The sequence below is a fragment of the Streptomyces sp. NPDC005706 genome (assembly GCF_040631045.1).
Taxonomy (GTDB): Bacteria; Actinomycetota; Actinomycetes; order Streptomycetales; family Streptomycetaceae; genus Streptomyces.
In genome coordinates this window covers 24,241-78,741 of sequence record NZ_JBEXYS010000029.1, presented here as the reverse complement: position 1 = coordinate 78,741, position 54,501 = coordinate 24,241, and the positions used below count along the sequence as shown (strand labels likewise).

Here is a 54,501-nt window from a genome sequence, read left to right as displayed (position 1 = left end):
ATGGTGAACACGCTGCCGTCCGGGCGGCACAGGGAACGCTCGGTGACGGCCGCCGAGGCGAGGACGCAGCCGCCGTCGAAGGCGAGGTCCCGCTCCGGGATCGGCGGCGCCTCCTCCCCCATGTGGAGGGCGCCGCCCGCGTAACAGCAGTCCACGACGACGACCTTGTGCCGGGCCCGGGACCCGGCCACGAATTCGCGGACGCGCGCGTAGGAGACGAAGGTGTGGGGCCGGTCGAGGCCCGCCCTCTTCGCGGCCAGCAGCAGCCCCTCGTCGTCGTGGTGGCCGTGTCCGGCGTAGTAGACGAGCAGGAGGTCGTCCGCCTCGTCGGCCGCGTCGGCGACGGCGTCGAGGACGTCGTCCGCCCGGCTGTCCGCGGGCAGGACCCGGCAGTCGCCCTCGGCCAGGCCGCCCACGTCGGGGGCGGTCAGCAGGGTGAGCAGTGCGGGGATGTTCCGCTCGACGCCCCCGAGCGCCGGGAAGCCGTCGAATTCGTGGGCTCCGAAGAGCACCGCACGGGAGCCGCCCGGCCGCGGTGCGGTCATGATCCGTGCGTGCCGGCGTCCGTGTTCTCCAGGCGGCGCAGCAGGTCCGCGAGTTCCTCGGGGTTCAGGTGACCGATGTCGACGGTCGTGCCGCCGTGGGTCAGAGTACGTCCGCCCGTGCTGCGGCCCGGGGCCTTGGCGAGCCGCCAGCTCGCGTACGCCACGGCGAAGTTGGCGATGTCCGTCACGTTGCCGAGGACGATGTCGAGGGCGTCGAGCACCGACATCGTCGGACCCGGGACGCTGACGGGGGTGACCGGGAGCCCGCCGGTCCCGGGATCACCGGCGAGCCACTTCCGCAGGTCCGTCAGGGCCTTCTCGTCGCCGTTCCCTTGAACGCGGATCCGCATACGTCGCCTCCCCCGGTGCGTGTGCCGCAAGCAAAGCCGATGGTAACGGAAATCAACGCTCCGGGAAGCGGCGATCGCACGTGGCCGGAAACCGCCCGTGCACCGGCCGGCCCCCGGCCGCGGCAGGCTGCTGCCGGGACGGGGGCCGGGTGGAACTTCCCCTGGGCGTACGGCGGTCCGGAACGGGTCAGGACACGAAGTACGTCGGGTTGGGCAGCTTGTAGGTGCGGTCGGCGTGGCCGCCGTCCAGGTCCGAGTACTGGTCGCCGAAGTTGGCGATGATCTCGTACCCGAGGTCGTCCTCGATGTGCTCGCGGGTACCGGCCTTGTACTGCACGGTCGTGCAGTTCCAGGTGCCCGGGGTGGCGCAGTCGCTCAGGTAGGCCGGGGGGTTGGCCTTGTCCTTGAGGAACATGTGGCCGGCGTCGAGGTTGACGTCGGCGCCGACCTTCTTCAGGTTCTCCACGGCGCCGGCGCGCTGCGCCTCGCTGAGACCGGAGTTGTAGAAGACCTCGACGCCCTTGGACTCGGCGTAGCGCACCAGCTCGGGGCTGCCGAAGACGGCCGGGCGGTCGGCGCGGTTCACGTAGTCGTTCCACGTGGTGGAGTTGTACGTGTAGTTGTAGCGCTTCTCGTAGTCGAGGCTGAGCAGCAGGGTGTCGTCGATGTCGAAGACGACGGCCGGCTTCTCGCCGTGGTGGTGGGCCTTGCGGGCCGCCTTGTCGATGTAGCTCCTGGCGTCGGCGTCGATCCGCGCCAGGTCCTTGGCGTACGGGCCGGCCGGGGACGCCTGGTAGACGCCGTTGCTGTCGGCGGTGGTGCCGTAGTAGGTGTCGATGTCCTTCACCAGGAGCCCGATGTTGTAGGGCTCGTGGGTGGAGTTCGCCGTCGACTGACCGGCGGTGGCCGCACCGGCGCCGTACAGGGCGCCGCCGGCGAGGGCACAGGCGGCGGTGGCCGCCGCGATCCGCTGTGATTTACGCATGACAGGTTTTCTACGCGCGTCACCAGGGGTAGCGCGAGGACCTTTGCCCGATCGATATCAAGCCATCGGGCGAAAAGGTCTTCGCGTCCCCGGCCGGTCCGGCCGGACGTGCCGTCAGCTCTCCTGCCAGGGTGCCCAGTCCCCGAGATGGGCCTCCCGGGTCGCCGACGCCGCCTGCTCGGCGGTCAGTTGCGGCCGGTTCTCCGGGACGGTGACGACGGCGCCGGGACCGGTGTCGCGGTACTCGGCGAACCGCTGGGCCTGCCAGGGGTAGGAGGCCGACATGTTCGCGTAGGGGGCGGCCGCGTCGATGCCGGGGCCGAGCCAGGTGTCGCGGACGGTCAGCATCGGGCGGGCGGTGGTGTCGGAGCTGGGCACCCAGGGGCGGGCCAGCTTGTAGTACGCGTCCGGGGCCTCGCCGCTGACGCGGCCGCGGAGCACCAGGTAGCCGTGCGGGTTGGCGGCGGCCGTGGAGGGCGCGAAGACGAAGCCGTAGGGGGCGGCGGCCAGGTCCGTCCGGTTCAGGGTGCGGAAGTGGCAGTGCTCCCAGACGGCGGTGGCCCGCCCGAAGACGAAGTCGACGTCGCCCTCGGCGTAGCAGTGCGCGTAGTACTGGCGGGCGAAGGTGCCGAGGGCCATGGTGTCGGCGTACAGGGTGTCCTGGTGGCCGAGGAAGCGGCAGTGCAGGAAGGCGCCGCGGTCGCCCTGCGCCTTGAGGGCGACGGCCTGGGTGCCGGTGATGTCCGGGTGGTCGGCGCGCAGCCAGTCGTTGGCGAAGGTGATCCAGCGGGCGGTGAACCCGTCCGCCTGCACGGTGGTGGTGGCCGAGCCGGTGGTGCCGTGGGTGCCGCCGCCGGGCTTGGGGGTGCCGGCCGCGTTGTCGTACACGATCACGACGTCACGGGGGTCCTCGGAGGCGCCGATCCAGGTCATGCCCGTACGGGAGGCGTCGACGAGGACCGTCTCCCGGTAGGTGCCCGGGGCGATGACCAGGGTGCGGCCGGTGCCGGTGGCCGCGGTCACGGCGGTCTGGACGGAGGTGAAGTCGCCCCGGCCGTGGGGGTCGACGTACAGGGTCCCCGGGGTGCGGCGGCGGACCGGCGATCCGTGCCGGCCGAACGGGCCGGGCCGGCCGGCGGCCCGTGCGGGCGCGGCGGCGAGACCGAGCGCGGCGGCCGTGGCGCCCGCGACGAGGAGCCTCCGTCGGGAAAGGGGTGGTCGGGGCGAGGGCATGGGCGTGCTCCTTCGCGGTGCGGCGGGTGTGGGAGGTCGCGGTGCGGCGGGTGTGGGGGTCCGTGGTGCCGGCCCGGCTCGCGGGAGTTCCGGTGCGGGGCCGGCGGGAGGAGGGGGCCGGGGCCGGGGGACCCGGCCCCGGACGGGTCAGCCGATGCGGCCGGCGCCCGCGCGGTGGCCGACGAGGCCCGGCACGGCCCTGGCCGGGTCGACCCTGGTGCGCAGGTCCGGGGTCCAGCCGGCCCCGGACCGCAGGGTCTCGCCGGGGATCTCGGCGTTGTGGACGGCGATCAGGTCGGTGAGCCGGCCGTTGACGTAGTTGTCGGCGGCGGTGACCGGCGCGTCCTTCCACTTCTTCAGGATCGGACCGGCCGTCGCCCCGGCGGGCAGGGTGAACGCGTTGTGCTCGGCGACGAGCTGGGACTCCATGCCGATGCCGTAGCTGTAGGAGTAGCCGTCGCCCGCGACGAAGTGGTTGTTGTACGAGTCGACCTGGCCGAAGCGGACCCGCGGCGCGCGTTCCACCAGGTTCCGGAACAGGTTGTGGTGGAAGGTGACGTTGAGGTGGCCGCGGTCGACGGCGGCCGTGGCGGCGCTGTCGCTGTTGCCGACGAGGATCGTCTTGTCGTGGTCCTCGAAGACGTTCCAGGAGGCGGTGACGTAGTCGGCGCCCTTGACGATGTCCAGCTCGCCGTCGTGCTGTTCGTAGATCCGGCCGAAGTAGTGCGGCAGGGTGCTGTCCGGGTGGCCGCCGTCGGTGAAGGTGTCGTGGTCCATCCAGACGTGGGTGGAGCCGTAGACCACCGCGCTGTCGTACTCGGAGTTCCAGTTGCCGTCGGCGGTGTCGGTCGGGTCCCACTGCGGGAAGCAGTCGAGGGGGCTCTCGAAGCGCAGGTTGCGGACGATGACGTTGTCGACGCCCTTGATCTGGAGGCTGGCGCCGTTGAAGCCGGCGTTCTTCCCGACGCCGATGATGGTGGTGTTGGCCGGCACGTCCGCCTTGATGTAGGCGTCCTGGGCGGCGGCCGAGGCGCGGCGCAGGCCCTCGGGGCTGTCGGCGGGCTCGCCGTCCAGGGTGGTGGTGCGACCCCAGCTGTCCGGGGCGTACTTGGCCAGATAGGCGCCGAAGTCGTAGCCGGGCACGGCGAACGAGTCGCAGCTCGGCCCGTCGGCGTCGATGGCGCCCCTCACTCTGATGATCTTCGGGGCGCCGCCGCCGTCGGCGAGGGCGGCCTTGAACCGCTCCCAGGTGGTGACCGTGTACACGTGCGCCCGGTCGGCGGCGGCACCGCCGGTCGTCCCGGTGCCGTACGCGGCCCAGCCGTCCCCGGCGGGCAGCACCTGCCAGTCGGTACCGGCCCGGTGCGCGGCCTGCGCGGACGTGGTCCCGGTGACGGCGAGCACGAGCGCCGTGCAGCCCACCAGAGTTGTTATGACACGTCCATGACATTTCTGTGTACGCACTGTGCGGCTCTCCTCTTTTACGTAGCTGTCGATGACGTCGCGGGCGGCCAGGTGATCCAGGACGTGGGGACGTCCTCGCCCAGCCGGACCACGTCGGGCCGGGCCAGGACGCGGGTGCGCAGCAGCTCCCGCGCCACGAGCCGGGCCACGGCGATGGCGCCCGGCGGGTTGAAGTGCGTGTTGTCCTGCTCGGTGGCGGTCCAGTTGAAGTAGCTCTTCGTCTCCTCCACCCCGAGCCGCTGCCACAGCGCGAGCGACAGCGCCTCGATGTCGAGGAGCGGGACCCGCTCGGCCCCGGCGAGCGCGCGCATGGCGGCCGGATAGTCGCCGTGCGTCGGCACGGCGTTCCCGTCGGCGTCGAACCTGCGGCGCTCCACGGGGGTGGCGAGGACGGGGCGGGCCCCGCGGCCGCGCGCCCCGTCGACGTAGCGCCGCAGGCAGTCCTGGTACGTGGTCCAGGGCTCGGTGCAGCGGTCGGGGTCGGTGGCCTTCTCGTCGTTGTGCGCGAACTGCACGATCAGGACGTCCCCGGGCCGGATCGCCCGGAGCACGGCGTCGAGCCGGCCCTCGTCCAGGAAACTCTTCGAACTCCGGCCGTTCACGGCATGGTTCGCGACCGCGAGATCCTTCCGGAGGAAGAAGGGCAGGGCCATTCCCCACCCGGTCTCGGGCGCCGCGTCGGCGTACTTCTGGGCGGCGGTGGAGTCACCGGCGATGTAGAGGGTCCGGTGCCGCTCCGGGGAACGCCCGGTCAACGGAACGGCCGCGATGGCGGCGGAGGTCACCTGTCTGCGCGTAAGGGACACGATGGTGCGCCTTTCAAACAGGGGTCGGGGAAATCACAGGGATCGGGGAAACAAGGGGATCCTGGGGCGCATCGGTGTGCGGCTCCGCCGCGTGGGCGCGGCCCGCCCTGCCGGACCTGGGCGCGCCCACGCGAAGCGGCCGCGGACTCAGTGGTTCTTCTTCCAGTCCGCCTGCGCCGCGTTGAGCTGCTCGGCCAGCGTGTCCAGGAACTCCTTCGCGCTCATCTTCCCGAGCAGCAGCTTCTGGAAGTTCGGCTCGTTGTCCGCCTTGGAGATGGTGTTCCAGTCGGGCAGGTAGTACGGCAACTGGACGATCTTCGTGTCGGCCCCGTTCAGCGCCTCGGCCGCCAGCTTCGTCGGCTCGGCCCGCTGGATCCACGCGTCCTTGGCCGCGTCGGTGTTGGCCGGCACCTGTCCCGCCGACTCGTTGAACTTGGAGTTCTCGGCGGCGGAGAGGGCGAACTCGATGAACTTCCAGGCGGCCGCCTTGTTCTTGCTCGACTTGAACAGGCTCAGCCCGTCCACCGGGTTGGACACCTGCACCCGGGTGCCGTCGGCCAGCGTGGGGTTGGGGATGCCCCGGAACTTGTCCTTGCCCAGCGCCTTCAGATGGTCCTGGTAGGAGCCCAGGTTGTGGCTCAGCATGCCGATGGTGCCGCTGTCCCACTGGGCGACCATCTTGGTGAAGTCGTTGTTGACGTCGGCGGACGGGGTGTCCTTCTTGTAGAGCGCGATGTACTTCTCGAGCGCGGCCACGTTCTTCGGGTCGTTGACGGTGGTCTTGTCGCCGTTCCAGAACGAGGTGATGCCGGTCTGGCCGTAGACCGCGTCGAGGGCCGGGGCGATGGCGCCCTCGCCGCCGCGGATGGTGAAGCCGAACGCGTTGTGGCCCTTGTCCGTGAGCGTGCCGGCCGCCTCGTAGAACTTCGCCCAGGTGGCCGGTGCGTCCAGGCCGGCCTTCTTGAACAGGTCCGTCCGGTACCACAGGGTGCCGTTGTTGGCGGAGGTCGGCACCTGGTACAGCGCGTCCCCGCCGCCGGCCGACTTGCTGACGTCGAGCAGGTTCCGGCTCAGCCTGTCGTTCAGCGGGCTCTTCTCCAGCCGGCCGTCCAGCGGCTCCAGGGCGCCCTGCACGGCGATCTCGGCGAGCATGGCGGTGCCCACGCCGCCCACGTCGGGCAGCCCGCCGCCCTGGATGGCCGTGTCGTACTTGGACTGAGCGCTCGCGGCCGGGATGCCGACGTACTCGACCTTGATGCCGGGGTACTTCTTCTCGAAGTCGGCGATGATCTGCTTCCAGATGTCGGTACGGACACCGCCGTTGTTGTCCCAGAAGGTGATCGTTCCCTTGCCGGAACCCTCGCCCCCCTTGTCCCCCGCGCCGCCGCTGCCGTCGTCGCCGCAGGCGGTGGCGGTCAGCGCGAGGACGGAGCCCAGGGCGACCGCCGTGGCGGCGCGCGTGCTTCTGCGGATGCTGCTCTTCATCGGTCGGCTCTCTTCTGCTGGATCCAGTGGTGGGGTGGAGTTGTGGGGTCAGTGACCGGTCCGGGCGCGCGGACCGGCGGGTGTGATCCGGAACCGGGTGAACGTCGCCGTCCCGATGGGCCCCGGTCCCCCGGGGGCGACGGCGAACAGGCCGAGCAGGGCGCCCACCCAGCGCCAGGGGGTGGCCGCGAACACCGGTCCGCAGGAGCGCGGGCCGTCCCCGACGTCGTAGTGGAACCGGCAGCGCGCCCCGGATCCGATCTCGACGCGCAGCCGGACCCGTCCGCCGGGCGCGGGGCACGGCACCCCGGCGTCCCGCTCCGCATCGGCCACGGCCTCGGCGAACCGGTGCACGAGCCGGACCGTCCCGTCGGACCCCCGCTCGAGCCCGATCCAGCCGAAGGCGTCGCCGAGCACCGCGAGTCCCGCCCGCGCCCCCGGCTCACCGCCGTCGAGGCGCAGGTCGGCCTCGACCGCGCAGGGGAAACCGGGCAGCCGCTGGGTGAGCACGTTCGGCAGCCGGCGCGGGTCGTGGGCGTCGGCCGAGCGGACACAGGTCAGCCGCAGCCCGTCCGCGGAGTGCTGGGTGGCCCAGCCGTCGCCCGGGTTGGCGGTCCACTGCCACTGACGGCCGTACCGCCCACCGGGGAAGTCGTCGTCGGTGGCGGGCGCGGCCGGCCGCTGCGGCGGGAGGTCCGGCCGGCGGTGCACGGTCACGGGCGCGCCGTCGTCGCCCAGCACCGGCCAGCCGTCGGTACCCCAGCGCATCGGCTGGAGGTGGACGACCCGGCCATAGGCCCCGCGCTGCTGGAAGTGCAGGAACCAGTCCTCGCCGGCCGCCGTGCGCACCCAGCCGCCCTGGTGCGGCCCGTTCACCTCGGTGTCCTTCTGCTCCAGGACGATCCGTTCCTCGTACGGCCCGAAGAAGCCGCGCGAGCGGAAGGCGCCCTGCCAGCCGGTCTCGACGCCGCCCGCGGGGGCGAGGATCCAGAACCAGCCGTCGTGCCGGTAGAGCTTCGGCCCCTCCAGGGTGAACCAGCCGGGTATGCGGTCCCCGTCGACGATCACCTCGCCCTCGTCCAGCAGCGAGGTGCCGTCGGGGTGCATACGGTGGCCGGTGAGCCGGTTCTTGACGCCGGAGCGGGACCTGGCCCAGGCGTGCACCAGATAGGCCTCTCCGGTCTCCTCGTCCCACAGCGGGCACGGGTCGATCAGGCCGCGGCCCGCCTTGAGCAGGTGCGGGCGGGTCCAGGGCCCGCGGATCTCCGGGGCGTTGACCTGGAAGACGCCCTGGTCGGGGTCGCCCCAGAAGATCCAGAAGCGGTCGTCGTGGTGGCGGATCGAGGGCGCCCAGACCCCGCGGTCGTGCCGGGGCACGGCGAACTCCTCCTCCGGCTCCAGGTGTTGGAGGGCGTGGCCGACCAGGGTCCAGTGGACCAGGTCGCGCGAGTGCAGCAGCGGCAGGCCGGGGACGCGGCCGAAGCTGGAGGCGGTGAGGTAGAAGTCGTCGCCGACGCGGACCACGTCCGGATCGGACCAGTCGGCGTTCAGCACCGGGTTCTCGTACGTGCCGGCGGTCACCGGCTCACCGCCCCGCGGACCAGCGCGGCCGCCTCGGCCCGGTCGAGCCGTCCGTCGGCGACCACGGTGACGACGCGGCGTACGACGGTCTCGCCGGGCGGCACCGGCAGCCGTTCGGTGGCGGCCAGCGAAGAGCCCACCCCGGGGTACTCGGCGGCCCGCACGAACCACGGGTCCCGCCGGGTCTCCTCGGTGGCCCCGGCGAAGACCAGCGTCCAGCCGGCGGATGCCAGCGCGACCCAGTCGGCACGCCCGCCGTGCACTTCGGCCTCGCCCTCGCGGTCGGCGGTGAAGACCTCCGGTGCCCGCGGCTCCTTGCGGGCCCGCCAGAAGAAGCCCCCGTAGGCCGCGCCGGGCCGCCCGTTGGTGGCGGGGCTGCCGAGGGACAGCAGCCCCTCGGTGACGTTGGTCAGGGAGAAGGTGAGGTCCAGCGCCCAGGCCCGGTGGTCGAGCCCGGTGGCGGCGACGGTGCGGCGCTCGCGCAGCAGCTCCCTCCCGGCGGCGACCCAGCGCAGCTCCTCCACGAACCCGTCGGGGTCCGGGAGCTGGAAGGCGGTGTGCCGCTGGGCGCCGTGGTTGTCCAGCTCGGTCGGGCCCCGGTCGCGGACGAAGGTGCGCCCGCCCCAGAAGTTGTGCCCCTCGACGTCGGGAACGGCGACACCGACGCCGAGGTGGTGTGCGTGGTCGGCGGGTCCGAGTTCGGTGACCACCGTGCCGGCCAGGGTGGTGACGGGGTGCAGACAGGGGCGGGGGGCGAGGCGGGCCGGCAGCTCGGGCCGGGTGACGTAGCGGCCGACCGGCCGGCCCGCGACCCGCAGAACCGGTGTGTCGTGGGACATCAGGTGCTCACCTCTTTCGACAGGGCCCAGGAGGCGCCCAGCTCGGAGTAGAGGGCGAGGGTGTCGGCCGAGGCCGCGACCAGGCCGTCGACGCCGGTCACGACCCGGCGGTCCGCGCCGGGCAGCGGGCGCCAGGCGCTCCGGGGCAGCGGGAGCGGGTCGGGGGCGGTGCGGACGGCCTCGACGACTCTCATGAAGGCGCCGGTCTCCGCCGGGGCGACCAGCAGCCCGGTGCCGTCGGTGAGGTGATCGACCAGGTTCTCCAGCAGGTCGTCACGGCCGTACGAGGTCTCCCGCGGGCCGTGTCCGGACCGCTGGAGCAGCACCCGGTCCTGCTTGTACCAGAAGGTGATCCGGCCCCTGGTGCCGTGGACCAGGACGTACGGCTCCCCCGGCTCCTCGGCGCACAGGGTCGCGGCGACCGTGACCGGGCCGCGCGTGGTGCGCACCCGGACGCAGGAGGTGTCGTCGGACTCGATGTCGTTGGCGCGCAGCAGCTCGGTCTCGATGCCGGTGACGTCCTCGGCCCGGGTGGCGCCGAGCAGGGCGAGGGAGGTGGCGACCGCGTGCGCCAGCGGGTTGGTGAGCACCCCGTCGACCACGTCGGCGCCGTTCAGCCGCCGCCGGCCGGCCCAGGGCGCCCGCCGGAAGTAGGCCTCGTCCCGGGCCCAGGCCCCCGCGCCGCCGACCCCGGTGACCTCTCCGATCGCGCCCTCGGCGAGCAGCCGCCGGATCGCGGGCACGGCGTGCGAGCCGAGCGACTGGAAGCCGATCTGGCACGCGACCCCGGCCGCGGCGATCCCGTCGGCCATCCGCCGGTACTCGGCGAAGGACGGCGCCGGCGGCTTCTCCAGCAGCAGGTGCACGCCCCGCCCGGCGGCCGTCAGCGCCAGAGCGGTGTGGGTGGGGATCGGTGTGCAGACGACGGCGGCCCTGGCTCCGGTGGCGTCGAGGAGCGCCCCGAAGTCGGCGGACTGCTCGGGCGTGCCGAGGCCGTCCGGGATCTCGTCCGGGCCCAGTGGGGTCAGTTCGCAGATGCCCGCCAGCCGGACGGCGCCCTTCGCCTGGAGCCGGCGGATGTTGTCCAGGTGCCAGCGGCCGTGACCGCGCGCGCCCGCCAGCACGATGGGGACGGTCATCCCTTCACCGCCCCCGCGCTGAAGCCGGTGATCAGCCACTTCTGGATGAAGGCGAACACGACGACCACCGGTACGGCCGCGATGATGCCGCCCGCGGCCAGCGCGCCGAGGTCGACGCTGTCGGCGCTCATCAGGGTGTTGAGGCCCACCGGGATGGTCTGCTTGCCCTGGTCGGAGAGGAACATCAGGGCGAACAGGAAGTGGTTCCAGGCGTGCACGAAGGCGAACGAGCCGACGGCGATCAGTCCGGGCCGCAGCAGCGGCAGGACGACGATCCGGAAGGCGGTGAGCCGGTTGCAGCCGTCCACCCAGGCGGCCTCCTCCAGGGAGTACGGCACGTTCCGGATGAACCCGCTGATGAGGATCATCGACAGCGGAAGCTGGAAGACGGTCTCGGCGATGACGACGCTGCCCAGTGAGTTGATCATCGACAGCTTGGCGAAGATCTGGAAGAGCGGCACCAGCAGCAGCGCGCCCGGCACGAACTGCGAGCAGAGCAGGGCCAGCATGAAGCCGCGCTTGACGCGGAAGTCGAAGCGGGCGAGGGCGTAGCCGCCGGCCAGGGCGACCACCGTGGTCAGGACGAGGGTGGCGAGGCCGACGTAGACGCTGTTGACGAAGTAGGTGCCGAAGCCGCGGTCGGTCCACACCTTGCCGAAGTGCTCGAACGTCACCGGCCAGGGGACCAGGGAGGTGGAGCCGGCCGGGCGGAGGGCGAAGAGGAGGATCCAGTAGAAGGGGACCAGGGTGAACAGCAGGTAGACCGACAGCGGCAGGTAGATCTGCCAGCGGGGCGCCTCGTCCCAGGCGCGGCGCCTGCCGCGCGGGCGGGCGGACTCGGACACGACCCGCTCGGGCGCGGGAGCGATCTCGGTGATCACTTGGTCTCACCTCCGAACTTGCTCAGCCGCAGATAGACCATCGAGCAGAAGAGCAGGATCACGAACGCCACCGTCGTCAGGGCGGAGGCGTAGCCGAAGTTGTGGGCGTCGACGCTGGTGTTGGCGATGTAGAGGGGCAGCGTGGTGGTCTCGCCGGCCGGACCGCCGCCGGTCAGGGTGTAGAGCAGGTCGACGTTGTTGAACTCCCACACCGCGCGCAGCAGCGTGGACAGGACGATGGCGTCCTTCAGGTGGGGCAGGGTGATGTGCCAGAACTGCTTCAGGCGGCTCGCCCCGTCGACCTCGGCGGCCTCGTACAGGTCCCGGGAGACGGACTGCAGGTCGGCGAGGATGAGGATGGCGAAGAAGGGGACGCCCCGCCAGAGGTCGGCGACCACCGCCGCCGGGAAGACCGTCGAGGTGTCCGAGAGCCAGCTCGTGCCGTAGGAGCCCAGCCCGGCGTCGGCCAGGTAACGGGTGACGCCGGTCTGGGAGTTGTAGAGCAGGACCCAGATCACCGAGGTCAGCACGCCGGAGACGGCCCAGGGGGAGAAGACCAGGGCGCGGCCCAGCGACCGGCCCACGAACGTCTGGTTGACGATGAGCGCCAGGGCCAGGCCGAACAGGAGCTGCAGTCCGACCTCGACGACGACCCATTGGGCGCTGAAGGTCAGCGTGTCCCAGAACTGCGGGTCGTGGCCGAAGGCCTGGGTGAAGTTGTCCAGGCCCGCGAAGCCGTTCCGCCAGGGCTTGGTGGGGTTGTAGTTCTGCAGGCTGTAGTAGAAGACGCTGAGCACCGGGTAGGCGATGAAGCCCAGCATCAGCAGGGCGGCCGGCGCGATCAGCAGGTACGGCAGCCTGCGCGGCGTCGCGGAGGCACGGCGCCGCCGGGGTGGCGCGGGCGGTTCCGCCACGGCTGCGGCTTGGGCCATGACTGTTCTCCGTTCGCAGTGGGGCAGTTCAGCGGGTGCAGGAAGCGCTTGCTACGTACACATGGGTGAAGCACTTCCGTGGTGGGGCGGGGTCAGCCGGCGTAAGGGTCCGGCACGGTGCCCTGGCGGGCCAGGAACTCGAAGTCGCAGCCGGTGTCGGCCTGGGTGATCTGCTCGTTGTAGAGGGCGCCGTAGCCGCGCTCGAACCGTGCGGGCGGCGGCGTCCACGCGGCCCGCCTGCGCTCCAGTTCCGTGTCGTCGACGTGGAGCCTCAGGGCGCGCCCCTCGACGTCCAGGGTGATGAGGTCACCGGTGCGCACCAGCGCCAGCGGTCCGCCGATGTACGACTCCGGCGCCACGTGCAGCACGCAGGCGCCGTAACTGGTGCCGCTCATCCGGGCGTCGGAGATCCGCACCATGTCCCGCACGCCCTGCTTCAGCAGGTGGTCCGGGATGGGGAGCATGCCGTACTCGGGCATGCCCGGGCCGCCCTTGGGACCGGCGTTGCGCAGCACCAGCACGCTGTCCGCGGTGATCCCCAGGGACGGGTCGTTGATGGTGCGCTGCATCGTCCGGTAGTCGTCGAAGACGACCGCGGGGCCGGTGTGCCGGAGCAGGTGGGGCTCGGCGGCGATGTGCTTGATGACGGCGCCGTCGGGGCAGAGGTTGCCGCGCAGCACCGCGACCCCGCCCTCACTCGCGACCGGGTTGTCCCGGGGCCGGATCACGTCGTCGTCGTGCACCTGGGCTCCGGCGAGCTGCTCGCGCAGGGTGTCGTGCGACACCGTCGGCCGGTCCAGGTGGAGCAGGTCGGGGATCCGGGAGAGGAAACCGGGCAGGCCGCCCGCGAAGTGGAAGTCCTCCATGAGGTACCGCTGTCCGCCGGGGCGGACATTGGCGAGGACCGGCACCGTGCGGGCGATACGGTCGAAGTCGTCCAGGGTGAGCCGCACCCCGGCCCGCCCGGCCATGGCGATCAGGTGGATCACGGCGTTGGTGGAGCCGCCGAGGCCGAGGACGGTCGTCACCGCGTCCTCGAAGGCCTCGCGGGTGAGGATCCGGCTCAGCCTGCGGTCCCGGTGGACCAGTTCGACGGCGGTCATGCCCGCCCTGGCCGCCATCCGGTCGTGCCCGGAGTCCACCGCCGGGACGCTGGACGCGCCCGGCACGGTCACCCCGAGCGCCTCGGCGGCGGCGGTCAGCGTGGACGCCGTGCCCATGGTCATGCAGTGGCCGGGCGAACGGGCCAGGCCGCTCTCCAGCTCGGTCATCTCGCAGTCGCCGATGAGGCCGGCCCGCTTGTCGTCCCAGTACTTCCACATGTCGGTGCCGGAGCCGAGGACCTCGCCGCGCCAGTGGCCGGGGAGCATGGGCCCGGCCGGGACGAAGACGGCCGGCAGGTCCACCGAGGCCGCGCCCATGAGCAGGGCGGGCGTGGACTTGTCGCAGCCGCCCATCAGCACCGCGCCGTCGACGGGGTAGGAGCGCAGCAGCTCCTCCGTCTCCATCGCGAGCATGTTGCGGTAGAGCATCGGGGTCGGCTTCTGGAAGGTCTCGCTGAGGGTGGAGACCGGGAACTCCAGCGGGAAGCCGCCCGCCTGCCACACCCCGCGCTTGACGGCCTGGGCGCGGTCGCGCAGGTGGACGTGGCAGGGGTTGATGTCGGACCAGGTGTTGAGGATCGCGACGACCGGCTTGCCGAGGTGCTCCTCGGGGAGGTACCCGAGCTGGCGGGTACGGGCGCGGTGGCTGAAGGAGCGCAGGCCGTCGGTGCCGTACCACTGGTGGCTGCGGAGCTCCTCGGGATCTCTGCGGGGCGCGTTCATATCGGCCATCCGGCGGCGATGGCGGCGACCTCGGCGCGCTCGTCCGCGGGCAGCGGCTTGCTCGGCGGGCGGACGTCCCGGCGGCACAGGCCGAGCGCGGCGAGTGCCTCCTTGACGACGGTGACGTTGTTGGCGTTGCCGTGGGCGGCGCGCAGGTCCTCGAAGCGGCGGATCTGCTCCCAGACCTTCATGGCGGCCGGGAAGTCTCCGGACCGGAGCGCCTCGATCATGTTGCGGGATACGGCGGGGGCGACGTTCACCAGTCCCGAGGTGAAGCCGGTGGCGCCGGCCGAGAAGTAGGAGGGGGCGTAGGGCTCGGCGAGGCCGGCGACCCACACGAAGCGGTCGAGCCCCGCGTCCCGGGCGAAGCCGGCGAAGCGCGCGGCGTCCGGGACGGCGTACTTGACGCCCACCACGTTCGGGCACTGGTCGGCGAGTTCGGCGAGGCGGGCGCCGGCCAGCCGCTCGTCGCGGATGTACGGCACCACGCCCAGCTCGGGCACGGACTCGGCGATCGCGCGGTGGTAGTCGACCCAGCCGGCGGCCGAGACGTACGGGTGCACGGGCTGGTGGACCATCACCATCGCGGCGCCGGTGTCGCGGGCGTGCCGGGCGGAGTCGATGGCGGTGGGCAGGTCGTGGCCGACGCCGACCAGGACCACGGCGCGGTCGCCGGCCTCCTTCGCGGTCAGCTCGGTGACGAGGCGGCGCTCCTCGGGGGTGAGGGCGTAGAACTCGCCGGTGTTCCCGTTGGAGGTGATGGTGGTGATCCCGCCGTCGAGCAGCCGGCGCAGCAGGGCCCGGTGGGTGTCCCGCTCGACGGAGCCGTCCTCGGCGAACGGGGTCACCGGGATGGCCACCACGTCGGCCAGGGCCGCCCGCTGGGTCTCGAACGTCACGCTGCTCATTCCTGGCCTTCCTCGGGGTGGGGCTCGGAGATCGCCCGCCGTACGAACGACGCGATGTGGGCGTGCAGGGCGCTCGCCGCGCCGTCCGCGTCGCCCTCGAGCGCGAGCCGCAGGATGTCCCGGTGCTCGGCGGCCTCCCGCTCCCACGAGGGGTCGGCCGCCCAGGCCACGGCCGCGACGAGGGCGGCCTGGTCGCGGACCTCGTCGAGCATCCGGCCCAGCAGCGGGTTGCCGCACGGCAGGTACAGCGCGCGGTGGAACTGGCGGTTGGCCAGGGAGCGTTCGGCGGTGTCGCCGGCGGAGTCGGCGCGGGCCAGCGCCTCGCGGGCGGCGTCGAGGGACGCCCCGCGCCGCACGGCCCGGCGCAGGGCCTCGGGTTCCAGCAGCAGCCGGACGTCGTAGACCTCGCGCGCCATGTCCGCGTCCACCATGCGCACCGTGACGCCCTTGTACTGGCTCATCACGACGAGCCCGGTCCCGGCGAGGGTCTTCAGGGCCTCGCGCACCGGGGTCTTGGACACCCCGAACTGTGCGGCGAGTTCCGTCTCGACCAGGGCCTGACCGGGCGTCAGCTGCCCGGTGAGGATGCGGTGTTTGATCGCGTCCAGCACGTACTGCGTGCGGGACGGGATCGGCGTGGGCACAGAGGTCATACGGCCCTCTCGGATCTCGCGTATCGCGTCTCATATATGACGTACGAAGTACGACGCGTTGAAGGTAGGAGGGGGCCCGTGTTTCGTCAATGCTTCTGACAAAGGAAGTTCGGGTTGCCGCGAGGCGCCTCAGAGGCTGTGGCTGTCGCCCTCAAGGGCGGCGCGGGCGGGCCGGCCGAAGGCCTCGGCGGCGCGGGCGGTGGCCGCCGCCCGGGTGAGGGTGGGTCCGACGTGGGTGACGAGCAGCTCGCGCACCCGTGCCTCCCGGGCGACACGGCCGGCGTCCTCGGGGGTGAGGTGGACCTGCGGGAAGTGTTCGCCACCGCGATGCTCGTCGATGTCCGCCTCGCACAGGAACAGGTCGGCGCGGGCGGCGAGTTCGGTGAGCGCGGCGCAGGGGCCGCTGTCCCCCGAGTAGGCCAGCACGCTCCCCTGGCATTCGGCGCGCAGCCCGTACGCCTCGGTGTCGTGGGCGACGGCGCGGGCGGTGAGCCGGAGGTTCCAGTGCCGGACGTCGTGGCCGTCGTACAGGGCCCGGAAGTCGAAGACGCCCTTCAGGAACTCGGTGTCCGGGCGCCCGAAGAAGCCCGCCAGCCGGCGTGCGCAGTCCTGCGGCGCGTACACCGGCACGGGCGCGGCCGGGGTCATCCCGCCGAACGCGAAGGCGTAGGCGGCGGCGAGCAGATCGGCGCTGTGGTCGGCGTGCAGATGCGAGATCCAGATCGCGGTGAGCCGGGCGGGATCCGTGTGCCGCTGCAACGCAGCGAAGGTACCGGGCCCGGCGTCCACCCACACCTCGGCGCCCCCGCCGGCCAGCAGATACCCGGAGCACGGCCGGTCGGGACCGGGGTGCGGGGAGGCGGCGCCGAGAACGGTGAGGGTGAGCGGCATAGCACGGAGAGTACGGGGTGCGACGCCGGGCTCCGGCCGGTTCGGTCAAGGACGCGCCCCGCGCCGCAGGGGCCCGCGACGCGGGGCGCTCCGGCACCGCAAGCGGCACCGCAGGCGGTCCTGACCGGCGGCGTGCCGCGCGGCATGCCGCCGGTCAGGACCGCCTGCGAAGGGGGCGGCCGGGCGTCACGGGCGCCACCCCGGATCCCGGCCGCTGAGTCCCACCGCCCGGTCCAGCAGAGGCGCGCCCTCCGGTACCGGTACGACCGGGCCGAAGATGCCGTCGCCGCGGCCGGCGTCCTCGGCGGCGGCGAGGAGGAAGCGGTGTGCCGTGTCGAGGGCGTCGGGGTCGGGCGCGTAGGGCTGCCCCGTCGCGCGGGCCAGGTCCCAGCCGTGGATCACCAGTTCGTCGACGGCGACGGCGCCCGCGACCTCGCCGGGCAGGTCGATGCCGCCGGCCCGGGTGAAGCCGGTCCAGGCGGCCGGGTCGCGCCAGGCGTCGGCCAGTTCGTCCAGCGCCTTGGGCAGTTCCTCGCGCCAGCCGGGGCCGAGGTCCGGGACGGCGGCGTCCGGGCTGGTGTCGGTCGTCGCGCCGAGGTCCTTGCGGGCGGCGTCACGGAAGGCGACCGACAGGTGCAGGACGTGGCCGAGCAGGTTGCGCACCGCCAGGTCCGGGCACGGCGTGGCGGCCGTGAGCCGCTCGTCGGCGACGGCCTCGGCGAGCCGTGCCACGATCCGGGTCTGCGGGCCGAGATCCACCATGGTCATGGTCACTCCTCTTGAGGTCGCACTGTCCGTACGAAGCGTTGACCGTCCCGCTCCCCGGAACTCATCGGTCGCCGCCGAGCCACTCCCACGGCGGACGGCCGCCGCCGCCCCGCGTCCGGGAATAGGGCACTCTGCCGATGCCGGGCCCCCGCCTCAGGCCCACGATGGGCGGGTATGACGACTTCCTGGTCCCTGGTCCGCGTCCTGCGGGACCGCGACGCGGTGCTGTACCTCGCCGGCGTGGTGGTGTCCGCCTTCGGCACCTCCTCGCTGTGGCTGGCGTCGGGGGTGTGGGTGAAGGACCTCACGGGGTCCGACGGCCTGGCCGCCCTGAGCGTGCTCGCCCTGTGGGCGCCCACGCCGGCGGGTCCGGCGCTCGGCGCGCCGGCGGACCGGACGCGGCGCAAGCCCCTGCTGGTCGTGGCGAACCTGGGCCTGGCCGGGCTGCTCCTCACCCTGTTCGCCGCCGACTCCGCCGGCCACCTGTGGCTGCTCTTCGCCGTGCTGTTCCTGTACGGCGCCGTCGGTGTCGTCCACGACGCCGCCGAGTCGGCTCTGGTCGCCGCCGTCGTCGCTCCGGAGCTTCTCGGCGACTTCAACGGGCTGCGGACGGCCCTCACGGAGGGCATGAAACTCGTCGCCCCGCTGACGGGAGCGGGTCTCTACGCGCTCTACGGCGGACCGGCCGTGGCCTGCCTGGACGCCGTCACCTTCGTCCTCGCCGCCGGTGTGTGCGCCCTGCTGCGGGTGCGCGAGGAGCGGCCCGCACGGGCCGGTGCCGGATGGCGGCGACAGACCGCGCAGGGCGTCGGGCACCTGTGGGGGCACCCCGTGCTGCGCCCGCTGGTCGTGGCGGGCGGTACGACCATGCTGCTGGCCGGGCTCGCCGGCGCCACGGTGTACGCCGTCGTCGACCGCCTCGGCCACTCCCCCGCCTACGCGGGCGTCCTGTACGCCTTCCAGGGCGCCGGTTCGGTGGCGGCCGGGCTGCTCTCGGGGCCGGCGCTGCGCCGGCTGGGCGCGCGCCGGTTCGCGGCGGCGGGTATCGCGCTGACCGGGATCGCCGCGGCCACGCGGGCCGTACCGTCGGACCCGGTGGCCCTGGTGGGCTGCGTGGCGGGCGGGCTGGGCCTGCCCTGCGCGCTGATCGCCGCGTTCACCGCCGTACAGCGCGAGACCCCCGGGCCGCTGCTGGGCCGCGCGACGGCGACCGCCAACACGCTGCTCCTCACCCCGAACGTGCTCGGACTGGCCCTCGGTGCCGGCCTGGTCGAACTGGCGGGCCCTGGACTGCTGCTGCCGCTGTACGGCGCCGCGTTCGTCGCCGCGGCGGCCGCCCTTGCTCACCGCGCCGACAGCGCCTCGCGCACCGCGGACAGGTCGTCGTCCGACGCCAGCCCGGCGTGATACAACCGCAGTTCCGTCGCGCCCTCGGCACGCGCGCGTGCCGCGTCCCGCGCGAGGGTGCCGGGGCTGCCGCCCATCCCGGTAACCACCGTGAAGTTGGCCGCCAGGACCTTCCGTCCGTCCGCCCGTCCGGCGAAGGGCGCCAGCAGTCCGGTACCGCCCGTGCACGGCACCACCACACCGTCCGCGACACCGAGGACGTGGGCGGGGTCGACGCCGGCGTTGGCGCCGCAGTGGTACGGCACGGGGTCGGAGTGCAGCAGCACCTGGAAGCCCTCGGGCGCCGCGGCCCGTACGGCGGCGACGGCCTCCTCCTGGAGGGTGCGGGCGACGGTGTCGCGCCACGCGCGCGTGGCGGCCGCCGTGTCCTCCCCGAGGAGTTTCTCGACCGACGGCCAGCCCCCGTCGTCCGCCGCGCCCCGCCACAGCGGCTCCAGCGCGGCGCGCACCCCGGCCGCCAGCCGGCCGGGGTCCAGCCCCTGTTCGCCGTAGCCGGCGCCGCAGGACGGGCAGAAGCACAGGGACATCAGATACTGCCCGGCGTCCCCGAGACCGACCCCGGAGGTCTTGTCGTGCGCGTGCAGGTGCTGCAGGCCGTACCAGCCGAGGGACTCCAGCTCGGTGCCGTGCGCGCCCGGGCGCACGGCGGCCTCGGCGGCCAGGTCGACCAGGTACGCGCGCGTGGCGGGCTGCGCGACGCACGGCGCCCACGGGTAGCGGTCGCCGTAGGCGTTGACTACCGAGGTGTCCGGATGTTCGGCGCCCATGCGGGAGTTGTGGGCGAGGACGACCCAGGTGTGCACCTCCAGCCCGGCCGCCGCGAGCGCCCCGGCGGCCTCGCCGTAGGCGTCGCCGGGGGCCCAGCGTCCGGCGGGGTACGGGCGCAGTGCGCGGCCCGCCCAGCGGTCGCCCGGCGGGTAGAGGACGGCCGCGTGCTCCGCCGTCACGATGCGGTGGCGGGGGTGGCGGGGGGTCAGGGCGCGGGTGGAGTGGTAGGCGGAGGCGAGGGTGACCTGCCCGCCCCCGAGCGAGGCGACCCGCTCGGGGGCGCGCGGGTCCCCGGCCACGTCCCAGGGGTAGAGGAACGCCGACGTCTTCACGCCTCCCCCTCCAGCAGCGCGTGTCCGCGCTCGATGAGCCGGGCGAGCCGCTTGACGTGGTCCTCGCCCGGCTCGTGCAGCGGCGGGCGGACCTCGCCCACGTCCAGGCCGCGCAGCCGTACGCCCGCCTTGACGAGCGAGACGGCGTAGCCGCGGCCCTGGGCGCGCAGTTCCACGAACGGGCCGTAGAAGCCGTCCAGGAGTCGCCGCACGGTGGCCTCGTCACCCGAGCGAAGCGCCCGGTGGAAGGCGAGGGCGATCTCCGGGGCGAAGCAGAAGACGGCCGAGGAGTACAGGGTGACGCCGAGGGCGCGGTAGGCGAGCTGGGTCTGCTCGGCGGTCGGCATGCCGTTGAAGTAGAGGAAGTCGCCGGGGGCCGCGGTGCGCACGGCGCTGACGACGCGCTGCATCAGGTCCAGGTCGCCGAGCCCGTCCTTGAGGCCGATGACGCCCTCGGTGCGGGCCAGTTCCACGACGGTCGGCGGGGTGAAGACCGCGTTGTCGCGCTGGTAGACGATGACCGGCAGGGCGGTGGCGGCGGCGATCTCCCGGTAGTGCCGCAGCAGTCCCTCCTGGCCCGCGAGGACGAGGTACGGCGGCATCGCCAGCAGTCCGTCGGCGCCCGCCTCCTCGGCGGTGCGGGCGTAGCGGACGGCGAGCGCGGTGCCGTAGCCGGTACCGGCGACGACGGGCACCCGCCCTTCGGCCGCCTCGACGGCCGCCCGGACGCAGGCCTCGAACTCCTCGGGCAGCAGCGCGTGGAACTCGCCGGTGCCGCAGCAGGCGAAGACGGCGGCGGCACCGGCCGCGACGCCCTCGCGCACATGGGCGCGGTAGACGTCGAGGTCGACGGAGCCGTCGGGGCCGTAGGCCGTGACGGGGAAGAACAGCGGTCCGCTCGGATCGCGGAGCCGGGCGGCGAGAGGGGCTGGCGTCACGAGCGCTCCCTGTCGGTGCATACTTCTGATCGGCGTCCATATTTCTGAACAACTGCACGCTACGGGCCTCTTTCGGCCCGGGTCAAGCGTGCAAACCCGCGACATGGCACCGGATTTCCCCACTCCACGGCACACTTGACGGGATCCGTCACCGCTTTCTAGCGTGTCCACGCATGTGAATGATGTCCATGTGAATGATGCTCGCGCGCATGGCCGTTCAGCATTCGTCAGAGGCGACCAAGGAGACCGAGGATGCCCGCTCCCCGCACCGTTCTGCTCACCGGCGCCGCCGGCGGACTCGGCACCCTGATGCGGTCCCTGCTGCCGGCGCACGGCTACACACTGCGCCTGTTCGACGTGCGGCCCGTCGACGGCGAGCCGGACGCCGTCACCGCGGACCTCACCGACACGGACGCGCTGCGCGAGGCGGTGCGGGGCGTCGACGCGGTCATCCACCTCGCGGGCATCTCCCTGGAAGCGCCGTTCGAGAAGATCCTGAAGTCGAACATCGAGGGCACCTACAACCTGTACGAGGCCGCCCGCCTCGAAGGCGTGCCCCGGATCGTCTTCGCCTCCTCCAACCACGCCGTCGGCTTCACCCCGGCCCCGGGCCCGGGCGAACCGCTGATCCCCATCGGCACCCCGCGCCGCCCGGACACCTTCTACGGCCTGTCCAAGTCCTTCGGCGAGGACCTCGCCCAGCTCTACTGGGACAAGCACGGCCTGGAGACCGTCTCCGTGCGCATCGGCTCCTGCTTCCCGGAGCCGACCAGCGTGCGCATGCTCTCGGTGTGGATGAGCCCGGACGACGGCGCCCGCCTCTTCCACGCGGCCCTGACCGCCGAGGGGGTCGGCCACACCGTGGTCCACGGCTCCTCGGCCAACACCCGCCTGTGGTGGGACCTCACCAGCGCGCGGGCGCTCGGTTACGACCCCCAGGACGACTCCGAGCCGTACGCGGAGAAGCTCATCGCCGAGCAGGGCGAACTCGACCCGGCGAACCCCGCGCACAGCCACCTCGGCGGCCACTTCGTGAACGACCCGCCCATCTGGCCGTACTGACGCGGCCGGCCCGGAGGCCGGAAACGGCCGCTCACGGCGGCGGGCGGGCACCGAACGGGCCCGCCCGCCGCCGTTTCGGGCATCCGGGCCGCCCGATCCCACCCCGCCCCGCACGGTCCCGCAGGTCCGCGACGGGCACCGCACACCCCGAACGGGCACAACCGGGCAGGATCGAGCCCGTAACAGACCTGGTCAGCGCCGCACACCCGCTGTAGAACTTCTCCCGTGGGCCCGAACGGGCAGCTCGGCGGGAAAGCGGGTGAGGAAATGGGCACGAGGACGGCGGAGGAACGCCAGCGCGAGATCGTGCGGGCCGCGCGCACCACCGGCTCGGTCGACGTCACCGCGCTCGCCGCCGAACTGGGCGTGGCCAAGGAGACCGTCCGGCGTGATCTGCGCGCCCTGGAGGACCACGGCCTGGTCCGCAGGACGCACGGCGGCGCCTATCCGGTCGAGAGCGCCGGTTTCGAGACGACGCTCGCCTTCCGCGCCACCAGCCACGTCCCCGAGAAGCGCCGGATCGCCGCCGCCGCGGCCGAACTGCTCGGCGACGCGGAGACGGTCTTCGTGGACGAGGGCTTCACCCCGCAGCTCATCGCCGAGTCCCTGCCGGCCGGCCGGCCGCTGACCGTGGTCACCGCGTCCCTGCCGGTCGCCGGCGCCCTGGCCGAGGCCGAGGACGTGTCGGTCCTGCTCCTCGGCGGGCGGGTCCGGGCCGGCACGCTGGCCACCGTCGACCACTGGGCCACCCGGATGCTGTCCGGCTTCGTGATCGACCTCGCCTACATCGGGGCCAACGGCATCTCCCGCGACCACGGGCTCACCACCCCCGATCCCGCGGTCAGCGAGGTGAAGACCCAGGCCGTCCGCGCCGCACGGCGCACGATCTTCGCGGGTGTGCACACCAAGTTCGGAGCGGTCAGCTTCTGCCGGTTCGCCGAGATCGGCGCGCTGGAGGCGATCGTGACGAGCACCCTGCTGCCGGCCACCGAGGCCCACCGCTACTCCCTGCTGGGCCCGCAGGTCATCAGGGTCTGAACGGCCGGGCCCGGGGATCCGGGTCCGCGACTCCGCATCACCTCCCCACGGGCACTCACGCACCCCGAACGCCCCTTATCTCCCTATACATCCAGGAGCGATCCATGCGCATCCCGAGCCGACGGAGGCCGCGAGCCACGCTCGCCACGGCCGCCGCGGGGACGCTGCTCGCCCCGCTGCTCGCCGGCTGCTGGGCCGGTGCGGGCGGGACCGGTTCCGGCGGCGACTCCATCAACGTGCTGATGGTCAACAACCCCCAGATGACCGAGCTGCAGAAGCTGACCGCCGCCCACTTCACCAAGGAGACCGGCATCAAGGTCAACTTCACGGTCCTGCCCGAGAACGACGTCCGCGACAAGATCAGCCAGGACTTCGCCAACCAGGCCGGCCAGTACGACGTGGCCACCCTGTCCAACTACGAGATACCGATCTACGCCCGCAACGGCTGGCTGCACGACATGGACGGCTACGTCGCGAAGGATCCCGCCTACGACGAGCAGGACGTGCTGAAGCCGATGCGCCAGTCCCTGACGGCGCAGGACGGCAAGCTCTACGGACAGCCCTTCTACGGCGAGTCGTCCTTCCTGATGTACCGCAAGGACGTCTTCGCGGCGAAGGGCCTCACGATGCCCGCCCGCCCCACCTGGCGGCAGGTGGCCGACCTCGCCGCGAAGGCGGACGGCGCCCGGCCCGGCATGAAGGGCATCTGCCTGCGCGGGCTGCCCGGCTGGGGCGAGCTGATGGCGCCGCTCACCACCGTGGTGAACACCTTCGGCGGCACCTGGTTCGACAAGGGCTGGAAGGCGCGGCTGGACTCCCCGGAGTTCGAGAAGGCGACAAAGTTCTATGTCGATCTGGTGCGCGAGCACGGCGAGTCCGGCGCCGCCCAGTCCGGTTTCGCCGAGTGCCTGAACGGCATGACCCAGGGCAAGGTCGCCATGTGGTACGACGCCACGAGCGCCGCCGGCCTGCTGGAGGCGGCCAAGTCCCCGGTCAGGGGCAAGCTCGGCTACGCCCCCGCCCCCGTCGAGCGGACCGGCTCCTCCGGCTGGCTCTACACCTGGGCCTGGGGCATCCAGAAGGCCTCCCGCAACCCCGACAAGGCCTGGAAGTTCGTGTCCTGGGCCTCCGGCAAGGGCTACGAGCGGCTGGTCGGCGAGACCAGCGGCTGGCCGAACGTCCCGGCGGGCAAGCGGGCGTCGACCTACCAGAACGCCGACTACCGCGAGTCGGCCGCCGCGTTCCAGGAGATGACCCGGAAGGCCATCGAGGGCGCCCGCCCGAACGATCCCGGCGTACAGCCGCGGCCCGCGCCCGGCATCCAGTTCGTCGGCATCCCCGAGTTCACCGACCTCGGCACCAAGGTCTCCCAGGAGATCAGCGCGGCCATCGCCGGACGCCAGTCCGTCGACTCGGCCCTGAGGAAGTCACAGGCGCTCGCCGAGAAGATCTCCGAGGAGTACGAGGGACGATGACAGCGACGACCACGGCACCGATCGCGACCACACCCGCACGGGCGGCGCGCCGCCCCCCGGCCCGGCTGCGCGCCTGGGCCACCCGGGCCCCGCTGCTGCCGGCCCTCGTCTTCATGATCGTCGTGACCCAGCTGCCGTTCGTGGCCACGCTGGTGATCTCCTTCTTCGACTGGAACGCCCTCTATCCGAAGGCCCGCCGCTTCACCGGTTTCGACAACTACCGGCAGGTGCTGACCGACGCGGACCTGCGCCACTCGGTGTGGACGACGTTGCTGCTCACGGTGGCGGTGGTGCTGGCCAGCCTGGTCCTCGGCCTGGTCCTGGCCCTGCTGCTGGACCGGCGGTTCCGGGGCCGGGGCGTCGTGCGCACCCTGCTCATCGCGCCCTTCCTGGTGGTGCCGGTGGCGGCGGCCCTGCTCTGGAAGCATGTGCTCTACAACCCTGAATACGGGCTGCTCAATGGGCTGTTGCACTATGTGGGCGGCCCACAGCCGGACTGGATCTCGAACACCCCGCTGCTCGCCGTCGAGGCCTCCCTGGTGTGGCAGTGGACGCCGTTCATGATGCTGATCCTGCTGGCCGGACTGCAGAGCCGGGACCAGCAGCAGATCGAGGCCGCGCGGGTCGACGGCGCGAGCGACTGGCAGATCTTCCGCCATCTGACGCTGCCCCACCTGCGCCGCTATCTGGAACTCGGCGCCCTGCTCGGGTCGATCTACATCGTCCAGAACTTCGACGCGGTGTTCACGATCACCTCCGGCGGCCTCGGCTCCGCGAACCTGCCCTACACCGTCTACCAGAGCTTCTACCAGGCCCACGAGAACGGCCTCGCCTCGGCCGCCGGCGTCCTGGTGGTCATCGGCTCCATCGTCATCGCGACCTTCGCCCTGCGCGTGGTGTCGTCCCTGTTCCGCGAGGAGGTGTCCCGCGCATGAGCGCCACCGTCGTCAAGCGCAGGGTGCGCACGGGAACCGGCCTGGGTCTGGTGGCCTGGCTGGCCGGCATCGTGTTCTTCCTGCCCATCGCCTGGATGGCCCTGACGTCCTTCCACTCCGAGGCGGACGCGGCGACCAACCCGCCCTCCTTCGCCGCCTCCCTCACCCTGGACGGCTACCGCGAGTTCTTCGGCACCGGCGGCGGGGCGAGTCCCTGGCCGGCGCTGATCAACTCCACGGTGGCCTCGGTCGTCTCGACCCTCTGCGTGCTGCTGCTCGCCCTGCCGGCGGCGTACGCGCTGTCGGTCAGGCCGGTGCGCAAGTGGACGGACGTACTGTTCTTCTTCCTGTCCACGAAGATGCTGCCGGCCGTCGCGGGCCTGCTCCCGGTCTACCTGTTCGCGAAGAACGCCGGGATGCTCGACAACATCTGGCTGCTGGTCGTCCTCTACACCTCCATGAACCTGCCGATCGCAGTGTGGATGATGCAGTCCTTCCTCGCCGAGGTGCCGGTCGCGGTGATCGAGGCGGCCCGCGTGGACGGGGCCCGGCTGCCGACCGTCCTCACGCGCGTGGTGGCCCCGATCGCGCTGCCCGGCATCGCGGCGACCGCCCTGATCTGCTTCATCTTCAGCTGGAACGAACTGCTCTTCGCCCGGGTCCTGACGGGCGTGGCCGCCGAGACCGCCCCCGTCTTCCTGACCGGCTTCATCACCAGCCAGGGCCTGTTCCTGGCCAAGGTGTGCGCCGCGTCGCTCGTCATCTCCCTGCCGGTGCTCGCCGCGGGGTTCGCCGCCCAGGACAAGCTGGTCCAGGGCCTGTCGTTGGGAGCCGTGAAATGAAGGCCGCCGTCATCGAGTCCGTGGGCCGCGCCGTCGTCACCGAGGTGCCCGACCCCACGCCGGGACCCCGCGAGGTCGTCGTGGAGGTGGCCGCGTGCGGCCTGTGCGGCACCGATCTGCACATCCTTCAGGGCGAGTTCGCGCCCAAGCTGCCCATCGTCCCCGGGCACGAGTTCGCGGGCGAGGTGGTCGGCGTCGGCACCCAGGTCACGGAGGTCGCGGTCGGCGACCGGGTGGCCGTGGACCCGTCCCTGTACTGCTACGAGTGCCGCCACTGCCGCACCGGCCACAACAACCTGTGCGAGCGGTGGGCCGCGATCGGCGTCACCACGGCCGGCGGCGCGGCGCGGTACGCGGTGGCCCCGGTGGCGAACTGCGTCAAGCTGCCCGAGCACGTGCGCACCGAGGACGCCGCCCTGGTGGAGCCGCTGTCCTGCGCGGTGCGCGGCTACGACGTGCTCAACTCGCGCCTCGGCGCCCATGTGCTGATCTACGGCTCCGGGACGATGGGCCTGATGATGCTGGAGCTGGCCAAGCGCACCGGCGCGGCGAGCGTGGACGTCGTCGACGTGAACCCGGCCCGGCTGGAGACGGCGCGGAGCCTCGGCGTCTCGGCGTCGGCCGCGAACGCCGACGAGCTGGACCGGCCGCGGGGCTGGGACGTGGTGGTCGACGCGACCGGCAACGCGGCGGCCATCCAGGACGGTCTGGACCGGGTGGCGAAGGCCGGCACGTTCCTGCAGTTCGGGGTGGCCGACTACGCGACCCGGGTGACCATCGACCCGTACCGGATCTACAACCAGGAGATCACCATCACCGGTTCCATGGCGGTGCTGCACAGCTTCGAGCGGGCGGCGGAGCTGTTCGCGAACGGCGTGCTGGACCCGGAGGTGTTCATCAGCGACCGGATCCCGCTGGAGCGCTACCCCGAGGCGCTGGAGCAGTTCGCGGCGGGTGTCGGCCGGAAGATCGTCGTGGTGCCCTGAGCCGAACGGGGGTCGCGCCGTCGGTAAGGGAACGGTAAAGCGGTGCCGTTCGTTCACCCGGCATGACAGCTATGACCCCCGGCTCGAACATCCCCCTGTCCGCCGCCCGCGTGACGGTGGACGTCGCCGCCCCGGTGCGGCTCGACGTATCGGGCCTGCTGCTCACCGCCGACGGCAAGGTGCGCTCCGACGACGACTTCATCTTCTACAACCAGCCCGGCGGCCCCGGTGTGACGTACCGGTCCGGTGGCGGTGCCGCGCCCGACGCGATCGAGGTCGACACCGCCGCCGTACCGCCGGAGATCGAGAAGATCGTGGTCACCGCCAGCCCGGACGCGGCGGGCCAGACCTTCCAGGGCATCGAGCCGACGGCCACCGTCCGGGACGCCGCGGGCGGCTCGGTCCTGGCGACCTTCACGCCCCCGCGGCTCGGCTCGGAGACGGCGCTGGTGGTCATGGAGATCTACCGCCGCAACGGCCAGTGGAAGGCCCGCGCCGTCGGCCAGGGGTACGCCGACGGGCTGGCCGGCATCGCCACGGACTTCGGCGTGACGGTGGAGGAGCCCGCCGCCGCGCCCGCCGCGCCGCCGGTCACGGCACCGGTGGCCCCGCCGCGGCCCGCCGCCCCGCCCGCCCCCGCCGCGCAGGCACCGGCCACCGAGCCGCCCGCGCCCGCCGCGCCCGCGGCTCCGGCGCCCGGCACCGGGAAGGTCAACCTGGACAAGGGCCGGGTCAGCCTCCAGAAGAACCAGACCGTGTCCCTGGTCAAGGGCGGCCGCCCGCTGCTCTCGCTGGTCCAGATGGGCCTCGGCTGGGAGCCCGCGTACCGCGGCAAGGACATCGACCTGGACGCCTCGGTCATCGCCTACGGCCCGCAGCGCAACCCGGTCGACAGCTGCTACTTCGGCAAGCTGTCGATCCTGAACGGCGCGGTCAAGCACTCCGGTGACAACCTCACCGGTGAGGGCGGCGGCGACGACGAGGTGATCGTGGTCGACCTCGGCAGGATCCCGCAGGAGGTCACCGGCCTGGTCTTCACGGTCAACTCCTTCTCCGGCCAGAAGTTCACCGAGGTCGCCAAGGCCTACTGCCGCCTGGTCGACGCGGCCTCGGGCGAGGAACTGGTCCGCTTCGACCTGACCAGCGCCGAACCGCAGACCGGCGTGATGATGGCCAAGCTCATCCGGCAGTACTCCGGCGAGTGGGAGATGACGGCGATGGGCGACTTCGTGAAGGCGCGCACCGTGCGGAACATGGTCGACCCGGGAGCCAGGGCGCTGTAGGCGCCGCCCGTCACGGCGGTCGGAGGCGCCCCCGCGCGGGGCGCCCGCCGGCCGGTCGGCCCATCTGCCCGTGCAGTCCTTCCATCAGCAGGGTCAGATACCGCCGGATCTGCCCGCCCCGGCCGTCCGCGAACTCCGAGGCCGTCGCCACGCCGTGGGCCAGCCGCAGCAGTTCGACCGGCTCGACGTCGGCTCGCAGGGTGCCCTCGGCCCGGGCCGCCGCCACCAGCCGGGCCGCCGCGTCCCGGACCGGGGCACAGCAGACCGGGACCGGCGCCGCCCCGCCGTCCATGACGGCCGAACCCAGCAGCGCCTTCAGTCCGCGCACCCGGATCGTCCCGGCGCACAGCTCGTTCAGCCACTCCACCAGCGCCGCGCCCGGCGGCAGACCCCGCGCCAGCTCGTCGGCCCGGGCGGCGAGCGCCGCCATCCGGTCGGCGTAGGCGGCCTCCAGCAGCGCCCGGCGGTTCGGGAAGTGCCGGTACAGCGTGCCGGAACCGACTCCGGCACGCTTTGCGATGTCGTCGAGCGAGGCGTTCTCCCCGTGCTCGGCGAAGACCTCCGCCGCCACCCTCAGCAGCCGCTCGTAGTTGCGCCGGGCGTCCGCGCGCATGGGTCTGGCCTGCGTCATCCAGGAACTCCTCGCGAACCGTGGGCCGATCCCGAACAGTACCGGGGGTGCTTCCCCGCCGGGCGGTCAGCAGTGGTCCGGCGGCTCGTACCCGGCGCCGGCCGGGTCCGCTCCGGTCCGGCGGCGGATCGCGCCGGTGCCCAGGGCGATCGTGGCGCGGACGCGCATGGGACCGTCACCGCGGCGGGACAGCACACAGATCCCGGCCACGCGCGCGTGCAGCACACCGAGCCGGGCGGCGCACTCGGCCGCCAGCTCACGCGGGGCACGGGTGCGGCCGAGCGAGAGATGCGGGGTGAAGCACGGGAAGCGGTCCACGCAGTACGGGAACGGCTCCGCCAGCGCTTCCCGCAGCCGCGTCCAGGGCGCGAGGCCGGCCGCCGCGGGGTCGAGCCACACGGTGGCGAAGGCGCGATGGCGGAAGAAGCGGACCCCGTCGAGCCGGATACCGAAGGGCTCGCGGTCCGCGGCCGCGGCGGCCAGCAGCGGGAGCGCCGCCGGGAAGTCCTCCTCCGGTACGAAGCCGAAGAGCAGGTTCACGTGGGGCGGCCACCGGCGGATCTGCGGGTCGTGCTCGGCCCGGATCCGCTGGACGGCCGGCCACAGCGGGCCCGGGGGCAGCCAGGCGACGGCGGTCCGGGGCGTGGGCGCCGACGCGAGACGCCCGGGGGCGGCGGCCGGACCGGGCCGCCAGGCGGGACCGGGCGTCTCGGGGCGGGGCACGCCTTCATCATGGCCCCGCCCGCCGCCGTCCGCCGCCCCTCAGGGCACCGCCCGGCCGGAGGAGGTGACGCGGTTCAGCGCTGCTGCCGCTTCCACGGGCCCGTGATGGCGAGCATGATGCCGGGCGTCTGGATGTTGGCGTACAGGGTCCTGCCGTCGGGCGAGAAGGTGACGCCGGTGAACTCGCTGTACTCGGGCTCCTCGGCGGTGCCCTGGTTCAGCTCGTTGCGGGCGATGGGGTAGGTGCGGCCGCTCTCCGTCGCGCCGAACAGGTGCTGCACGCCCTCGCCGTCCTCGGCGATGACCAGGCCGCCGTACGGGGAGACGGTGATGTTGTCCGGGCCGTCGAAGGCGCCGTCGACGGACGGGTCAGGGTTGACGCCGATGAGGACCTTCAGCGTCAGGGTGCGGCGCTTGGGGTCGTAGAACCAGACCTGGCCGTCGTGCTGGACGGGGCTCTCCGCACGGGCGTAGGAGGAGACGATGTAGGCGCCGCCGTCGCCCCACCACATGCCCTCGAGCTTGCGGGCGCGGGTGATCTGGCCCTCGCCGAACTGCTTGCGGGTGGAGACCTGCTTGGCGTCGCGGTCCGGGACGGTGACCCAGTCGACGCCGTAGACCGTGCCGGTCTTCGTGGCGCGGGAGAGGTCGTCCACGAACTTGCCGCCGGAGTCGAAGCACTTGAAGGCCTGCAGGACGCCGGCGTCGTCGGCGAGGGTGCGCAGCTTGCCGCGGCCGTGGCGGAAGCCCTCCGGCGGGGTCCAGCGGTAGAGCAGGCCGTTGGGGCCGGAGGCGTCCTCGGTGAGGAACGCGTGCCCGCTCTGGGGGTCGATGACGACCGCCTCGTGGGCGTAGCGGCCAAAGGCCTTGACCGGCTTGGGGTCGCGGTTGGCCCGGCGGTCCTCGGGGTCGACCTCGAAGACGTAGCCGTGGTCCTTGGTGAAGCCGTTCTTGCCGGCCTTGTCCTCGGTCTCCTCGCAGGTGAGCCAGGTGCCCCACGGGGTGCTGCCGCCCGCGCAGTTGGTGGCGGTGCCGGCGATGCCCACCCATTCGGCGACCTCGCCGCCGCGCCGGACCTCGACGACGGTGCAGCCGCCGGCCGCGGCCGGGTCGTAGACGAGGCCCTCGGTGAGCGGCACCGGGTGCGGCCACTGGGCGCGGGCCCCGGCGAGTTCGTGGTTGTTGACGAGGAGCGTGGTGCCGCGCGGGCCGTCGAAGGTGGCGGTGCCGTCGTGGTTGGACGGGGTGAACTCGCCCGACTCCAGCTTGGTCTTCCCGCTGTAGGTGATGACCCGGTACTTGAACCCGGCGGGCAGCGCGAGGATGCCGTCGGGGTCGGGGAGCAGGGGGCCGTAGCCGACGCCGTGGTGCCCGTGGCCCCGCGCCGGCTCGCCGTCCGCGCCGCCGGTGTCCGTGGCGGCGAGGGCGCCCGGGGCGGTGGCGAGGGCGCCGACGCTGCCCGCGAGCGCGACTCCGGCACCGGTGATCGCGGATTTTCTGGCGAAGTCCCTGCGGCTGAGCGACATGGTGTCTCCTGTGACAGTGGGCGTGCCGTGGAGGGTGGCGTCCTGAGGTCGGCGCTCACGCTCCCGTCCGGTGCTGAACGGGAGTTGAACGCCGGGCTGCCACAGGGGTGCCTGTTCCATGAATCCGTACGCACTGCCCAACGGCCGGTAAAGGCACCGGCCGCGTCCGCTCTCAGCCGCCTTGCTGCGAGCGGGCCTTGAAGGCGGCCTTGCGGGCCTCCTTGGCCACCTTCTTGTCCGGGTGCAGCCGCCCCATCGCCTCCAGCACGTCGGCGGTCGCGGGGTGGTCCACCCGCCACGCCGCGGCGAAGAACCCGCTGTGCTGCTCGGCCAGTCCCTCCACCAGGGCCTGCAGTTCCTCGGAGTTCCCCTCGGCCTGGAGCTGCGCGGCCAGGGTGTCGACGGTCAGCCAGAACACCAGCTCCTGGGAGGGCGCGGGCACGCCCGAGGCGCCGTGCTCGCTGAGCCAGACCCGGGCGAGCCCGCCCAGCTCGGGGTCGTCGAGGACGTCCCGCAGCGCCGGCTCGGCCTCCGCGCCGACCAGGGACAGCGCCTGCTGGCAGCGCAGCCGGCGCAGCGGTGCCCCGGCGTCGGCGCCGCGGGCGGCCGCCAGCAACTCGCGTGCCGAGGCAAGCGGTTCGCGCCGGGCCAGCCACTGCTCGGTCTCGGCGCGGGCGGCGGACTGGCCGAAGCGGGAGGTGCCGTCGAGCAGCGCGTCCGCGCCCTTGTCGGCGAGTTCACCGACCGCGGGCGCCTCGAAGCCGGCCTCCAGCAGCCGTGCCCGCAGCCCGTACGCGCCGAGCGGGGTCAGCCGGACCATGCCGTAGCGGGAGACGTCGGTGTCGTCCACCGGCGCGGCGGGTTCCTCGTCGGCGTCGGCCATCAGCGCCTCGTCCACCGGCTGGTACTCGACGAGTCCGACCGGCTCCAGCATCCGGAACTGGTCGTCGAGGCGCATCATCGCGTCGGAGACCTGCTCCAGGACGTCGTTGGTGGGCTCGCCCATGTCGCCGGGGACGATCACCGAGGCGGCGAGGGCGGGCAGCGGTACCGGGGCGTCACCCGCGCCGCCCTCGGTGCCGGTCAGCGCGTAGAGGGTGCCGAGGACGCCGTCGAGGAACTTCGCGTCGGCCTCCGGGTCCCAGTCGAGTGACGCGAAATCGATCTCGCCGCCCTCGTCCATGGCGTCGAGCAGGCCGTCCAGGTCGGGCACACTCGCGTCCGCGACGACCGTCTCCAGGGCGCTGAGCCACACGGTGAGCACGTCGTGCGGGGAACCGGCGGTGAGCAGTGCCAGTTCCTCCCCGGCCGCCACGGTTCCGGCCTCCTCGTCGGTGACCGCGACCAGACCGGCGTCCACGGCCACCCGCCAGGCCTCGCTCGCGTGGGCGGCGGCGTCGTCCCCGCTCAGCCCGAGCAGTTCGGCGGCGGCCGGAAGCTGCTCCTCGACCAGACCGCCGCCGGCGTCGACCCGGGTGCCGGGCCCGGCCCAGCGGGCGAGGCGGGCGGCGCGGGAGAGCAACGGCGTGGACAGCGCGGCGCGCGCCAGCTCCGCTTCGGGACGCAGCCGCACGGGCGGCAGGGGGGAGCTGTCTGACATCGGCTGAATCTCCTAGGACCGTGAAAGGGCTCAGCCGCTCAGCCTAGACGGATTTCCACCCATGCCGCCTGGTTCATCTCCCCGCCGGACCGCGTACATGGCCGAAACCTTGACAACTCACCGCCCCAGGCAGGAGATTGACGCGCGTAGAAGTTGGGGGGACAACTGTTCACTCGGCTCTACGCGTGTCACAGAGGGCCACGAGTCCCACACGCTGCCGTTCCACCCTCGTCCCGGCGCCCAGTCACGTCCCCGGAGGGATCCCTTGCCGAGCAGGTCTTCCGCGCGCCTCGCCGCGCTCACCGTCGCCGCCGTCTGCGGCGCGGCGTCCGCCGTCGTCCTCACCTCACCCGCGCACGCCGACTCGGTGCGCGTCCACGACATCCAGGGCACCACCCGGATATCCCCGTTCGCGGGGCAGAAGGTGACGGACGTTCCCGGCGTCGTCACGGCCATCCGCACCTACGGCTCCTCCAAGGGCTTCTGGCTGCAGGACGCCACGCCGGACGACAACCCGGCCACCAGCGAAGGCGTGTTCGTCTTCACCAGCTCCACGCCGAAGGTCGCGGCCGGCGACTCGGTCACGGTGACCGGCACGGTCTCCGAGTACGTCCCGGGCGGTGCCTCCTCCGGCAACCAGTCGCTGACGGAGATCACCAAGCCCACGGTCACCACGGTCTCCACCGGCAACGCCGTCCCGGCCCCGGTCGTCGTCGACGGGGACGCGGTTCCGGACGCCTACGCCCCGGCCGGCGACACCGCCGCGGCCGGCTCCGTCAACGGCCTCACCCTGGACCCGTCGAAGTACGCCCTGGACTACTACGAGTCCCTGGAGGGCATGAGCGTCCGGATCGCCGACGCGCGGGTGGTCACCGCGACCGACCCGTACAGCGAGCTGTGGGTCACGGTGAAGCCGCACGAGCACGCGAGCCGCCGCGGCGGCACGGTCTACGGCTCCTACGACTCCCAGAACACCGGCCGGCTGCAGATCCAGTCGCTGGGTTCGACCGCCGACTTCCCGAAGGCGAACGTCGGCGACAGCCTGGAGGGCAGCACCACCGGCCCGCTGGACTTCAACCAGTACGGCGGCTACACCCTGGTCGCGAGCGAGCTGGGCACGCTGAAGAGCGGTGGCCTGCAGCGCGAGACCACGCAGAAGCAGTCGGGCCGCGAGCTCGCCGTGGCGACGTACAACGTCGAGAACCTCGACCCGTCGGACGCCACCTTCGACCAGCACGCCGCCGCGATCGTGCACAACCTGCAGTCGCCGGACGTCGTGTCCCTGGAGGAGATCCAGGACAACAACGGCGCCAAGGACGACGGCACGGTCGACGCGAGCCAGACCGTGAACAAGCTGATCGACGCGATCGTCGCGGCCGGCGGCCCGAAGTACGACTGGCGTTCCATCGACCCGGTCAACGACCAGGACGGCGGCGAGCCCGGCGGCAACATCCGCCAGGCCTTCCTGTTCAACCCGGAGCGGGTGTCCTTCGTGGACCGCGCGGGCGGCGACTCCACCACCGCGGTCGGCGTCACCAAGGCGCAGGGCAAGGCGCGGCTGACGGTCTCTCCGGGCCGGATCGCCCCGGCCGACGCGGCCTGGGCGAACAGCCGCAAGCCGCTGGCCGGCGAGTTCGTCTTCCGCGGCAAGACGGTGTTCGTGATCGCCAACCACCTGAACTCCAAGGGCGGCGACCAGGGCCTGACGTCCCAGTACCAGCCGCCGGTGCGCAGCTCGGAGATCCAGCGTCACGCGCAGGCGACCGTGGTGAACGGTTTCGTCAAGGACATCCTGTCGGTGCAGAAGAACGCGGACGTGATCGCGCTCGGCGACATGAACGACTTCGAGTTCTCCGGCACCGCCCGGATCCTCGAGGGCGACGGCGAGCTGTGGTCGGCGATCAAGTCGCTGCCGAAGAGCGAGCGTTACACCTACGACTACCAGGGCAACCAGCAGGTCCTGGACCAGATCCTGGTGAGCCCGGCGATCCGGCGCGACTGCGGCCTCGAGTACGACAGCGTGCACATCAACTCGGAGTTCAACGACCAGATCAGCGACCACGACCCGCAGGTGCTGCGGTTCCGTCCGTAGCCCGCGTCCCGGTTCAGGACTGGCCGAACACGCCGTTCAGCCAGTCCTGCCAGGCGGCTTCGTTCGCCCGGCCGTCGGCGCCGGGCGCGAAGTCGTGGACGCTGATGCCGAGCGGGGCGCCCCAGTGGCCGCGTCCGAAGAAGCGGATGAGGGCACTGTCGGTGCGCAGCCCGATGAAGTACGGGTTCCGGTAGTCGAGTACGGCGTCCAGGGTCCGCCCGCCGGGCCCCTGGACGCGGACCTTCGTGCCCGCGGCCGCGCCGTCCGCGAGTCCGAGGGCGCGGGCGACGGCCGCGAGCGCCCTGGGTGCCGCCGAGGCGGCGGGCCCGTTCACCTGGGCGAAGGCGACCGGGCGGGGCGCGAAGTGCGTGAGGTACTCGCACAGCGTGTGCAGATGGAAGTTGGTGTGCTTGCTCGCGGCGTCGTACTGGTTGTTCCAGTCGTCGGTGAAGATGCCGCTGTGGACGTAGCGCACCCGGGCGCGGCGGCCCTCGTCGCGGGGTTCGACGGTGTGGTCGAGCCGGTTCAGCGACTGGACGGGCGTGCCCACATCCTCGCTGCGGCAGGTGTAGCGGTGGGACGGGTCCCACGCGGTGACCGTGGACCCGAAGGGACCCCGGCCGCCCTCCCGGGGCTCTGGCGGGTCCATCGGCCACAGATAGCCGCCGGTACCGGTGGTGATCGCCGCCCAGACCTTCTCCGGCGGGGCGTCGACCTCGAACTCGCGGACGATCTCGAATTCCTCGGGCATGGCGGGGCTCCTGCTCGGCTCTCGGGGGCGGTCCGTATCGGACCGCGGGGTGGATCAGCTCGTCGACACCAGGCATCGCGGCCGCCGCCTCGGGGTCCCCGATCACGGTCACGTCCGGCGTGCGACCGCCCTCGCACCGACGACTTCCGCGTCCAGGAGGACGGAGCGACCGGTGCGAGGGCGGTCAGCGGTGCCTGCCCGCCGGTGGGACGGGCGGGCCGGAGCGGGTCAGCAACAGCGGCTGTGCTGCCGGCGCCAGGCGATGACCGCCGCGATGGCGGCGGCGGTGAGGGCGCCGGCGGCCAGTACGGGCCCCGGGTGCTGCTTGCCGGCGTCCAGGGCGCCGCGCAGGGACTCCGTGAGACCGCCGCCGGCGTGCCGCGCACGCCGTTCCCGCAGGGCGTGCCCGGCGCTGGTGGCCTGCTCCTGCAAGGCGTGTCCTGCGGTGCTGGTCCGCTCCTGCAGGGCGTGCCCGGCGCTCGTGGCGCGTTCCTGAAGGGCGTGCCTGGCCGGGGCCGACCGGTCCTGCACCGCGTGCCGGGCGTGGCCGGACCGGTCCTGCATCGCGTGCCGGGCGTGACTCGACCGCTCCTGCATCGCGTGCCCGGTCCTGACCGCCCGTTCCTGCACGGTGTGCCCGGCCTGGGCGGCGCTGGAGCGGAGCTGCACGGTCATGGCGCCGGCCTTGTCCATCAGGTCGGCGGCGCGGGCCTTGGCCCGGCCCTTCACATCGGCCTTGCCGACGAGCTGTTCGACGGTCTCGCCGAGCTGGCTGCGGGTGTGCTCTATCTGGTGCCGCAGTTCGTCGGGGCCCTTGGCGCCCGAGCCGTGCGGGTTCTTGTGGCTCATCGGTGTGCCCTTTCCCTGATCACGTCGACGTCCGCCTTGACGCTGCTGAGCGTCACCTCGGGTTTGGGCGGGGTCGCGCGGCGCAACTGGGCCCGGCCGGCCATGGCCAGCAGACCCGCCACGGCGAAGAACACCACGGCGACGATCAGCGCCGACGCCCACACGGGCAGCGCGAGCGCGATCGCGGCGGTGGCGGCGCCGGCCAGGGTGATCAGGCCGACGTAACCGACGGCGCCCGCGGCACCGAGCAGTCCGCCGCCCCGTCCGGCATGGCGCCCCTTCTCGGCGAGCTCCTCCTTGGCGAGGGCGACCTCCTGCCGCAGGAGCCGGGAAAGCTGTTCGGTGGCCCGGCTGACGAGCTCACCCGTGGAAGGGTGCCCGTTGACAGAGGGCCGTGTCTGCGAGGTCACGGTCACGTGTTCCGCCTCCTCTTCCGTACGGAACTCCCCGAGTACCCAGGCCCGGATCCGTCACCCTCTCCCCTCTCCCCCCGTCCCGGGTGAGCCGAGCCGGGCGAGTTGCGTCTGGAACCAGTCCAGCCGGGCCTGCAACAGGGCCGCCTCGGCCACGAGTTCGGGTACGCCCATGTCCCCGCCGGCCGTCAACCCGGCGGACGGTGCGACGGCTGCCGCCACCACCCGCAGGCCCTCTCCGGCCAGCCGGGCGAATCCGGCGAGCGGGACGGACGTACGTGCTCCCGCGCAGCCCGCGCACGCGGGTGCCAGGGCCTGCCAGCCGGGTCTGCCCCAGCCGGCGTCGGCGAGCGCGACCGGGCCGGCCCCGCAGGCGCACGGGCCCACGGCCGCCGTGCGCACCCGTTGCCGGGCGTACCGGAAGCCGCGCTCGAAGCGGATGTAGGCACCGAGCACGGAGACTTCGAGCAGGACCGCCGCCCGGTGCTCGGCCGTGCACAGCAGGGCCTCGGCGGCGGAGCGGTCGTGCACGCAGTGGAAGCCGCAGTCGCACAGGCGCGCGGGCGCGCGATGCCGGCGCCCGTAGACGCAGGAGGCGTCGTCGAGCACGCCGTACGGCAGCGCGCCGCCCAGGGACACACCGGTGAACCCGGCCCGGGTGCCGTCCTGCGACAGCACCGGGTGGGCGATCTTGTATCCGGTCGGCGGCTCCGTCGGGCGTTCCACCGGGAGCCGCAGCCTCATCGGGCCGCCGGTACCTCTTCGCGGGCCGGCTCGGCCGGTGCGGTGCGGATGATCTCCTCGGGGAGCTCCGGCTCCTCCCGGTGGACGAGGGGCCGCTCCTCGGCGACTCCGGTGGCCAGTGCCTTGCCGAGCTTCATGGTGCCTCCCATGACCGACGTCAATGACCGTCCCGACTCATAGTGACCCATGTCGGCCGACTTGGACACAGGACCTTCGGCCACCACCCCGACCCATCAGCATCGCTAACCAATATCTCGTAGCAGAATTAAGTAGAGCTTCACTGTCAGGATGCCGAGACTACCTCCATGACGATCCGACGCAAGCCCTTCGGCCGCACCCTGTGCGCGATGATCACCCCGTTCACCGAGACGGGCGCGCTCGACCTGGAGGGGGCCCGGCTGCTGGCGGACCGGCTGGTGGCCGAGGGCTGCGACGGACTGGTGCTGAACGGCACCACGGGCGAGTCGCCGACCACCACGGACGCGGAGAAGGCGGAGCTGATCGCGGCCGTCCGGGAGGCGGTCGGCGACCGGGCCGCGCTGGTGGCGGGCGTCGGCACGGCGGACACCCGGCACACGGCCGAGGGGGCCCGCGCGGCGGAGAAGGCCGGCGCCGACGGCGTGCTGGTGGTGACGCCGTACTACAGCAGGCCGCCCCAGGAAGCGCTGGAGGCGCACTTCCGGCAGGTCGCCGACGCGAGCGGTCTGCCGGTGATGCTCTACGACATCCCGGGCCGCACCGGCACCCGGATCGAGCCGGAGACGATGATCCGGCTCGCCGAGCACCCCCGGATCGTCGCGGTCAAGGACTGCTCGTACGACTTCCTCGGCGCCCAGAAGGTGCTGGCGCGGACGGAGCTGGCGTACTACGCGGGCTGCGACGAGCATGTGCTCGCGCTGTACGCGGTGGGCGCGGCGGGCTGTGTGAGCACGGTCGCCAACGCGGTGCCGGGGCGGATCGCCGCCGTCCTGGACGCGTTCGACGCGGGCGACACGGACCGCGCGATGGAACTCCAGCTGGGCGTGACGCCGTTGATCGAGGCGATGATGGCCGCGGGCCTGCCCGGCACGGTCACCGCCAAGGCCCTGCTCGGCCGGCTCGGCCTGCCCGCCGGCCCGGTGCGCCCGCCCCTGCTGCCCGCCACCCCCGGCACGGCCGACGGACTGCGGGCGCTGTACGACCATCTCGTCGCGGCCTGACCGGCTCCGGGCGGAGCCGGACGCCGGGCCCGGAAAATCACCGCGACTCCCCTCGGGCCCCGGCCGTACGGTGACCACGTGACCCGCCCGCTCCTCTTCCTGGATGTCGACGGACCGCTCAACCCGTACGCGGCCCGGCCGGAACGCCGGCCCGAGGGCTATGTGACGATCAGGGCCTCCGTCCGCCCCGGGCACCCGCTGCGTGTGTGGCTGAACCCGTCGCACGGCCCGGCACTGCTGGCACTGGGGTACGAGCTGTGCTGGGCGACGACCTGGATGGCGGAGGCCAACCGCTGGATCGCGCCGGTGGTCGGACTGCCCGAGCTGCCGTACGTCGACTTCGGGCACTGCCTGTTCGCCGAGCGGCCCGACGGTGTCCACTGGAAGACGGAGGCGATCGTGGCCCACGCGGCGGGCCGCCCGTTCGCGTGGGTGGACGACGAGCAGGGGCCCGCGGACACCGCCCATGTGGCGGCCCACCACCCCGCGCCCGCCCTGCTGCACCACGTCGACCCGCGGATCGGCCTGCGCGCGGATGACTTCGCGGCCCTCACGAACGCGCTCGGCGGGCTCACGTCGGGGCGGTGAGGGCCGGGCCGGTGTCCAGCTCAGGGCCCTTCGGGCGGACGCCGTACGTTGCCGGACAGTCTCCCGGCGCTCTCACACCCACCCCCGGGGCACGTCATCCGCCCGCGACGCCCTCGGCCTCCCAGCGGAGCAGGTCGCCCGGCTGGCAGGCGAGTACCTCGCAGAGCGCGGCGAGCGTCGCGAAGCGCACCGCCCTGGCGCGGCCGTTCTTGAGCACCGCGAGGTTGGCGGGCGTGATCCCCACACGGTCCGCCAGCTCGCCCACTGACATCTTCCGCCTGGCCAGCATCACGTCGATGTCGACGACGATCGGCATCAGATCACCTCGTCCAACTCGGCCCGCATCCGCGCCGCTTCACCGTCGCGTGCGACGGCCTGGGCGAGCAGCGCCCGCAGCACGAGCACGATGAGCGCGACCCCCAGGATGGCCATGCCGACCCCGCCCATGATGACGGTGACCCCCGGATCGGCCCGCTGGCCCGGCGCGTTGATGGCCGTGACCGCGAACCACAGGAGGGCGGCCGCCACGATGGCGCCGATCACGCCGTCCACGTACCGGAAGGCGGCATCGGAGAACACGGTTCCGCGTCGCGCCATCGCCACCAGCCGCCATACGCAGACCAGGGCGACCTGCGCCGACACCATGCCCGCAATCGTGATCACGCGCAACGGGGTCAGCGGCAGCGACCCGTCCTCGGGGTCGTTCCCGCCGACCAGCGCCCACACCATCCCCGCCTGTACGAACACGGTGCCGGCGAGCACCACCACGAGCACGGCGCGCAGCGCGCGCACGGTCAGCTTTCCCACGGCCCGTCCTCCCATCGAGTTGCGATGGGAATCTATCGAAATTCGATAGACCGAGCAAGGGCTCACACATGAACGCCGTCCCCGGCCCTCCCGGTGGGGCCGTGGGAGGGCCCGGCCCTCCGTCGCCGCAGACGAAAGGCGGGCTCCCCGGTCAGCGCCGCACCGATCGCCCCAGTCGCCCACTTGGGGGACGTCCGGATGCAGTGCGTGCACGCTTCCGTACGGTCGGTTGCAGGGCCGGGACGTGCCTGGCCTGTCGAATCGGGAGGTTCGTCATGCGTCGCATCGGCTCGACACTCGCCACACTCGCCGCCGCCGGAGTGCTCGCGCTCACCGTTCCGGGCTCGGCCCTCGCCGCGAACGGGTTCCTCGCGATCGACGGAGTCCGCCACGACGACCCGAGAGGCTGCTTCGAGATAGCCCGACTGTCGACCGTCCTCAACTTCACGGACACACCCGCCCTGGTCCACAACGTCCCGGGCTGCGCAGGCGGGAGCGTCCAGGTCATCCCTCCCGGGCTGGCAGTGCAGATACCCGGAACGCACAGCATCTTCATCGGCTGACCAACGGCGGGGCTTCGGACCTGCCTGACCCGAGTGACCCAGGGCAAGAAGTCCCCTCAGGTCGCAAGCTACGGATCAGGTGTTGTCACTGGTCCGTAGCTCTCTCCAGTCCGCTCCAGCCGCGTTCGCCGCCCGTCGCCCAGGCCTCCAGCAGCTGCCGGGCCTCGGTCTCAGGGGCGGCCAGCCAGACGGTCTGTGAGCCGCCGTGCGTCGGCGCGCCGGCCTCGTCCCGGTCGACCCGGCCCTCGCTGCAGCATGAGCACAGCATGTGGAAGCTGCTCGCGGGCTCGGCGCCGAAGTCCTGCGCGAAGAACGAAGCCACCAGGGCGTCGACATCCGATGCGTCCGCCGCGTTCACGGTCGCACGCAGCGTCGGCAGCGCAGAGGCCTCGAAGAGCAGCAATTCGTCGAAGACAGCGACGCTTTGGCCGTTGTACGTCCGCTCGCCAGTCGGCTCCCCGTCGTGCACGACGATCTCGCCGAAGCGACGGCCCTTCGTGGCAGGGACGTTCATCACGCGTCCTCGCGTCGGGCAGAGCCGCTGGATCCAGACCACCTCGCGCTCGCCACCCGTGCGCAGCCGTACGCACGCCGGGCCGAAGGCGCCGTTGATCTCCCCTTCGCCCTCCGGCATCGGGATCCCGAAGCCCTCCCAAGCGTCACGGGCGGTCGCCCAGTCACGCTGGATCGTGGCGGCGACCCCCAGGTTCCAGAACGCCGGGTCCTGCTCACCGCGCGGCGAGCGGGCGGCAGCCTCACGGCCGAGTTCGTAGGCCTTCGCCCAGTTACGCAGAAACTTGTACGCCAGTGCCGCGTCGTACCACCACATCGCGCTGGGGCCCTCGTCGGGATAGTGAGCGAGGACCTGCTCGTACAGCTCGGCGGAACGCAGCCACTCCTCCGCATCCCACATCTCGCGAGCCCGTTCCAGCAGCTGCTTCGCCTCGGACTTCTCCACGCCCCTGCCCTCCCTCCGACCAGGGAGGGAGTTTCGCACGACGACTGAAGGGGTGTGGAAAGGGGGGTGTCGATCGGCTTTACCGCGCGCTTCCACAGCAGACGGCGGTACTTCCCGCTCGGCCTGCCGAGGCCGTAGCCGCCTCCATGCGCTCCGAGAACATAACCAAGCGGATGTCCCCGCCCACCGTCATCGCCGACGCCATCGGCAAGGCCGTCACGGCACGCCGGCCCAAGACCCGCTACGCCACCGGCTTCGGCGCACGCCCCCTCATCGGCCTACGGCGCCTCCTCCCCGACCGCGCCTTCGACACCCTGGTCTCCCGGTCCATGGGCCTTCCCCGCTGATCGCCCCGGGGGAAGGCCGCCGGCAGCGGTGCTCACGCACGAGCGCCCTCCCAGGCCGTCCGGGCCCTGACGCTCTCTGCGCGGGGTACTCCCGTCCCGTACGCCATCGACCTGGGGACGGCACCTGGACCCCATACGGCCGCAGTCGGGCGCGCCTCGCTGACTTCTCGCCAGAACGCACCATATATGTCATTTGTTTCGATTACCTCAGTTCACAGTTCTTCTGATCCCCAGAGCTCCCCGTTCGCTGTCGGGGTCGCAGGGCCGTGGCGCCGTCTGCAAGGAGAGAGCGATGCATCCAGCCGACCCGACCGACCCGGCAGGAACACCTGCACGTCGCGGCCCGAGGCCGGAAGGGAGCGGGCGCCGGGCGTGGCTGCGGGCGGGTGTGGCGGGACTGGCCGTGCTGGCGGGACTGGCCCTGCCGGCCGTCTCCTCATCCCCTGCCTGGGCCGACCCGTCCCCGACCGCGTACGTCGCCGACAACGGCTCGAGCGATGTGTCGGTGATCGACACCACGACCAACACAGCCGAAGGCACGATCCCCGTCGGCAACGGCCCGACGGCTGTGGCGATCACCCCGAACGGCCGACGCACCTATGTCACCAACCGCGACTCGAACGATGTGTCGGTGATCGACACCACCACCAACACCGTCGTGGCCACCATCCCCGTCGGCAACGCCCCAGAAGGCGTGGCGATCACCCCGAACGGCCGACGCGTCTACGTCAGCAACCGCGCCTCGAGCAGTGTGTCGGTGATCGACACCGCCACCAACACCGTCGCAGGCACCATCCCCGTCGGCCCCATGCCGGTCGGTGTCGCGATCACTCCGAACGGTCGGCGCGCCTACGTCGCCAACAACGGCTCGGACAATGTGTCGGTGATCGACACCGCCACCAACAGCGTCGTGGACACCATCCCCGTCGGCACAGCCCCGGGCGGTATCGCGATCACCCCGAACGGCCGACGCGCCTACGTCACCAACTTCACCTCGAACGATGTGTCGGTGATCGACACCTTCACCAACACCGTTGCAGGCACCACCATCCCCGTCGGCACCCACCCGTTCGGTATCGCGATCACTCCGAACGGCCGGCGCGTCTACGTCGCGAACGACGCCTCGAACGATGTGTCGGTGATCGACACCACCACCAACAACGTCGTGGCGACCATCCCCGTCGGCACCCGCCCGCTCGGTGTCGCGATCACCCCGAACGGCCGACGCGCCTACGTCACCGACTTCACCTCGAACGATGTGTCGGTGATCGACACCACCACCAACAACGTCGCAGGCACCATCCCCGTCAGCACCAACCCGGCCGGTATCGCGATCACCCCGGGGAAGGGCAAGCTCCACAAGCCCGAGAAACCGAAGAAGCCCGGCCACCACTGATGACAGGGAAGAAGGCCCTGCTCGGGGGTTGCGGGGACGTACACCAGCGTCTCGGTCCGGCTGTCGCACCAGCCGACGACCGCAGCCGGAGCGGGCTCGGATCGAACTCTTGATGCGGTGCTCACCCATGAGCGCCCTCCCGGGCCGTCCTGGGGCCGTGGAAGGGCGCTCAATGGTGACCGACGTCGACAACTGCGGACATCTCAGAGGCAGGCCGGAGCTTTGATCGATCAGGCGGCCGCGGGTCACGGCCGCCGTTGCTCAGTTGTGGCTGTGCAGGATGTCGTTCAGCCCGCCCCAGACCGCGTTGTTCGGGCGGGCCTCCACCGCGCCGGTGACCGAGTTGCGGCGGAAGAGGATGTTGGAGGCGCCGTTGAGTTCGCGGGCCTTGACGATCTGGCCGTCGGGCATGGTGACGCGGGTGCCCGCGGTGACGTACAGGCCGGCCTCGACCACGCACTCGTCGCCGAGCGCGATGCCGACGCCCGCCTCGGCGCCGACCAGGCAGCGCTCGCCGATGGCGATGATCACGTTGCCGCCGCCGGACAGCGTGCCCATGGTGGAGGCGCCGCCGCCGATGTCGGAGCCGTCGCCGACCACGACGCCCGCGGAGATACGGCCCTCGACCATGGAGGTGCCGAGCGTGCCGGCGTTGAAGTTGACGAAGCCCTCGTGCATCACCGTGGTGCCCGCGGAGAGGTGGGCGCCGAGGCGGACCCGGTCGGCGTCGGCGATGCGCACGCCCTTCGGGGCGACGTAGTCCGTCATGCGCGGGAACTTGTCGATCGAGGTGACCTGGAGGTGCAGGCCCTCGGCGCGGGCGTTCAGCCGCACCTTCTCGATGTCGTCCACGGCGACCGGGCCGAGCGAGGTCCAGGCGACGTTGGCGAGGTGACCGAAGATGCCGTCCAGGTTCTGGCCGTGCGGCTTGACCAAGCGGTGCGAGAGCAGGTGCAGGCGCAGGTAGACGTCGTGCGCGTCGATCGGCTTCTCGTCCAGCGAGGCGATGACCGTGCGGACCGCGACCACCTCGACGCCCCGGCGGGCGTCCGGGCCGGTCGCCGCGGTCGCACCGCCGCCGAGCAGCTCCGCGGCCCGCTCGGCGGACAGCCGCTCGGTGCCGGCCGGGCCGAGGCCCTCGGCAGTCACGGTGACCAGCTCGGGGGCCGGGAACCAGGTGTCGAGAACGGTGCCGTCGGAGGCGATGGTGGCGAGGCCGGCGGCCACGGCACCGGTGGTGCGGGAAGCAGTCGTGTCGGTCATGTGGGAAAACCTAACGTGGCCGGGGGCGCCGGAGCGAACCGCGTCTCACGTGCCGGGCGCCGCCTCAGCGGATCAGCCGGGCCAGCGCGGCGCGCGCGTACTCCTCGTCGTAGGAACCGCCGGTGAGCAGGACCTGGAGGCAGATGCCGTCCATCAGCGCCAGCAGCGCCCGGGCCGTCTCCGTGTCGGCGCGCCCGGCCAGCCGCGCGGCCGTCCGGCGCGTCCAGCGTGCGGCGACGGGACGCAGGGCGGGGCGCCTCAGCGCGGCGAGGTACAGCTCGTACTCCAGCTCCGCCCCCGGCCGGTCGCCGCCCAGCCACTCACCGAGCACACGGGCGAGTCCCGCCGCGAGGTCGGCGTCCGGGTCCGCGAGGACGCCGTCGGCGTCGAGCACGTCGCCGAACCCTTCGCTGGCCTGCTCCAGAGCGGCCACCAGCAGGTCGTCCAGGGTGGCGAAGTGGTACGTCGTGGAGCCGAGCGGGACGTCCGCCTCGGCGGCCACCGAGCGGTGGCTGAGGCCGGCGATGCCCTTCTCCCCCACGACCCGGAGCGCGGCGTCGATGATCCGCTGCCGCCGGCCGGGGTCGTAACGGCGGGGCATCAGTGCGCACCGCCCAGGTTCAGGACCACCACTCCCCCGACGATCAGGAGTATCCCGGCGATCTTGGCGGCGCTCAGTCCCTCCCCGAACAGCGTCAGGCCGATGACCGCGATCGTCGCCGTCCCGGCGCCGGACCAGATCGCGTACGCCGTGCCGATGGACACGGTCCGCAGGGTCCGGGCGAGCAGGGTGAAGGCGACGACATAGCCGAGGGCCGTCACGACGGAGGGCACGAGCCTGCTGAAGCCCTCGCTGTACTTCATCGCCGTCGTGGCGACCACCTCGGCGGCGATGGCGCCGGCGAGCCACAGGTATCCCATGTGTACGAGCGTACACATCGACGCGCCTCCGGGCCGTGCGCATACGAAAGGGGGCCGCGGCACATGGCCGCGGCCCCCTTCGTGAGGCGCTGTGTCAGACGTTGAACCCGAGCGCCCGGAGCTGCTCGCGGCCGTCGTCCGTGATCTTGTCGGGGCCCCACGGCGGCATCCACACCCAGTTGATGCGCAACTCGTTGACCAGGCCGTCCGTGGCGGACTTGGCCTGGTCCTCGATGACGTCCGTCAGCGGGCAGGCCGCGGACGTCAGGGTCATGTCGACGGTCGCGATGTTCGCGTCGTCGACGTGGATGCCGTAGATCAGGCCGAGGTTGACGACGTCGATGCCCAGCTCGGGGTCGACGACGTCCATCAGGGCCTCGCGAAGCTCCTCCTCCGAGGCGGGCTTCATCTCCACGGTGTCGCTCATGCGGTCTTCCTTTCGGCGTCGGCGCCGTCCAGCGCCTGGGCCGTCGCGTCCTTCCACGCCATCCAGCTCAGGAGGGCGCACTTGACCCGGGCGGGGTACTTGGAGACACCGGCGAACGCGACCGCGTCCTCCAGCACCTCCTCCATGGCGTCGTCCGGCTCGATCCTGCCCTTGGACTGCATCAGCTCCAGGAAGGTCTCCTGGATCTTCTGCGCGTCGGCCAGGTCCTTGCCGACCAGCAGCTCGTTGAGCACGGAGGCGGAGGCCTGGCTGATGGAACAGCCCTGGCCCTCGTAGCTGACGTCCTCGATCGTCGTGCCGTCGTACTTCACTCGGAGGGTGATCTCGTCGCCGCACGTCGGGTTCACGTGGTGCACTTCGGCGTCGCCGTCCCGCAAGCCCCGCCCGTGCGGGTTCTTGTAGTGGTCCAGGATGACTTCCTGGTACATCGAGTCCAGCTTCACGCGTCAGCCCCTCATCCGAAGAAGTTCCGTACGTGCTCCAGGCCGTCGACCAGAGCGTCGATCTCCGCCGGCGTGGAGTACAGATAGAACGACGCTCGCGTGGTCGCGGGAATTCCGTAGCGCAGGCAGACGGGTCGCGCGCAGTGGTGACCCACACGCACCGCGATGCCCTGCTCGTCGAGAACCTGGCCCACGTCGTGCGGGTGGATGTCGCCCAGCGTGAACGAGATCGCGGCCCCTCGGTCCTCGGCCGTGGTCGGACCGATGATCCGCAGGTCAGGCACCTCGGCGAGCCTCTTCACCGCGTACTCGGTGAGTGCGTGCTCGTGCGCGAGGACCTTGTCCATGCCGATGGCGTTCAGGTAGTCGATCGCCGCGCCGAGACCGACCGCCTGGGCGATCGGCGGCGTGCCCGCCTCGAACTTGTGCGGCGCCGGGGCGTAGGTCGAGGAGTGCATCGACACCGTCTCGATCATCTCGCCGCCGCCGAGGAACGGGGGCAGGTCCTCCAGCAGCTCCTGGCGGCCCCACAGCACACCGATGCCGGTGGGGGCGCACATCTTGTGGCCGGTGAAGGCCACGAAGTCGGCCTGGAGGGCCTGGACGTCCAGCGGCATGTGCGGCGCCGCCTGCGAGGCGTCGATGCACACCAGCGCGCCGACCTCCTGGGCGCGGCGGACTATCGCCTCGACCGGGTTGACCGTGCCCAGGATGTTGGACACCAGCACGAAGGAGACGATCTTCGTCTTCTCGGTGATGACCTCGTCGATGTTGGACAGGTCGAGCCGGCCGTCGTCGGTGAGGCCGAACCACTTCAGCTTCGCGCCCGTGCGCTGCGCCAGCAGCTGCCACGGCACGATGTTGGAGTGGTGCTCCATCTCCGTGATGACGATCTCGGTCTCGTGGTCCACGCGGTAGGGCTCGTCGGCCCAGCCCAGCATGTTGGCCACGAGGTTCAGCGACTCGGAGGCGTTCTTGGTGAAGATCACCTCGTCGCGGCTGGGCGCGTTGATGAACTCGGCGACCTTGTCGCGCGCGCCCTCGTACAGCGCCGTGGCCTCCTCGGCGAGCACATGCACACCGCGGTGGACGTTGGCGTTGTAGCGCTCGTAGTACTCGCTCAGGGCGTCCAGCACCTGACGCGGCTTCTGCGAGGTCGCCGCGTTGTCCAGGTACACGAGCTTCCGGCCGTCGTGGACCACCCGGTCCAGGACGGGGAAGTCCTTGCGGATCGCCTCGGTGTCGAGGAGGCCCGGCAGTTGCGTCACGCGGATGCGCCACCCTTCGTGTAAGCCTCGTAGCCCTCTTCCTCCAGCTTGTCGGCGAGCTCGGCGCCGCCGGACTCCACGATCCGGCCGGCGGAGAAGACGTGGACGAAGTCGGGCTTGATGTAGCGCAGGATGCGCGTGTAGTGCGTGATCAGCAGGGTGCCGACCTCGCCGGTCTCGCGGACGCGGTTGACGCCCTCGGAGACGATGCGAAGGGCGTCGACGTCCAGACCGGAGTCCGTCTCGTCGAGGATCGCGACCTTCGGCTTGAGCAGCTCGAGCTGGAGGATCTCGTGCCGCTTCTTCTCACCGCCGGAGAAGCCCTCGTTGACGTTGCGCTCGGCGAAGGACGGGTCCATGTTGAGGCGCTCCATGGCCTCCTTGACCTCCTTCACCCAGGTGCGCAGCTTCGGGGCCTCGCCGCGGACGGCGGTGGCGGAGGTGCGCAGGAAGTTGGAGACGGAGACGCCGGGGACCTCGACCGGGTACTGCATCGCCAGGAACAGGCCCGCGCGGGCGCGCTCGTCGACGGACATCTCCAGGACGTCCTCGCCGTCGAGCAGCACGGTGCCGCTGGTGATCGTGTACTTCGGGTGACCCGCGAGCGAGTAGGCGAGGGTCGACTTGCCCGAGCCGTTGGGGCCCATGATGGCGTGCGTCTCGCCCTGCTTCACGGTCAGGTCGACACCCTTGAGGATCTCCTTCGTGGCGTTGTCGGCCTCGACGGTGACGTGCAGGTCTCGGATTTCAAGCGTTGCCATGGGTGCCTCAGGACTCCTGGGTGAGGGAGACGAGAACGTCGTCCCCTTCGATCTTTACGGGGTAAACGGGAACGGGGCGCGTCGCGGGGAGGCCGGACGGCTTGCCGGTGCGCAGGTCGAAGGCGGAGCCGTGCAGCCAGCACTCGATCTGGCAGTCCTCCACCTCGCCCTCGGAGAGGGAGACGTTCGCGTGGGAGCAGATGTCGTGGATGGCGAACACCTCGCCCTCGGTCTTCACGACCGAGACCGGCGTGCCGTCGAGTTCCACCCGCTTCGGGGTGCCCTCCTCCAGCTCGCTCAGCCCGCAGGCGCGTACGAAGGACGTCATGCGACCGAGGCCTCCAGCTCCTCCTCGATCTTGGCGAGCAGGCGCTCCTCGATGTCGGGGACACCGATCTGCTGGACCAGCTCGGCGAAGAAGCCGCGGACCACCAGACGGCGGGCGTCCTGCTCGGGGATGCCGCGGGCCATCAGGTAGAAGAGCTGCTCGTCATCGAAGCGGCCGGTGGCGGAGGCGTGGCCGGCGCCGACGATCTCGCCGGTCTCGATCTCCAGGTTCGGCACCGAGTCGACGCGCGCGCCGTCCGTGAGGACGAGGTTGCGGTTCATCTCGTAGGTGTCCGTGCCCTCGGCGGCGGCCTCGATGAGCACGTCGCCGATCCAGACCGCGTGCGCGTCGTCGCCCTGGAGCGCGCCCTTGTAGACGACGTTGGACTTGCAGTGCGGGGTGTTGTGGGTGACCAGCAGGCGGTGCTCCTGGTGCTGCCCGGAGTCGGTGAAGTACAGGCCGAACAGCTCGGCCTCGCCGCCGGGACCGGCGTACTCCACACGCGGGTGCAGCCGGACCACGTCGCCGCCGAAGGTGACGACCACGGACTTGAAGGAGGCGTCCCGGCCGATCAGCGCGTTGTGCTGGGCCACGTGGACGGCCTTCTCGTCCCAGTCCTGGACGGAGACGACGGTCAGCTTGGCACCGTCGCCCAGGACGTAGTCGACGTTCGCGGCGAGGACCGCGTCACCGGTGTGGTCGATGACGACGACGGCCTCGGCGAAGGCGCCCAGCTCGATGACCTGGTGGCCGAAGGCGACCCCGCCGTCGCCGTGCACGGCGATGCGGATCGGCTCGGTGAGCACCGTCTCCTTGGCGACGGTGACCACGCCGGCCTGCTCGAACGCCGAGTACGCCTGGGCGGCGACGCGGTCCACCGGGGTGCCGGCCCGGCCGATCCGCGCGTCGTCGCGGCCGACGGTCTCGACGGTCACGCCCTCGGGGGCCTCGACGGCGACCTTCACGCCCGCGCCCGTCGCGACGGCGGTGCCGTCGTGCAGGCCGCGCAGGCGCTCCAGCGGCGTGAACCGCCATTCCTCCTCGCGGCCGTGCGGGACCGGGAAGTCCGCCACGTCGAAGGACGGGGACACGCTCATGCGCGTGGCGACGGTCGACTCGGCGGCCACCGCGATCTGGCCCGCGGTGGTCGAGCCCACGGGGATGTTCTGAGCCTCAGCCATGGCTGTCGGTCTGCTCTCTTCCTGCGTCAGAAATTGCTGGCTGCTGTCCGGGGCGGGTCTCAGCCGACCGCGCCTTCCATCTGCAGCTCGATCAGCCGGTTGAGCTCGAGGGCGTACTCCATGGGGAGTTCCTTGGCGATCGGCTCGACGAAGCCGCGCACGATCATCGCCATCGCCTCGAACTCGGACAGACCGCGGCTCATCAGGTAGAAGAGCTGGTCCTCGGAGACCTTGGAGACGGTCGCCTCGTGGCCCATGGAGACGTCGTCCTCGCGGACGTCCACGTAGGGGTACGTGTCGGAGCGGGAGATGGTGTCGACCAGCAGCGCGTCGCAGAGCACGTTGGACTTGGAGCCCGCGGCGCCCTCGCCGATCTCGACCAGGCCGCGGTACGAGGTGCGGCCGCCGCCGCGCGCCACCGACTTGGAGACGATGTTGGACGAGGTGTTCGGCGCCATGTGGACCATCTTGGAACCGGCGTCCTGGTGCTGGCCCTCGCCCGCGAAGGCGATGGACAGGGTCTCGCCCTTGGCGTGCTCGCCCATCAGGTAGACGGCCGGGTACTTCATCGTCACCTTGGAGCCGATGTTGCCGTCGATCCACTCCATGGTCGCGCCCTCGTAGGCGACGGCGCGCTTGGTGACCAGGTTGTAGACGTTGTTCGACCAGTTCTGGATGGTCGTGTAACGGCAGCGGGCGTTCTTCTTGACGATGATCTCGACGACCGCGCTGTGCAGCGAGTCCGACTTGTAGATCGGCGCCGTGCAGCCCTCGACGTAGTGCACGTAGGCGCCCTCGTCGACGATGATCAGGGTCCGCTCGAACTGGCCCATGTTCTCCGTGTTGATGCGGAAGTAGGCCTGGAGCGGGATCTCGACGTGCACGCCCTTCGGCACGTAGATGAAGGAGCCGCCGGACCACACCGCGGAGTTCAGCGACGCGAACTTGTTGTCGCCGACCGGGATGACCGTGCCGAAGTACTCCTTGAAGAGCTCCGGGTGCTCCTTCAGCGCGGTGTCGGTGTCGAGGAAGATGACGCCCTGCTCCTCCAGGTCCTCACGGATCTGGTGGTAGACGACCTCGGACTCGTACTGGGCCGCGACACCGGCCACGAGGCGCTGCTTCTCCGCCTCGGGGATGCCGAGCTTGTCGTACGTGTTCTTGATGTCCTCGGGCAGGTCCTCCCAGGACTCCGCCTGCTTCTCGGTGGAGCGCACGAAGTACTTGATGTTGTCGAAGTCGATCCCCGACAGGTCCGAGCCCCAGTTCGGCATGGGCTTCTTCTCGAAGAGCCTGAGGCCCTTGAGACGGAGCTTCGTCATCCACTCCGGCTCGGACTTCTTCTCGGAGATGTCCCGGACGACGTCCTCGTTGATGCCGCGCTTCGCAGAGGCGCCGGCAGTGTCGGAGTCGGCCCAGCCGTATTCGTACTTACCCAGACCCTCGAGTTCGGGGTGGGCAGTCTCCGTGGGGAGAGTCATGCGGGGTTCCTCCCGGCCGTGCTTGCAGATGCTTGGTCGCTCTGGTGATCGGACTTCGAAATCTTGGGGATGAACGTCGTGCAGACGCCGTCGCCGTGCGCGATGGTCGCCAGTCGCTGCACATGGGTACCCAGGAGCTCGGCGAAGATCTCCGTCTCCGCCTCGCACAGCTGCGGATACTGCTCCGCCACGTGGGCGACCGGGCAGTGGTGCTGGCAGAGCTGCTCACCCTGCTGCGGGAGGGGCGCGCTGCGCGCCGCAGCAGCGTACCCGTCCGCGCTCAGGGCCTTCGCCAGTGCCTCGGCGCGCAGCTCGGGGCCGACACTCTCGATCGCCTCGCGGTAGGCCCTCGCCTGAGCGGCGAACCGGGCCCGGGCGAAGGCGGCGACCGCCTCCGGACCGCCCTCCCGCTCGGCGATCCAGCGGAGCGCGTCAGCGGCGAGCTTGTCGTACGACTGGTCGAAGGCGTCCCGGCCGCAGTCGGTGAGCGCGAACACCTTGGCGGGCCGGCCGCGCGTGCGCGCACCGTACACCCGCTGCTCCCGGGCCTCCACGACGTCGTCGGCGACGAGCGCGTCCAGGTGGCGGCGTACGGCGGCCTGGGTCAGGCCCAGGCGCCCGGCCAGCTCGGCGACGGTCGACGGGCCGTGGTCCAGGATGGACCGCGCGACCCGGTTGCGCGTCGAGCGCTCCCCGGTCGCGAGCTCCTCCTGGGGGGTCCCCACCGGGGTCTCCCGAGCCTCGCCGACGTTTTTCACAACGCCATTGTTGCGTAATTCCTCGGAGACTGACAAGCGCCGTCCGGATCACCCTCCGGTGCCCTGCGTCACTTAGGCAAACCTAATCCGACCTGCGGAAACGATCTTCTGATCGATCGTGCCGGCCGCCCCGGCCAGGCAATTCGCTGGCGCCGCGCACCCTGGTCGGGGAGACTCCGGGACCATGTCCACACCCCCTCCGACCGGCCCTCTCGTCACCCGGGACAGCCTGGCCGCGGAGCTGCGCGGGCTGGGTGTCGAGAGCGGCGAGACCCTCCTGGCGCACTCCTCGCTGAGTTCCCTCGGCTGGGTGAACGGGGGCGCCGTCACCGTCGTCCAGGCACTCCTCGACGCGCTGGGACCGTCCGGCACGCTCGTCGTCCCCACCCAGTCCGGAGACCAGTCCGACCCGGCGGTGTGGAGGGCTCCTCCGGTGCCCGAGGAGTGGTGGGACCGCATCCGCGCCACCATGCCCCCGTACGATCCCGCGACCACTCCCTCGCGCGGGGTCGGCGTGATACCGGAGACCGTGCGGACCTGGCCGGGCGCCCGGCGCAGCGCGCATCCGCAGACCTCGTTCGCGGCCCTCGGCCCGCGCGCGGCCGACATCCTCGACGGGCACTCCCGCGACTGCCGGCTCGGCGAGCGGAGCCCGTTGGCCCGGCTGGAGCGGCTCGGCGCCCGGGTGCTGCTGCTCGGCGCGGGCTACGACGCCTGCACCAGCTTCCACCTGGCCGAGTACCGCATACCGTCGCCGCTGGTGAAGGTCGGCCGGCCGGCACCGGGCGGCGGCTGGGAGACGGTGACGGAGGTGTCGATCACCTCGGACCGCTTCGACGAACTCGGCCACGACTTCGAACGGGACCGGCCCGTCGTCCGCGGCAGGGCGGGCGCGGCCGAGGCGCGCCTGTTCCCGGTGGCGGACGCGGTGGGCTACGCACGGCGGTGGCTGCCGGTGCACCGGCCCCGTGAGGAGGAGTTCCAGCACCCCCACGTCTGAACGCCCGGCGGCGTCCCTAGACTCTGGGTTCATGCGAAGTGAGCCCGTGGTCCAGGTCCAGGCCCTGATGAAGCGGTACGGCACGAAGACCGCGGTGGACGGGCTGGACCTGGTGGCCCGGGCGGGAGTGACCGCCGTACTCGGCCCCAACGGGGCGGGCAAGACGACCACGGTCGAGACCTGCGAGGGGTACCGGAAGCCGGATTCGGGCACGGTGCGCGTCCTGGGCCTCGACCCGGTACGGCAGTCCGCCGAGCTGCGTCCCCGGATCGGCGTGATGCTCCAGTCCGGCGGCGTGTACTCCGGTGCCCGGGCCGACGAGATGCTGCGGCACGTCGCCAAGCTGCACGCGCACCCGCTGGACGTGGACGCGCTGATCGAGCGCCTCGGGCTCGGCTCCTGCGGCCGGACCTCCTACCGGCGGCTGTCCGGCGGCCAGCAGCAGCGGCTCGCGCTCGCCATGGCCGTGGTCGGGCGCCCGGAGCTGGTGTTCCTGGACGAGCCGACCGCGGGCCTCGACCCGCAGGCCCGCCGGGCCACCTGGGACCTGGTGCGGGACCTGCGCGCCGACGGCGTCTCGGTGATCCTCACCACCCACTACATGGAAGAGGCCGAGCAGCTCGCCGACGACGTGGCGATCATCGACGGCGGCCGGGTCATCGCCCAGGGCTCCCCGGAGGAGCTGTGCAAGGGCGGCGCCGAGAACACCCTGCGCTTCACCGGCCGCCCCGGCCTCGACGTGGCCTCGCTGCTCAAGGCGCTGCCCGCCGACTGCACGGCCGCCGAGCTGACCCCGGGCGCCTACCGGGTCGCCGGCAAGGTGAACCCGCAACTGCTGGCCACGGTGACCTCGTGGTGCGCCCAGCACGGGGTGATGCCGGATCGGATCTCGGTGGAGCAGCACACCCTCGAGGACGTCTTTCTGGAGATCACGGGCAAGGAGCTGCGTTCATGACCGCGTCCCGCACTGAGACCGGCCGGGGGTCCGGGGGTCGCCCCCCGGAAGGACACAGCCTGGAGATCACGGGCAAGGAGCTGCGTTCATGACCGCGTCCCGCACTGAGACCGGCCGGGGGTCCGGGGGTCGCCCCCCGGAAGGACACAGCCTGG

The 54,501-nt window shown here is 72.0% G+C and carries 58 protein-coding genes (1 of these 58 only partly in view); 16 read left to right on the top strand and 42 right to left on the bottom strand.

Annotated elements, in window-relative coordinates:
• From ABZ478_RS31555 to ABZ478_RS31475, 17 genes are all read right to left on the bottom strand, one after another.
• Positions 1-545 carry the start of a caspase family protein gene (locus ABZ478_RS31555; RefSeq protein WP_359554632.1) on the bottom strand. Its footprint begins 4,672 nt before the window's first position, so the window shows 545 of its 5,217 coding nt (coding positions 1-545); the start codon lies at positions 543-545; its stop codon lies off the left edge, out of view.
• Positions 542-895 carry a hypothetical protein gene (locus ABZ478_RS31550; RefSeq protein ID WP_359554631.1) on the bottom strand — a complete coding sequence of 118 codons (354 nt, stop codon included), beginning with the start codon at positions 893-895 and terminating at the stop codon, positions 542-544. The genes ABZ478_RS31555 and ABZ478_RS31550 overlap by 4 nt, the downstream gene beginning before the upstream one ends.
• Before the next feature lie 187 nt (positions 896-1,082).
• Positions 1,083-1,880 (bottom strand): HAD family acid phosphatase, encoded by a 798-nt coding sequence (locus ABZ478_RS31545; protein ID WP_359554628.1) that lies wholly within the window; start codon positions 1,878-1,880, stop codon positions 1,083-1,085.
• Positions 1,881-1,994: 114 nt separating this feature from the next.
• Positions 1,995-3,113, bottom strand: coding sequence for a pectinesterase family protein (locus ABZ478_RS31540; RefSeq protein ID WP_359554626.1), 1,119 nt, complete (start codon positions 3,111-3,113; stop codon positions 1,995-1,997).
• 147 nt (positions 3,114-3,260) lie between these two features.
• Positions 3,261-4,535 (bottom strand): polysaccharide lyase family 1 protein, encoded by a 1,275-nt coding sequence (locus tag ABZ478_RS31535; RefSeq protein WP_359554623.1) that lies wholly within the window; start codon positions 4,533-4,535, stop codon positions 3,261-3,263.
• 59 nt (positions 4,536-4,594) lie between these two features.
• Complete coding sequence (locus ABZ478_RS31530; protein ID WP_359554620.1) at positions 4,595-5,383, bottom strand: rhamnogalacturonan acetylesterase; 789 nt, start codon at positions 5,381-5,383, stop codon at positions 4,595-4,597.
• Positions 5,384-5,530: 147 nt separating this feature from the next.
• Complete coding sequence (locus ABZ478_RS31525) at positions 5,531-6,868, bottom strand: sugar ABC transporter substrate-binding protein (protein ID WP_359554617.1); 1,338 nt, start codon at positions 6,866-6,868, stop codon at positions 5,531-5,533.
• Between the two features lie 48 nt (positions 6,869-6,916).
• Positions 6,917-8,449 (bottom strand): family 43 glycosylhydrolase, encoded by a 1,533-nt coding sequence (locus tag ABZ478_RS31520; RefSeq protein WP_359554614.1) that lies wholly within the window; start codon positions 8,447-8,449, stop codon positions 6,917-6,919.
• The gene (locus ABZ478_RS31515; protein WP_359554674.1) at positions 8,446-9,291 is read right to left on the bottom strand and encodes a PmoA family protein; all 846 of its coding nucleotides are present in this window, start codon (positions 9,289-9,291) and stop codon (positions 8,446-8,448) included. Before ABZ478_RS31515 ends, ABZ478_RS31520 begins: the two co-directional genes overlap by 4 nt.
• The gene (locus ABZ478_RS31510; RefSeq protein WP_359554612.1) at positions 9,288-10,427 is read right to left on the bottom strand and encodes a Gfo/Idh/MocA family oxidoreductase; all 1,140 of its coding nucleotides are present in this window, start codon (positions 10,425-10,427) and stop codon (positions 9,288-9,290) included. The genes ABZ478_RS31515 and ABZ478_RS31510 overlap by 4 nt, the downstream gene beginning before the upstream one ends.
• Positions 10,424-11,296: a carbohydrate ABC transporter permease gene (locus tag ABZ478_RS31505; RefSeq protein WP_359554672.1), complete on the bottom strand. Its 873-nt coding sequence runs from the start codon at positions 11,294-11,296 to the stop codon at positions 10,424-10,426. Before ABZ478_RS31505 ends, ABZ478_RS31510 begins: the two co-directional genes overlap by 4 nt.
• 8 nt (positions 11,297-11,304) lie before the next feature.
• Positions 11,305-12,240 (bottom strand): sugar ABC transporter permease, encoded by a 936-nt coding sequence (locus tag ABZ478_RS31500; protein WP_359554610.1) that lies wholly within the window; start codon positions 12,238-12,240, stop codon positions 11,305-11,307.
• A 92-nt stretch (positions 12,241-12,332) separates the two neighbouring features.
• Positions 12,333-14,075 carry an L-arabinonate dehydratase gene (araD, locus tag ABZ478_RS31495; protein WP_359554607.1) on the bottom strand — a complete coding sequence of 581 codons (1,743 nt, stop codon included), beginning with the start codon at positions 14,073-14,075 and terminating at the stop codon, positions 12,333-12,335.
• The gene (locus ABZ478_RS31490; RefSeq protein ID WP_359554606.1) at positions 14,063-14,974 is read right to left on the bottom strand and encodes a dihydrodipicolinate synthase family protein; all 912 of its coding nucleotides are present in this window, start codon (positions 14,972-14,974) and stop codon (positions 14,063-14,065) included. The genes araD and ABZ478_RS31490 overlap by 13 nt, the downstream gene beginning before the upstream one ends.
• Positions 14,971-15,627, bottom strand: coding sequence for a GntR family transcriptional regulator (locus ABZ478_RS31485; protein ID WP_359554603.1), 657 nt, complete (start codon positions 15,625-15,627; stop codon positions 14,971-14,973). Before ABZ478_RS31485 ends, ABZ478_RS31490 begins: the two co-directional genes overlap by 4 nt.
• Positions 15,628-15,756: 129 nt before the next feature.
• Positions 15,757-16,518, bottom strand: coding sequence for an MBL fold metallo-hydrolase (locus tag ABZ478_RS31480; protein ID WP_359554600.1), 762 nt, complete (start codon positions 16,516-16,518; stop codon positions 15,757-15,759).
• Positions 16,519-16,704: 186 nt separating this feature from the next.
• The gene (locus ABZ478_RS31475) at positions 16,705-17,286 is read right to left on the bottom strand and encodes a TIGR03086 family metal-binding protein (RefSeq protein WP_359554598.1); all 582 of its coding nucleotides are present in this window, start codon (positions 17,284-17,286) and stop codon (positions 16,705-16,707) included.
• 174 nt (positions 17,287-17,460) lie between these two features.
• On the opposite strand from ABZ478_RS31475, the gene ABZ478_RS31470 reads away from it, so the two are divergent.
• Entirely contained in the window at positions 17,461-18,693 is a 1,233-nt protein-coding gene (locus ABZ478_RS31470; RefSeq protein WP_359554595.1) for an MFS transporter, read from the top strand.
• On the opposite strand, the gene ABZ478_RS31465 is transcribed toward ABZ478_RS31470, so the two are convergent.
• On the bottom strand, positions 18,630-19,793 hold the full coding sequence (locus ABZ478_RS31465) for a hypothetical protein (RefSeq protein WP_359554593.1): 1,164 nt from the start codon (positions 19,791-19,793) through the stop codon (positions 18,630-18,632). The two genes, ABZ478_RS31470 and ABZ478_RS31465, sit on opposite strands and share 64 nt — an antisense overlap.
• Positions 19,790-20,731 (bottom strand): 5-dehydro-4-deoxyglucarate dehydratase, encoded by a 942-nt coding sequence (locus ABZ478_RS31460; protein WP_359554592.1) that lies wholly within the window; start codon positions 20,729-20,731, stop codon positions 19,790-19,792. Before ABZ478_RS31460 ends, ABZ478_RS31465 begins: the two co-directional genes overlap by 4 nt.
• A 252-nt stretch (positions 20,732-20,983) precedes the next feature.
• On the opposite strand from ABZ478_RS31460, the gene ABZ478_RS31455 reads away from it, so the two are divergent.
• The 7 genes from ABZ478_RS31455 (at position 20,984) to ABZ478_RS31425 (ending at position 28,352) form a co-directional block, all read left to right on the top strand.
• The gene (locus ABZ478_RS31455; protein WP_359554590.1) at positions 20,984-21,793 is read left to right on the top strand and encodes an NAD(P)-dependent oxidoreductase; all 810 of its coding nucleotides are present in this window, start codon (positions 20,984-20,986) and stop codon (positions 21,791-21,793) included.
• Between the two features lie 267 nt (positions 21,794-22,060).
• Complete coding sequence (locus tag ABZ478_RS31450; RefSeq protein WP_359554588.1) at positions 22,061-22,831, top strand: DeoR/GlpR family DNA-binding transcription regulator; 771 nt, start codon at positions 22,061-22,063, stop codon at positions 22,829-22,831.
• 104 nt (positions 22,832-22,935) lie between these two features.
• A complete protein-coding gene (locus tag ABZ478_RS31445) occupies positions 22,936-24,306 on the top strand; it encodes a sugar ABC transporter substrate-binding protein (protein ID WP_359554585.1) in 1,371 nt (456 codons plus the stop codon).
• Entirely contained in the window at positions 24,303-25,241 is a 939-nt protein-coding gene (locus tag ABZ478_RS31440) for a sugar ABC transporter permease (protein WP_359554583.1), read from the top strand. Before ABZ478_RS31445 ends, ABZ478_RS31440 begins: the two co-directional genes overlap by 4 nt.
• Positions 25,238-26,083, top strand: coding sequence for a carbohydrate ABC transporter permease (locus tag ABZ478_RS31435; RefSeq protein ID WP_359554582.1), 846 nt, complete (start codon positions 25,238-25,240; stop codon positions 26,081-26,083). Before ABZ478_RS31440 ends, ABZ478_RS31435 begins: the two co-directional genes overlap by 4 nt.
• Complete coding sequence (locus ABZ478_RS31430; RefSeq protein ID WP_359554580.1) at positions 26,080-27,069, top strand: zinc-dependent alcohol dehydrogenase family protein; 990 nt, start codon at positions 26,080-26,082, stop codon at positions 27,067-27,069. Before ABZ478_RS31435 ends, ABZ478_RS31430 begins: the two co-directional genes overlap by 4 nt.
• A gap of 71 nt (positions 27,070-27,140) precedes the next feature.
• Positions 27,141-28,352, top strand: a complete 1,212-nt coding sequence (locus ABZ478_RS31425) for a TerD family protein (RefSeq protein ID WP_359554670.1) — start codon at positions 27,141-27,143, stop codon at positions 28,350-28,352.
• 10 nt (positions 28,353-28,362) lie between these two features.
• On the opposite strand, the gene ABZ478_RS31420 is transcribed toward ABZ478_RS31425, so the two are convergent.
• From ABZ478_RS31420 to ABZ478_RS31405, 4 genes are all read right to left on the bottom strand, one after another.
• A complete protein-coding gene (locus ABZ478_RS31420) occupies positions 28,363-28,983 on the bottom strand; it encodes a helix-turn-helix domain-containing protein (protein WP_359554579.1) in 621 nt (206 codons plus the stop codon).
• A gap of 66 nt (positions 28,984-29,049) precedes the next feature.
• A complete protein-coding gene (locus tag ABZ478_RS31415) occupies positions 29,050-29,706 on the bottom strand; it encodes a 2'-5' RNA ligase family protein (protein WP_359554578.1) in 657 nt (218 codons plus the stop codon).
• Positions 29,707-29,780: 74 nt separating this feature from the next.
• Positions 29,781-31,232, bottom strand: a complete 1,452-nt coding sequence (locus ABZ478_RS31410; protein ID WP_359554577.1) for an alkaline phosphatase PhoX — start codon at positions 31,230-31,232, stop codon at positions 29,781-29,783.
• A gap of 172 nt (positions 31,233-31,404) precedes the next feature.
• Positions 31,405-32,832, bottom strand: a complete 1,428-nt coding sequence (locus ABZ478_RS31405; RefSeq protein ID WP_359554575.1) for a hypothetical protein — start codon at positions 32,830-32,832, stop codon at positions 31,405-31,407.
• Between the two features lie 265 nt (positions 32,833-33,097).
• On the opposite strand from ABZ478_RS31405, the gene ABZ478_RS31400 reads away from it, so the two are divergent.
• Complete coding sequence (locus tag ABZ478_RS31400) at positions 33,098-34,924, top strand: endonuclease/exonuclease/phosphatase family protein (protein WP_359554574.1); 1,827 nt, start codon at positions 33,098-33,100, stop codon at positions 34,922-34,924.
• A gap of 13 nt (positions 34,925-34,937) precedes the next feature.
• Here the strand turns inward: ABZ478_RS31400 and ABZ478_RS31395 are convergent, their stop codons facing one another.
• The 5 genes from ABZ478_RS31395 to ABZ478_RS31375 form a co-directional block, all read right to left on the bottom strand.
• Positions 34,938-35,675 (bottom strand): SRPBCC domain-containing protein, encoded by a 738-nt coding sequence (locus ABZ478_RS31395; RefSeq protein WP_359554573.1) that lies wholly within the window; start codon positions 35,673-35,675, stop codon positions 34,938-34,940.
• A gap of 228 nt (positions 35,676-35,903) precedes the next feature.
• Positions 35,904-36,524, bottom strand: coding sequence for a DUF3618 domain-containing protein (locus ABZ478_RS31390; RefSeq protein WP_359554570.1), 621 nt, complete (start codon positions 36,522-36,524; stop codon positions 35,904-35,906).
• Positions 36,521-36,940 carry a phage holin family protein gene (locus ABZ478_RS31385; RefSeq protein WP_359554567.1) on the bottom strand — a complete coding sequence of 140 codons (420 nt, stop codon included), beginning with the start codon at positions 36,938-36,940 and terminating at the stop codon, positions 36,521-36,523. The genes ABZ478_RS31390 and ABZ478_RS31385 overlap by 4 nt, the downstream gene beginning before the upstream one ends.
• A 54-nt stretch (positions 36,941-36,994) precedes the next feature.
• A complete protein-coding gene (locus ABZ478_RS31380; protein WP_359554565.1) occupies positions 36,995-37,681 on the bottom strand; it encodes a hypothetical protein in 687 nt (228 codons plus the stop codon).
• Entirely contained in the window at positions 37,678-37,818 is a 141-nt protein-coding gene (locus ABZ478_RS31375; protein WP_359554562.1) for a hypothetical protein, read from the bottom strand. The genes ABZ478_RS31380 and ABZ478_RS31375 overlap by 4 nt, the downstream gene beginning before the upstream one ends.
• 168 nt (positions 37,819-37,986) lie before the next feature.
• Here ABZ478_RS31375 and dapA point away from each other — a divergent pair, with 168 nt between their 5' ends.
• Positions 37,987-38,880 (top strand): 4-hydroxy-tetrahydrodipicolinate synthase, encoded by an 894-nt coding sequence (gene dapA / locus ABZ478_RS31370; protein WP_359554560.1) that lies wholly within the window; start codon positions 37,987-37,989, stop codon positions 38,878-38,880.
• Positions 38,881-38,958: 78 nt separating this feature from the next.
• Positions 38,959-39,468, top strand: a complete 510-nt coding sequence (locus tag ABZ478_RS31365) for a hypothetical protein (protein WP_359554558.1) — start codon at positions 38,959-38,961, stop codon at positions 39,466-39,468.
• A 94-nt stretch (positions 39,469-39,562) separates the two neighbouring features.
• On the opposite strand, the gene ABZ478_RS31360 is transcribed toward ABZ478_RS31365, so the two are convergent.
• Together ABZ478_RS31360 and ABZ478_RS31355 are read right to left on the bottom strand one after the other, a co-directional pair.
• Entirely contained in the window at positions 39,563-39,784 is a 222-nt protein-coding gene (locus tag ABZ478_RS31360; RefSeq protein WP_359554557.1) for a helix-turn-helix transcriptional regulator, read from the bottom strand.
• Positions 39,784-40,275 carry a DUF2975 domain-containing protein gene (locus ABZ478_RS31355; protein WP_359554555.1) on the bottom strand — a complete coding sequence of 164 codons (492 nt, stop codon included), beginning with the start codon at positions 40,273-40,275 and terminating at the stop codon, positions 39,784-39,786. The genes ABZ478_RS31360 and ABZ478_RS31355 overlap by 1 nt, the downstream gene beginning before the upstream one ends.
• A gap of 275 nt (positions 40,276-40,550) precedes the next feature.
• Here ABZ478_RS31355 and ABZ478_RS31350 point away from each other — a divergent pair, with 275 nt between their 5' ends.
• The gene (locus ABZ478_RS31350; RefSeq protein WP_359554552.1) at positions 40,551-40,838 is read left to right on the top strand and encodes a hypothetical protein; all 288 of its coding nucleotides are present in this window, start codon (positions 40,551-40,553) and stop codon (positions 40,836-40,838) included.
• 85 nt (positions 40,839-40,923) lie between these two features.
• Here the strand turns inward: ABZ478_RS31350 and ABZ478_RS31345 are convergent, their stop codons facing one another.
• The gene (locus ABZ478_RS31345) at positions 40,924-41,796 is read right to left on the bottom strand and encodes a tetratricopeptide repeat protein (RefSeq protein ID WP_359554550.1); all 873 of its coding nucleotides are present in this window, start codon (positions 41,794-41,796) and stop codon (positions 40,924-40,926) included.
• A 173-nt stretch (positions 41,797-41,969) separates the two neighbouring features.
• Between ABZ478_RS31345 and ABZ478_RS31340 the strand changes: the two genes are divergently transcribed.
• Together ABZ478_RS31340 and ABZ478_RS31335 are read left to right on the top strand one after the other, a co-directional pair.
• Positions 41,970-42,143: a hypothetical protein gene (locus tag ABZ478_RS31340; RefSeq protein ID WP_359554549.1), complete on the top strand. Its 174-nt coding sequence runs from the start codon at positions 41,970-41,972 to the stop codon at positions 42,141-42,143.
• A gap of 292 nt (positions 42,144-42,435) precedes the next feature.
• Positions 42,436-43,539 carry a beta-propeller fold lactonase family protein gene (locus ABZ478_RS31335; protein WP_359554546.1) on the top strand — a complete coding sequence of 368 codons (1,104 nt, stop codon included), beginning with the start codon at positions 42,436-42,438 and terminating at the stop codon, positions 43,537-43,539.
• 261 nt (positions 43,540-43,800) lie between these two features.
• Here ABZ478_RS31335 and dapD read toward each other — a convergent pair whose 3' ends face one another.
• The 11 genes from dapD to ABZ478_RS31280 form a co-directional block, all read right to left on the bottom strand.
• Positions 43,801-44,802 carry a 2,3,4,5-tetrahydropyridine-2,6-dicarboxylate N-succinyltransferase gene (gene dapD / locus ABZ478_RS31330; RefSeq protein WP_359554543.1) on the bottom strand — a complete coding sequence of 334 codons (1,002 nt, stop codon included), beginning with the start codon at positions 44,800-44,802 and terminating at the stop codon, positions 43,801-43,803.
• A gap of 64 nt (positions 44,803-44,866) precedes the next feature.
• Positions 44,867-45,403: a TetR family transcriptional regulator gene (locus ABZ478_RS31325; RefSeq protein WP_359554542.1), complete on the bottom strand. Its 537-nt coding sequence runs from the start codon at positions 45,401-45,403 to the stop codon at positions 44,867-44,869.
• Positions 45,403-45,723: a multidrug efflux SMR transporter gene (locus ABZ478_RS31320; protein ID WP_358931691.1), complete on the bottom strand. Its 321-nt coding sequence runs from the start codon at positions 45,721-45,723 to the stop codon at positions 45,403-45,405. Before ABZ478_RS31320 ends, ABZ478_RS31325 begins: the two co-directional genes overlap by 1 nt.
• A gap of 94 nt (positions 45,724-45,817) precedes the next feature.
• The gene (locus tag ABZ478_RS31315) at positions 45,818-46,150 is read right to left on the bottom strand and encodes a metal-sulfur cluster assembly factor (protein ID WP_030745090.1); all 333 of its coding nucleotides are present in this window, start codon (positions 46,148-46,150) and stop codon (positions 45,818-45,820) included.
• Positions 46,147-46,614, bottom strand: coding sequence for a Fe-S cluster assembly sulfur transfer protein SufU (gene sufU, locus ABZ478_RS31310; protein WP_199210101.1), 468 nt, complete (start codon positions 46,612-46,614; stop codon positions 46,147-46,149). The genes ABZ478_RS31315 and sufU overlap by 4 nt, the downstream gene beginning before the upstream one ends.
• A gap of 11 nt (positions 46,615-46,625) precedes the next feature.
• Positions 46,626-47,882: a cysteine desulfurase gene (locus tag ABZ478_RS31305; RefSeq protein WP_359554540.1), complete on the bottom strand. Its 1,257-nt coding sequence runs from the start codon at positions 47,880-47,882 to the stop codon at positions 46,626-46,628.
• A complete protein-coding gene (gene sufC, locus ABZ478_RS31300) occupies positions 47,879-48,643 on the bottom strand; it encodes a Fe-S cluster assembly ATPase SufC (protein ID WP_351669270.1) in 765 nt (254 codons plus the stop codon). The genes ABZ478_RS31305 and sufC overlap by 4 nt, the downstream gene beginning before the upstream one ends.
• 7 nt (positions 48,644-48,650) lie before the next feature.
• Positions 48,651-48,971 carry a bifunctional 3-phenylpropionate/cinnamic acid dioxygenase ferredoxin subunit gene (locus tag ABZ478_RS31295; protein ID WP_358931685.1) on the bottom strand — a complete coding sequence of 107 codons (321 nt, stop codon included), beginning with the start codon at positions 48,969-48,971 and terminating at the stop codon, positions 48,651-48,653.
• The gene (gene sufD, locus ABZ478_RS31290) at positions 48,968-50,152 is read right to left on the bottom strand and encodes a Fe-S cluster assembly protein SufD (RefSeq protein ID WP_359554537.1); all 1,185 of its coding nucleotides are present in this window, start codon (positions 50,150-50,152) and stop codon (positions 48,968-48,970) included. The genes ABZ478_RS31295 and sufD overlap by 4 nt, the downstream gene beginning before the upstream one ends.
• A 59-nt stretch (positions 50,153-50,211) precedes the next feature.
• Positions 50,212-51,633: a Fe-S cluster assembly protein SufB gene (gene sufB / locus ABZ478_RS31285; protein WP_359554535.1), complete on the bottom strand. Its 1,422-nt coding sequence runs from the start codon at positions 51,631-51,633 to the stop codon at positions 50,212-50,214.
• Positions 51,630-52,391, bottom strand: a complete 762-nt coding sequence (locus tag ABZ478_RS31280; RefSeq protein ID WP_358931679.1) for an ArsR family transcriptional regulator — start codon at positions 52,389-52,391, stop codon at positions 51,630-51,632. The genes sufB and ABZ478_RS31280 overlap by 4 nt, the downstream gene beginning before the upstream one ends.
• Before the next feature lie 184 nt (positions 52,392-52,575).
• Here ABZ478_RS31280 and ABZ478_RS31275 point away from each other — a divergent pair, with 184 nt between their 5' ends.
• A complete protein-coding gene (locus ABZ478_RS31275; protein ID WP_359554533.1) occupies positions 52,576-53,391 on the top strand; it encodes an AAC(3) family N-acetyltransferase in 816 nt (271 codons plus the stop codon).
• A gap of 31 nt (positions 53,392-53,422) precedes the next feature.
• A complete protein-coding gene (locus ABZ478_RS31270; protein WP_359554530.1) occupies positions 53,423-54,346 on the top strand; it encodes an ABC transporter ATP-binding protein in 924 nt (307 codons plus the stop codon).
• Positions 54,347-54,501: the final 155 nt, after the last annotated feature.

What these genes read in the sequence shown, in the direction of transcription:
- ABZ478_RS31550 (WP_359554631.1), bottom strand. Translation starts at nt 895, where the DNA reads ATGCGGATCCGCGTTCAAGGGAACGGCGACGAGAAGGCCCTGACGGAC.
- ABZ478_RS31545 (WP_359554628.1), bottom strand. Translation starts at nt 1,880, where the DNA reads ATGCGTAAATCACAGCGGATCGCGGCGGCCACCGCCGCCTGTGCCCTC.
- ABZ478_RS31540 (WP_359554626.1), bottom strand. Translation starts at nt 3,113, where the DNA reads ATGCCCTCGCCCCGACCACCCCTTTCCCGACGGAGGCTCCTCGTCGCG.
- ABZ478_RS31525 (WP_359554617.1), bottom strand. Translation starts at nt 6,868, where the DNA reads ATGAAGAGCAGCATCCGCAGAAGCACGCGCGCCGCCACGGCGGTCGCC.
- ABZ478_RS31510 (WP_359554612.1), bottom strand. Translation starts at nt 10,427, where the DNA reads ATGACCGTCCCCATCGTGCTGGCGGGCGCGCGCGGTCACGGCCGCTGG.
- ABZ478_RS31500 (WP_359554610.1), bottom strand. Translation starts at nt 12,240, where the DNA reads ATGGCCCAAGCCGCAGCCGTGGCGGAACCGCCCGCGCCACCCCGGCGG.
- araD (WP_359554607.1), bottom strand. Translation starts at nt 14,075, where the DNA reads ATGGCCGATATGAACGCGCCCCGCAGAGATCCCGAGGAGCTCCGCAGC.
- ABZ478_RS31490 (WP_359554606.1), bottom strand. Translation starts at nt 14,974, where the DNA reads ATGAGCAGCGTGACGTTCGAGACCCAGCGGGCGGCCCTGGCCGACGTG.
- ABZ478_RS31485 (WP_359554603.1), bottom strand. Translation starts at nt 15,627, where the DNA reads ATGACCTCTGTGCCCACGCCGATCCCGTCCCGCACGCAGTACGTGCTG.
- ABZ478_RS31480 (WP_359554600.1), bottom strand. Translation starts at nt 16,518, where the DNA reads ATGCCGCTCACCCTCACCGTTCTCGGCGCCGCCTCCCCGCACCCCGGT.
- ABZ478_RS31475 (WP_359554598.1), bottom strand. Translation starts at nt 17,286, where the DNA reads ATGACCATGGTGGATCTCGGCCCGCAGACCCGGATCGTGGCACGGCTC.
- ABZ478_RS31470 (WP_359554595.1), top strand. Translation starts at nt 17,461, where the DNA reads ATGACGACTTCCTGGTCCCTGGTCCGCGTCCTGCGGGACCGCGACGCG.
- ABZ478_RS31455 (WP_359554590.1), top strand. Translation starts at nt 20,984, where the DNA reads ATGCCCGCTCCCCGCACCGTTCTGCTCACCGGCGCCGCCGGCGGACTC.
- ABZ478_RS31450 (WP_359554588.1), top strand. Translation starts at nt 22,061, where the DNA reads ATGGGCACGAGGACGGCGGAGGAACGCCAGCGCGAGATCGTGCGGGCC.
- ABZ478_RS31445 (WP_359554585.1), top strand. Translation starts at nt 22,936, where the DNA reads ATGCGCATCCCGAGCCGACGGAGGCCGCGAGCCACGCTCGCCACGGCC.
- ABZ478_RS31440 (WP_359554583.1), top strand. Translation starts at nt 24,303, where the DNA reads ATGACAGCGACGACCACGGCACCGATCGCGACCACACCCGCACGGGCG.
- ABZ478_RS31435 (WP_359554582.1), top strand. Translation starts at nt 25,238, where the DNA reads ATGAGCGCCACCGTCGTCAAGCGCAGGGTGCGCACGGGAACCGGCCTG.
- ABZ478_RS31430 (WP_359554580.1), top strand. Translation starts at nt 26,080, where the DNA reads ATGAAGGCCGCCGTCATCGAGTCCGTGGGCCGCGCCGTCGTCACCGAG.
- ABZ478_RS31425 (WP_359554670.1), top strand. Translation starts at nt 27,141, where the DNA reads ATGACCCCCGGCTCGAACATCCCCCTGTCCGCCGCCCGCGTGACGGTG.
- ABZ478_RS31420 (WP_359554579.1), bottom strand. Translation starts at nt 28,983, where the DNA reads ATGACGCAGGCCAGACCCATGCGCGCGGACGCCCGGCGCAACTACGAG.
- ABZ478_RS31410 (WP_359554577.1), bottom strand. Translation starts at nt 31,232, where the DNA reads ATGTCGCTCAGCCGCAGGGACTTCGCCAGAAAATCCGCGATCACCGGT.
- ABZ478_RS31405 (WP_359554575.1), bottom strand. Translation starts at nt 32,832, where the DNA reads ATGTCAGACAGCTCCCCCCTGCCGCCCGTGCGGCTGCGTCCCGAAGCG.
- ABZ478_RS31395 (WP_359554573.1), bottom strand. Translation starts at nt 35,675, where the DNA reads ATGCCCGAGGAATTCGAGATCGTCCGCGAGTTCGAGGTCGACGCCCCG.
- ABZ478_RS31390 (WP_359554570.1), bottom strand. Translation starts at nt 36,524, where the DNA reads ATGAGCCACAAGAACCCGCACGGCTCGGGCGCCAAGGGCCCCGACGAA.
- ABZ478_RS31380 (WP_359554565.1), bottom strand. Translation starts at nt 37,681, where the DNA reads ATGAGGCTGCGGCTCCCGGTGGAACGCCCGACGGAGCCGCCGACCGGA.
- ABZ478_RS31375 (WP_359554562.1), bottom strand. Translation starts at nt 37,818, where the DNA reads ATGAAGCTCGGCAAGGCACTGGCCACCGGAGTCGCCGAGGAGCGGCCC.
- dapA (WP_359554560.1), top strand. Translation starts at nt 37,987, where the DNA reads ATGACGATCCGACGCAAGCCCTTCGGCCGCACCCTGTGCGCGATGATC.
- ABZ478_RS31360 (WP_359554557.1), bottom strand. Translation starts at nt 39,784, where the DNA reads ATGCCGATCGTCGTCGACATCGACGTGATGCTGGCCAGGCGGAAGATG.
- ABZ478_RS31350 (WP_359554552.1), top strand. Translation starts at nt 40,551, where the DNA reads ATGCGTCGCATCGGCTCGACACTCGCCACACTCGCCGCCGCCGGAGTG.
- ABZ478_RS31340 (WP_359554549.1), top strand. Translation starts at nt 41,970, where the DNA reads ATGTCCCCGCCCACCGTCATCGCCGACGCCATCGGCAAGGCCGTCACG.
- ABZ478_RS31335 (WP_359554546.1), top strand. Translation starts at nt 42,436, where the DNA reads ATGCATCCAGCCGACCCGACCGACCCGGCAGGAACACCTGCACGTCGC.
- dapD (WP_359554543.1), bottom strand. Translation starts at nt 44,802, where the DNA reads ATGACCGACACGACTGCTTCCCGCACCACCGGTGCCGTGGCCGCCGGC.
- ABZ478_RS31325 (WP_359554542.1), bottom strand. Translation starts at nt 45,403, where the DNA reads ATGCCCCGCCGTTACGACCCCGGCCGGCGGCAGCGGATCATCGACGCC.
- ABZ478_RS31320 (WP_358931691.1), bottom strand. Translation starts at nt 45,723, where the DNA reads ATGGGATACCTGTGGCTCGCCGGCGCCATCGCCGCCGAGGTGGTCGCC.
- ABZ478_RS31315 (WP_030745090.1), bottom strand. Translation starts at nt 46,150, where the DNA reads ATGAGCGACACCGTGGAGATGAAGCCCGCCTCGGAGGAGGAGCTTCGC.
- sufC (WP_351669270.1), bottom strand. Translation starts at nt 48,643, where the DNA reads ATGGCAACGCTTGAAATCCGAGACCTGCACGTCACCGTCGAGGCCGAC.
- ABZ478_RS31295 (WP_358931685.1), bottom strand. Translation starts at nt 48,971, where the DNA reads ATGACGTCCTTCGTACGCGCCTGCGGGCTGAGCGAGCTGGAGGAGGGC.
- sufD (WP_359554537.1), bottom strand. Translation starts at nt 50,152, where the DNA reads ATGGCTGAGGCTCAGAACATCCCCGTGGGCTCGACCACCGCGGGCCAG.
- sufB (WP_359554535.1), bottom strand. Translation starts at nt 51,633, where the DNA reads ATGACTCTCCCCACGGAGACTGCCCACCCCGAACTCGAGGGTCTGGGT.
- ABZ478_RS31275 (WP_359554533.1), top strand. Translation starts at nt 52,576, where the DNA reads ATGTCCACACCCCCTCCGACCGGCCCTCTCGTCACCCGGGACAGCCTG.
- ABZ478_RS31270 (WP_359554530.1), top strand. Translation starts at nt 53,423, where the DNA reads ATGCGAAGTGAGCCCGTGGTCCAGGTCCAGGCCCTGATGAAGCGGTAC.